Source organism: Niallia yueguangensis (assembly GCF_052663115.1).
Genome location: NZ_JBQTCX010000009.1, coordinates 115,344 through 173,014 on the forward strand (window position 1 = coordinate 115,344; position 57,671 = coordinate 173,014).

Below are 57,671 nucleotides of genomic sequence, written 5' to 3' on the forward strand. Positions count from 1 at the left end.
ACTTCGTTCGCACGATCTACACTTCCAGCAAAGTTTACGGCAATGTTTGCTCCTTGTTTTGCAAGCTCTAGTGCAATGGACTTTCCTATGCCTCTTGAAGCACCTGTTACTAAAGCTGTTTTCCCTGCTAATTTCATGGTTAATTCTCCCCCTTTAATGCATCTGCAACTGATTTACTCGTTTCTTCATCATAAATTGAGAAAATTTGTGCTTTCCGATTTATTTTTTTCACTAATCCTGCCAATACTTTACCTGGGCCGATTTCAATAAAGGTATCTACCCCTAATTCCATCATCTTGTTAACAGAATCTTCCCATAAGACCGAGGAATATAATTGTTCGATTAAAAGCTGCTGAATCGTTTCCTTGTTTTCAACCGGAGCAGCCGTTACATTTGCAAAAACCGGCACTTTTGCATCGTTCATATTAACATCATCTAAAATCTTAGAAAATTTAACTGCTGCAGGCTTCATTAATTCCGAATGAAACGGTCCGCTCACTTCTAAAGGAATTGCTCGTTTAGCACCAGCTTCTTTTGCCTTTTCACATGCAAGTTCGATTCCTTTTGCTGTACCAGAAATAACAATTTGTCCTGGGCAATTTAAATTTGCCAGCTGCACTGCATTTCCTTCATTTGTAACAGCTTCCGTTACTTCTGTAAGAATGTTTCTGTCTAAACCTAATATAGCAGCCATTGCACCTTGACCTGAAGGTACCGCTTCTTGCATATATTCACCGCGTTTGCGAACTGCATAAACAGCATCTTCAAATGCTAATACACCACTTGCTACAAGCGCAGAGTACTCTCCTAAACTATGTCCAGCAACATAGTCTGCTTCTATGCCAAATTGTTTAAAATGTTCTAATAAAGCAATACTTGTTGTTAATAGTGCTGGCTGTGTATTATATGTTAATGTTAATTCTTCTTTAGGCCCTTCAAAAATCAGCTTGCTTAATGGAAAACCAAGCTTTTCATCTGCTGTTTTATAAAGGGATGCAGCTTTAGCAAAATTCTCTGCTAATTCTTTTCCCATCCCTACTGTTTGGGAACCTTGACCTGGAAAAACAAACGCAATTTTACCCATAAAAAAAATCATCCTTTCATAAATATGCAAACTATAGACAATTTACCACCTTTTTTGTTGCTCACGGTCAAAAGAAAACTCTTTCGATTAGTCATGAAAACTTAAAAATGGAACTTTCTCTAAATTCTGCCACTAGTCCGTGTTCAAAAAGGTAACAAATTAGAAGCAAGCCAACGAAGAGATTAGAAGCTTTAGTTTAGTGCCTTTTTGAACAACCTCTACTATACTTTTGTTGTTTCAATCGTTGCTTTAATCGTATCAATTACTTCAGATTGCACGACTTCTCTCGCCTGCCTAATCGCATTATATATCGCATTGCTATCAGAAGAGCCATGAGCTTTAATAACAGGCGCATTCAAACCAAATAGTGCAGCGCCTCCATATTCCGAGTAATCGAGTTTATTGCGGAGCTCTTTTAAATTTGGCTTTAAAATGCCTGCAGCAAGTTTAGTTTTTAAATTGCTTGTAAGGGCAGCTTTCAACATTTTAAATATCGATAATGCTGTTCCTTCAATTGTTTTTAATACCATATTTCCGGTAAATCCGTCTGTAACCACGACGTCACAAACCCCGTCTAATAAATCTCTTGCTTCCACGTTTCCGATAAAATGAATATTGTTGTTTTGCTGTAAAAGTTCAAACGTTTTTTTTGTTAGTTCATTTCCCTTTGTGTCTTCCGAGCCAATATTCAACAACCCTACTCTTGGATTTTTTATGCCAAGAACCTTTTCTGTATAAATGCTGCCCATCATCGCGTATTGTTCTAAATGAATCGGTTTTGCATCCACATTTGCTCCAACATCTAATAAAAGAAAACCATCACCAGCAATAGTCGGCAAAGTAGGGGAAAGGGCGGGCCGCTCAATGCCGTCAATTCTTCCAACAATAAATAATCCTGCCGCCATTAAGGCGCCTGTGTTTCCGGCAGAAATAAACGCATCTGCTTTTCCTTCTTTTACTTGGTTGGCACCAAGTACCATACTGGCATTCTTTTTTTTGCGTACAGCACGTACCGGTTCGTCTGTTGCAAGAATTTTTTCCTCTGTATGGATAATTTTAATTCTTTCGTTCGTTGTTAAGTAGGATTGGATCTGCTTTTCGTCCCCAATAAGGATAAGCTCCACATCACTAAAAGCTTGAATCGCTTTTTCTGCGCCTAAAACTATTTCCTTTGGTGCGTGATCCCCACCCATTGCATCAATTGCAATTTTCATATTTGTATCTCCTGTTTACCGTTATTTTTTGCCCGATACATTTCAAACTCGCCTTTAAAAACTAGTTCTGAATTAACAAAGCTATTTACTTCCACAAAGGTTCTGCCATGCTCTGTATCTATATGAACCACTTTCGCTTTTGCTATAATTCTTTCTCCTATTTTAACAGATCGTGTAAATTGAATATTTGCTTTAGCTGTAAGCGCAACATCCACATTAATTAATGCAACTGCCAATGAGTTGGCTTGTGCAAATAAATAGTGTCCTCTCGCTATGCCGTTACGTTTAAAAACATGTTCTTCATTTACTTCAAATATGGAAATTGCAGATTTATCCAGTTCCATATCAATGATTTCGCCAATTACTTCTTCTAGTGGCAACGACTTTACTTCGTCATCAAATGTTTTTTCTGCAACATTTTTTATCCGTTCTCTTAATTCAGGAATCGATAATTCCAAACGATCAAGACGAATGGTTTGCACACTAACAGAGAATTTTTCTGCTAAATCTTCATCTGTAATAAAAGGAGTGTCTTTAATTGTCTTCACCAACAACAGTTGGCGTTCCTTTTTATTTCTTCTCATTTGCAACACCGTCCATGATATTAAGACTAGGTACTAATAGTAGTATATAATTAAAAAAGGTAGATTGCAAGTTAGCATCTACCTTTTTTTATTTAATCTAATTTCTCACCAGAAAACACGCCTGTTTCGGTTAACAAATCTCGCAAATGCTTATATTCTGTCCCTTCCCAAAAAGCGGTTGACTGAATGAGCATCGCTGCATCATTTCTGGCAGTTTCTAATGTTCGATAATCGTGAACCATATCTGCCATCTTAAATTCTGGCAGCCCACTTTGCTTTTTGCCGAAAAAATCACCTGGTCCTCGTAGTTCTAAATCTTTTTCACTAAGGACAAAACCATCATTTGTTTCGGTCATTATTTTCATTCTTTCTTTGCCGACATCTGTTTTCGGATCTGCCATTAATACACAGTATGACTGTGCGTCTCCACGGCCTACACGTCCCCGAAGCTGATGAAGCTGAGATAAGCCAAATCTTTCTGCATCATAAATTAACATAAACGTTGCATTTGGCACATTTACCCCCACTTCTACTACGGTTGTACTGACAAGAATTTGAATCGTATTGCTGCTGAACTTTTTCATGATGTCATCCTTTTCATCAGGGGGAAGTTTTCCATGCATTAATCCAACTTTGTAGCGATTTTGAAAGAAGGTAGAAAGGGTGCTATGTACATCCAACGCATTTTGAACATCTAATTTTTCTGACTCTTCAATAAGAGGACAAATAACATAACTTTGTCGACCTTGAGAAAGTTCTTTTTCCATAAATTGCAGAATTCGTGTTAACATATCGTGTTTAGCCCAATACGTTTCAATACTTTTTCTTCCTGCAGGCATTTCATCAATGATGCTGACATCCATCTCGCCAAACACTGTGATTGCAAGCGTTCTTGGAATAGGAGTTGCTGTCATAAACAGCACATCCGGGTTTTCCCCTTTTTCCCGCAACACCCTTCTTTGATTCACCCCAAAACGATGCTGCTCATCTGTGATAACTAACCCTAATGATTGAAATTCCACATCCTCTTGAATAAGAGCATGTGTACCAATTAATACATGAATCGTTCCTTCTTTTAATTCCTGCAATAATGCTTTTCTTTTTTTCCCTTTCACTGAGCTTGTAAGCAATGCACATGAAACGCCAAAAGGCTCAAACATTTTTTGCAGCGAATCTGCATGCTGTTCCGCTAAAATTTCTGTTGGCACCATCAATGCCCCTTGATAGCCTGAAAGAATAGTCGCATAGAGAACAATTGCTGCAACTACCGTTTTCCCTGAACCAACATCTCCTTGTAAAAGGCGATTCATTCGAAAAGGACTTTTCATATCTTTTAAGATTTCATTTACTACTCTTTTTTGCGCATTCGTTAACGGAAATGGCAATTGATGAATAAATTCTTTTAATGAATCCAATTGATAATGCTGCTCGATCCCTTGTGAGTGTTCCCGCTCATATTTTCTCAGCGCCTGCATTTTTAACTGAAACAGTAAAAATTCTTCATAAACAAAGCGTCGCCTCGCCTGTTTTAACTCTTCTCTGCTAGCGGGAAAATGAATCGTGCGAAGAGCTTCTTTTCTAGGAAGAAGTCGGTATTTTGTTAATATGGAGCTTGGAAATATTTCTTCTATTTTGTTATCATATTGGTCTAGAGCTATCGAAATAAACTTTCTCAACCCTTTAACCTTAACATTTCCTTTTACTGCATATACTGGTTCAAAATCTTGTGCTTTTTGGTTGCTGCCAATTTGCATCTCGTTTGCTGTTATAGTCTGACGATGCTGATCCCATTTCCCTGTAACTGTAACAAGTTGATTTGCTGCTAATTTGCTTTTTAAATAAGGCTGGTTAAAAAATACAACGCTGATTAAATAATTCTCTACTAATAATTTAATCGTTAATCTTGATCTTTTTTTTCCGTAATAAACAAGGGACGGTTCACTATGAACCTTCCCTTCTACCGTCACTTTCTCTTCATGTTTGATTTCCTCTAAGTTGCGGAGCCGATAGTCTTCATAACGATAGGGGAAGTATTCCAGCAAATCATAAATAGTACGAATATTCATCTCTTCCAGTTGTTTTTTTGTTTCGGAGCCAATTCCTTTAATATGATCTAGTGATTGATGCAATACTTCGTTCACTTTATAACGCAGCTTTCCCAAAGATTTCTGCTTTTAATTTCCTTGCAGTTGGTGTTGCTGCCAACCCTCCTTGTGCAGTCTCTTTTAATATATTCGGCATCGACAAACCCATGCGATACATGCTGTCATTTCTCTTAATCATACCATATGATTCTATCTTTACGCTCATTTCTTATTTAAAAGGCTTTATTGATTTTAAAAGAAGGTCCGCAGCAGGAATACACTTCGCTTTCCACGGGCGAATGCCAAGCCTCCTCGTCGCTGCGCTCCTGCGGGGTCTCGCCTATTTCGCTTTTCCCGTAGGAGTCTTCGTGTATTCCTGCTGCTCGGTGCTTCAAATATAGACAAAAACAACAATATCGTTTTACAGAGCCATTAAAAAAACTGTATGCCGACTTTAAAAAGGGCATACAGTTTCTATGTCACTATTTTATTCTATTGAAAAAATAAACGCATATAATGGTTGGTTCCCGTCGTGTATTTCTACTTCCACATAATCAAATTCTTCTTCGATTAATGCAGCAAGTGATTCTACTTCTTTATTAGAAGCATCTTCTCCCTTAATAATCGTCAAAATTTCTGCCTCTTCATCGAGCATCTCTGTTAATAATTTTTTAGCAGATTCCAGTTTTTCTTTGCTTTTTACGACAATTTTACCGTCTGCTATGCCCATAAAATCACCGGTTTCAATGTGAAGCCCATCAATATTTGTATCTCTTACCGCATAGGTTATTTGACCCGTTTTCACATGCTCCATCGCAGCAGTCATGCTTTTTGCATTTGCCTCCATCTCGTTAGATGGATTAAAAGCAAGCAGCGCAGCTATACCTTGTGGCACGGTTTTACAAGGAATAACTGCAACATGATTCCCTAATACATCTACAGCTTGTTCAGCCGCCATAATAATATTTTTATTATTTGGTAATATAAATATTTTTTTGGCATTAACCTGTTGAATCGCTTTTACGATATCCTCTGTACTCGGATTCATCGTTTGTCCGCCTTCAATAACACTGTGTGCACCAATACTGCGGAAAAGCTCGGCAATTCCGCTCCCCATAGTAACCGTAACAATTCCGTATTCTTTTTGCACTTCTTCTTGTTGAACTGGTGTAGCATCAAATAATTCTTTTGCTCCACCGTCAACTAAATTACTATGCTGTTCCCGCATATTTTCGATTTTCATTTTAACTAAGCTGCCGTAGTTTTGACCAAATGTTAATACTTCGCCAGGCTGGTTAGAGTGAATATGTATTTTCACAATCTCATCATCTGCAATCACCAATAAAGAATCGCCATATTGACTTAATTGTTGTCTAAAGTCTTCTTCTGAAAAAGGTTTATTACCTAATTTGTCTTTTTCGAGACGAACCATAAACTCTGTACAATAACCAAATTCAATATCTTCCGTACGCATATAACTGTGAACATTTTTATGATGTTCTGCATTAACAAGTTCATTCATGGATACAACCGCTTTCACTCCATCAGGGAGTACTTCCCCTTTTAGCTCGGCAAGGAAACCTTCATATACAAAGACAAGACCTTGTCCGCCGCTGTCTACTACCCCAACTTCTTTTAAGACTGGCAATAAATCAGGCGTTCTGTTTAAGGAAGCTTTAGCTTCTTTCACGACATCTTCCATAATAGCAATAATATCGTCATTCGTTTCTGCTGATTGGACACCTTTTTTCGCAGCATCCTTCGCTACTGTTAAAATCGTTCCTTCCACTGGCTTCATTACTGCTTTATATGCCGTTTCAACCCCAAATTGCAAAGCATTTGCAAAGTCTTTTCCTGTAATGCTCTCCTTCTGCTCTATCGATTTTGAAAATCCACGAAACAATTGGGAAAGGATAACACCAGAATTTCCTCTCGCTCCCATAAGCAATCCTTTCGAAAGGGATTGGCCTACTTTACCGATATGTGATTGAATATTATTTTGAACTTCCTTGGCACCCGATGTCATCGACAAATTCATATTTGTCCCTGTATCGCCATCCGGTACTGGAAAAACATTTAACGCATCTACATATTTAGCATTAGAGGATAATAGGTTTGCTCCTTTGATCACCATTTCAGCAAAACGCTTTCCTTCTAAAACTGTAATTGGCACTATGTTTCCTCCTCACATACTACAGGTTCGTCACACGAACTCCTTGAACGTAAATATTAACCGAGTCTACATCAAGTCCAACTGTCTTATTGAGTGTATATTTCACTTTTGATTGAACATTATGGGCAACCTCGGAGATTTTCGTTCCATAACTAACAATGATGTACATGTCAATTTGCACTTCTTCATTTACATTTCGAACAATTACTCCACGAGTAAAATTTTCTTTACGCAAAATATCAGTAAGGCCGTCTTTAATTTGATTTTTAGACGCCATTCCAACAATGCCGTAACAGTCTACAGCAGCTCCACCTGCAATTGTTGCTATTACATCTGTTGAAATATCTATTTGTCCGTAATTCGTTTTCAGTTCAATGGACATGCGTTTTCCTCCTTTGGAATTGCTCTTAACTACTGACATTTTACTATAACATAATAATTTTTGAAAGCAACAAAAGCGGAAGCGCCATAGTCAGCACTGAAGCTAGACACCTAACTAGCTTCAAATCCTATACTTTTTTTATGGCTTTGTTAAACTTGCCTGTTGATTTCCGCTTCAGGAGTTCGCGGTCCGGGAGCCTCCTCGGCGCATAGCGCCTGTAGGGTCTCCCTCTGACTCGCTTTTCCCGCAGGAGTCTCACGCCTGGAACGAAAATCAACATAGTGCCAAAATCAACAATGAGCTTTAACATAGCTTTTTTTATAAAAAATAAAGTGAAATCTGCATGTCAAGGAAATTTTCTTGAAAGCTTATCATACAACTATTGCAATCAAAGTAGTTGTATGATAAATTATTAAAGTATCTTTAATGAGGATTATTTCGGATATTTCTCAAAAGTAATTGCTAACTATGAATTTAAAAACTCTTATCTTAGAGTTTTGGTTATAAGGAGGGAAATATACATGCCACGTAAATGTGTTGTAACTGGTAAAAAAACAACTACAGGTAATGCTCGTTCCCATGCGATGAATGCTAACAAGCGTACTTGGGGAGCAAACCTTCAAAAGGTTCGTATTTTAGTAGACGGTAAACCTAAACGTGTTTGGGTTTCTGCAAGAGCTCTTAAATCTGGTAAAGTTGAACGCGTATAATTAGAAAAGCGCAGGCGCCTTGCTCAGCCCCGAAGAAAAATGTTTACATGACTCAAAAAGTGCTTTTTACTTTTAGAGGCATGGGGTTATTTTTCACAGGGGTTAGGCGCCAGAGCTAGACAGTTATCTAACTTCAGATTTAATTTCTAATTAGAAAAGCGCAAGGCTAAATATTCGGCGACATGCTGATACTAATTGGCAAATAAAAAAGGACATTTTCATGTCCTTTTTTATTTGTACATTTTGTGAAACGGTTCAAAATAAAGATTGTCTGTACAAAAAGACATCCTTCTTATGCCTTTATTCTTTTTTAAACGTTCCCAACATCGCGCGGACAAGTCCTCCTAAAAATTTAGGCAACTTAATGGTATAAAATCTCATGCATACCGCCCCTCCTTCATGGCCCAATATTAAAACCAGCAACACCACTAATATCCTATTCAAAAAAAACAAATAAGTACTTTTTATTGGATGATTTAATCATGACTTCTTATTACCATTAATATGCCTTTAGTAAAAGAAAAAGTACCATAATCACTAATAAGTTCATTACTAATACATAATGTACTGCTGATAGGAATATGCCTGTCATTTAAAGGATATTTAAAACCTTCTAATGTTAGACCTATAATATTTGTACTGTACGGAAAGAAGGAAACGTAAGGATAGTTTTCTTTTCCTTTTATTGAATATGTACCTTCTTTCACTAAATATACGATATTTTGATGATCAATTATTTCTATATGTATTTGTTCATTCTCTACTATTTCTTTTAATAATAACTGAAGATTTGCAATCGTATGATCGAGGCGTCCTCCTGTTGCTCCAAACAGACGAATAGTATTCGGCTGTTTTTGTGTGGCCCAATTAAGGGCAAGCTCCATATCTGTTTCATCTTTTTCAGGTTTGAATTTTTTTATAGTGGCAGCCTGTTGTTTTATTTCTAGCCATTCTTGTTCATTTACTGAATCAAAATCACCAAATGCTGTATCCACTGGAATTCCCCTTTGCAATAAATACAAAACGCCCCTGTCTACTCCAATCCAAATAGCATCCTCATATAAATATTCTGCAAGCATTGGAATATTATTTTCAGGACCTCCTGCCATAATATGAATATCCATACTTCTCCCCTCCGTTTTAAGTAAGCCACATTTTATCTTAAGGCTCTTTTCGTATAGTTTGTTGTTATTTAACCCGCAGCCTGAATACACTTCGCTTTCCGCGGACGAGTGCCGAGCCTCCTCGTCGCTATGCTCCTGTGGGGTCTCGTCTTTCTCGCTTTTCCCGCAGGAGTCTACGTGTATTCAGGCTGCTCCGTGCTTCAGCCATGTTTATTATTTTATGCAAAAACATCAAACTTTTAGAAAATGGCCTATCTTAAATAGTAAAAAAGAGCATTATATGAATGCTCATTGATTTGTTCTATTAGTATTTTGGTTTTCGATCTTTTATTTCCTGCAAAAAATCTTTATAATGCTCGTAGCGATATTCCGCGATTAATCCAGCGTCCACTTCTGCTTTTACCGCACATTTTGGTTCAGAAAGATGTAGACATCCTCTAAATTTACAGTTGTCACTTGTTTTCTCTATTTCAGGAAAACAGTAATTTACATCCTCTACTTGCAAATCGGTAAATTCTAATGAACTAAAACCTGGTGTATCGGCAACTAAACCATCTCCAATAGATATTAGTTCAACATGACGTGTTGTATGCTTTCCTCTGCCGAGATGGGAAGATATTTCATCCGTTTTTAATTCTAAATCTGGACGAATAGCATTAAGCAAAGAAGATTTGCCAACGCCTGATTGACCAGCAAATACGGAAATCTTTCCTTTTAAATAAGGTGTAAACAAGTGAATTCCTTCATCTGTTTCCGATGAGGTCAAAATGACTGGATAGCCGATTCTTTCGTAATACTCCGCATATTTTTTCATTTTTTCTGCTTGTTCAGCAGAAGTTAAATCCATTTTTGTAATACAAATAATTGGATCAATTTGATTATATTCGACTAATACGAGAAACCTGTCCAATAATGCCGTGCTAAAGTCTGGTTCAACACTAGAAAAAGCAAGAATGGCTTGATCAACATTAGCAATCGGAGGTCTCACCAATTCATTTTTTCTTTCTTTCACTTCCAAAATATAGCCATCTGTTTCGTTTTCTGCTTGAAAAACAACTTCATCGCCTACTAAAGGTGTCACTTTGTTTTTACGAAACACTCCGCGACCTCGACATTGTGTAACAGCTCCATCGCTTAACACATAATAAAATCCACTTAACGCTTTAATAATTTTGCCTTCTGGCATAAATAGCTACGCTCCTTAATCTGGATATGGGACAACTTGATCAAGAATAACACTTGTATCTCTCAACACTTTGTACCCTGCTTTATCATCCTTCGAAATCCGTAAATGTATTGTTTTTTTCGTTGTTTCCTGAATCGTAAAGGTATCATACGGTTCCGTCATATTATGATCAAGATCTTGTACGTATATGATTACTTCTTGTGGCTGTCCTTCTTCTGCTGGTTCATAGGGAATCGTAATTTCTTCCGTTATTTCTTTTGTACGGATGGTTTTTACACCTTTTGAAATCACAATCGAAATATTAGATCCTACCTCAACATTTGTACCTGCTTCAGGAGATTGAGAAATAACAAGCCCTTCATCCACCGTATCGCTATATTCCTTAGTGAAATCTACTGTGATGCCAACAGAACTTGCATATTCGTTCACATCTTTTTTAGTTAAATCGGTTAAATCCCTTAAACGGACAAGCTCAGCACCTTTACTGATCGTAAACTCAATATCGGTTTCTTCCGGCACTACTTCATCCCCTTCCAAAAAATCTTGGGAGAGAATCGTTCCAGACGGTTCATTTTCATCAAACTTCTCTATCTTTTTTATACGTTTAAACCCTTCTTTTTCAAGCAGTTTGGCAACATCTTCATACTGTCGTCCAACATAATCATCCAGCTCATATTGCTCTTTTCCTTTACTTTCATAAATATCAATTTCCGTTCCCTTTTTTACATTTCTCCCAGCCTTCGGACTAGTGCGAATAACGGCGCCTTCTTTTATTTCTTCATCATTTAATGAAATCGTTTCTCCAATGACAAATCCAGATGACTTCAGTTCCGAAATAGCTTCTTCTAATTCAACACCAGTAACATCGGGTATTGCAACATCTTCAGGAATAAGCATATTTGGAAGAACGGTAATAATAAATATAACTCCTAATAACAACAGTAAAAAAACAGAAACTAATAATACCGTGACTTTTTTGCTTTTCTTTTTTGGTTTTTGGCTGCTAGTATTTTGGTTTATTGCTACTGGTTTTGTTGCTTGTTTTATTTTTTCTTCTTTGCCATGAATAATCGTTTCATCAAAATCTTGGTTTGATCGGTCGTTTGTGATAATAGGGATTGCTTTTGTTGCTTCCTCATCAATTGGTGCAACAAATTTTGGTTCATTGCTTCTTTCTGGATCAAGAGCTGTCCTTAAGTCATCTTCCATTTCTTCTACACTTGCATAGCGGTGAAAGGGATCTTTGGCTGTTGCTTTTAATACGATATTTTCTACACTTTGTGGAATGTCTTCATTCCATCTTCTTACACTAGGAGTTTCTGACTGTAAATGCTTTAATGCGATCGACACGGCAGATTCTCCAGAAAAAGGAAGTCTTCCTGTTAATAATTCAAACATAACAATCCCAAGTGAATATATATCTGATTTTTTATTCGCCATTCCTCCACGAGCCTGCTCTGGTGATAAATAATGAACAGAGCCAAGCACAGCATTTGTTTGCGTAATACTCGTAGCACTTAATGCCATCGCAATGCCAAAGTCGGTTATTTTCACATTACCAAACTTATCAACTAAAATATTATGTGGTTTAATGTCTCGATGGACAATATTATTTTGATGGGCATGGGAAATAGCTGACGTTAACTGTTTCATTATTTCAATTGACGTTTCCACCGGAACAGGAGAATGTTTTTGTATGTATTGTTTTAATGTATATCCATCTACATATTCCATCACGATATAATAAATAGAGTCTTCTTCTCCAACATCATATATGCTGACAATGTTAGGATGCGTTAAGCTTGTTGCAGACTGTGCTTCCCGATGAAATCGTCGAACAAATTCATCATCATTGACATAATCAAGGCGTAGCATTTTTACGGCAACGTCCCGATCAAGGATCATATCATGAGCCAGATAGACGTTCGCCATTCCACCGCCGCCGACCATATCTAATATTTTATAACGACCATTTATCCTTTTGCCGATCATCATGTAGCTTCACCTGCTCGATTACTATAAAAATATTCTAAAATAACAACGGTTATATTATCTTCTCCGCCATTTTCATTTGCAGTATTGATTAATGCCGCTGCCTTCGATTCGAGAGAAGCTTCTTGTTTAAGAACCTCTATCAGTTGATCATCGGTCACTTTGTTTGTTAATCCGTCTGAACAAATTAACATCATGTCACCTTGCTCAAACATAATGGTCATAATATCAATGCTTAAGTTTTCATCTGTTCCTAAAGCTCTTAATACAACATTTTTTCGCGGATGATTTTCAGCATCTTCTTTTGTAATTTGGCCCATTCTTACTAATTCATTTACTAATGAATGATCTTCCGTTAATTGTTTAAAACCGTCTTCATTATATAAATAACAACGACTGTCTCCAACATGTGCAATGCTTGAGAAATTTTCAGTACTAATAACAGCAATAATGGTCGTTCCCATTCCATCACATTCAGGATGTGCTAAAGCGTGTTGTAAAACATAATGGTTCACTTGAAGAATATTCGTTCGCAACCATTTTTCTGCTTCATCTGCAGTAGAAATATGGTCATTTACATTCCATAATTCTGTTAGTTTTTCCACCGTTAATCTGCTCGCTACATCACCAGCACGATGTCCGCCCATGCCATCTGCTACGATGGCAAGGCGTTGACCACTTTTATTAAAGACAATGGCTCCATTGTCTTCATTATGATGACGTACTTTTCCTTTGTCTGTCATAAAAATTTCTTTCAACATTGTCACCTCGTCTCTTCTTGTCGCTCCTTTGCACGCAGCTGTCCACAAGCAGCATCAATATCGGAGCCTTGTTCTCTGCGTATTGTTACATTTACTCCATGATTTTTTAATGTTTTTTCGAATAAGAAAATTTGATCTCTTGGTGTACGAACATAGTCTCTTTCCGGAACATAGTTAACTGGAATTAAGTTAACATGACATTTGATTCCTTTTACAAGTTTAGCCAATTCTTCTGCATGTTCTACTTGATCGTTTACATTTCCAAATAATCCATACTCAAAACTTACTCTTCGTCCGGTTTTCTCTACATAATATCGAATAGATTCCATCAACTGCGGGAGTTTATACGCTCTGTTGATTGGCATTAAACGGCTTCTCAGCTCCGTATTAGGGGCATGCAAGGAAACGGCAAAATTAATTTGCATATTCTGATCGGCAAATTCATAAATTTTTGGAACGATCCCACTAGTAGAAACGGTAATATGTCTAGCACCAATATTTAATGCTTGATCATGATTAATAATTTTTAAGAAGCTTAACATATTCGCAAAATTATCAAAAGGTTCCCCAATTCCCATAATAACAACAGAACTTACACGCTCATCTAGTTTATCCAGTGCCTGTTGTACTTTAACAACTTGGGCAACAATTTCGCCTGCCTCTAGATTTCTTTTTAGCCCACCAAGAGTAGACGCACAGAATGTACAGCCGATTCGGCAGCCGACTTGTGTTGTTACACATACAGAATTGCCATATTCATGTCTCATTAAAACCGTTTCAATCGAATATCCGTCATGCAGTTCAAATAAAAATTTAATCGTACCGTCACTGGATGTTTGTTCAATAATCGTTTTAAGCGTCGTAATCGTAAAATGGTCTGTTAATAATTGACGTAAACTTTTCGACAGGTTCGACATTTCTTCAAAACTTGTAATACGTTTTTTATATAGCCATTCAAAAATTTGGTCTGCTCTGAATGGTTTTTCACCGTTCTCTTTTAACCAGTCTTTTAACTCCTGTAATTGTAACGAGTAGATAGATGGCAACGTTTCTGTAGTAACTTGTTTCTTTTCTGTTTTTATTTGTTCCATTCTTACACCTGCTTTCTTAATGCGGCTATATAAAAGCCGTCTGATCCAAAATATTGTGGCAATATTTGCAGCTCATGTTCCTTAACGTAGGAACGAACTGGTTCTGGCATACGTTCTACTAATGTTGTATCTTTATAAAAGTTTGCATGCTGTTCTAAAAAACGTTCCACTACTTCTTCGTTTTCTTTTGCATCAATTGTACATGTACTATAAATCAATAATCCACCTTTTTTTAATAAAGACGACATCGTTTCTAATAGCTGTAGTTGAATAGTGTGCAGCCTATCCATATCTTGTTCTTCTTTTGTGTATTTAATATCTGGTTTTCTTCTCATTACACCTAATCCAGAACAAGGCGCGTCCAGCAAAATTCGGTCAAATGACTCGTGTTCAAGTACTTCATTCAGCTTTCTTGAGTCCATTGCTTTTGTTTCTATATTATGAAGATTTAATCTGTCTGCATTTTGGCGAATTAGCTTTACTTTATGGCTATGGAGATCGACGGATAACACTTGTCCTTCATTATTCATTTTCTCTGCAATATGAGTTGATTTTCCACCTGGTGCTGCACAGGCATCCAATACCGCTAACGGTTTTTCTACATCCAATGCATAGGCAACTAACATGGAGCTTTCATCTTGGATCGTTAAAAACCCTTTTTGAAAACAAACCGAATGAGCAATATTTCCTTTTAAACATTGAACTCCTTCTGGTACAACATCACTTGCTGCGACTTGATATCCTTCTTCTTCTAACAAAGATATACATTCTTCTTTTGATATTCTTGTGGTATTTACACGTGCTGTTTGAACAGGAGCTGTTAAATTTAATGCACACATTTTTTTCGTTTCTTCTAGTCCGAATTGATTTACCCATCTTGTTACTAGCCAAAGCGGATGACTTGTTTCCGTTGCCAGCCTTTCAATCGGATCCACAATCTTATCTAATGATGGTACACCTTGTCTTTGGATATTTCTTAATACAGCATTGACTAAACCGGAAATTCCTTTATGACCGCGTTTTTTTGCAATCTCCACCGCTTCATGAATAGCAGCATGATCTGGAATGCGATCTAAATAAAGAATTTGATAAAGCGTTAATTGCAGCAAAGATACTACCCAACTTTGCATTTTATGGCTATTTTTTAAAAAAGGCTGTAAATAATAAGATAAGGTTATTTTTCTTTGCAACGTGCCATAAACGATTTCTGTTAAAAGTCCGATGTCTTTTGCAGGAAGTTCATTTTTTTTAATGCTCGTATTTAATAACAGATTGCTGTATGCTTGATTATTATTGATTGTTTCTAATATATCTAACGCTGTTTCTCGAACGTTTTTTTTACTTGTCATTTTCTGCTCCTACTACTTCTAATACAGCTATTTTTGCACCTGCGCCTCTTAAAAATACTTCTGCTGCCATTTTCTTTTTGCCTGCAGGCTGAAGCTCCGTTATTTTGATCGATGTTTTATTGCCAGTCGCAACGACAATGCCATCTTTTTGAACCTCAACAATCGTTCCAGGTGCAGCATTATTAGAGGTTGTCACCTTTTTTGCATTCCATACTTTCATCACTTCGTTTTGATACGTGGTGAATGCAACGGGCCAAGGATTCAAGCCGCGGATTTTATTGTAGATTTCTTCTCCAGAAAGAGACCAATCGATTTTTTCATCTGAACGTTTTATATTAGAGGCAAAAGTTGCTTCCTCATCTTTTTGAGCAATTGGGGTAATCTCGCCTGCCAACAGCTTTGGCAATGTTTCAGAAAGAAGCGAGCTTCCGGCTGCACTTAATTTGTCATGCAGCGTACCAACTGTATCTTCTTCTGCAATCGGTACTTCCACTTGTGTTAAAATATCTCCAGCATCCAGCTTTTCTGCCATATACATAATGGTAATCCCTGTTTTTTCTTTTCCTTGGATAATACTGTAATGAATCGGCGCACCACCTCTAAGTTCAGGCAATAGGGACGCATGCACATTAATGCATCCATGCTTCGGCGCTTCTAATAATTCATTCGGCAAAATTTGGCCAAATGCAGCTGTTACAATTAAATCCGGCTGCAACTCTATAATTTTTGCTAATTCTTCTGACTGGCGGATTTTTTCCGGCTGGTAAACAGGAATCCCATGTTTTAATGCTTCTACTTTTACAGGCGGCGGTGTTAATGTTCTTTTCCTGCCAACTGGACGATCTGGCTGTGTTACCGCTGCAATTACATGATAGCCATCCTTCAATAGCTGCTGCAGTACTGGTACAGAAAAATCTGGCGTACCCATAAATACAATGTTTGTCATTCAGATTCCACTCCTTCTAACTCTTCTTCCTCTAAATAGCGGGTAATTTTTGTCGTAAAAAGAACGCCGTCTAAATGATCCATTTCATGAAGAATAGCTCTTGCTAAAAAATCCTCTGCTTCGATAATAAAAGGTTTTCCTTTTTTGTTTTGAGCTTTTACTTTAATGGAAAACGGACGGCTCACTTCTCCGTACACTCCTGGAAAACTTAAACAGCCTTCTGGTCCATTTTGTTCTCCATTCGCAGATAGTAATTGTGGATTGATTAATTCAATCGTTCCCATCTCATCATCTATATCAACAATGGCAATTTTTTTACCAATTCCTATTTGTGGTGCAGCAAGTCCTACTCCATCAAATTCAATCATCGTATCATACATATCATTTAATAGTTTTGCTAATTTTTTATCAAATACTGTAACTGTTTCACATGGACGTTCTAATATTTCTGCTGGAAACAGTACAATTTGTTTTACTGCCACTTCATTTCCTCCAAATCTTCTTCTCCATTATTTAATGCAACGTTCTATTTTAAACTGTTTATTTCAAGAACACAAGCATGTTGTATTCCTACATTAGAATATAAGGATTAACATCAATGGAAATTTGTAAACCGTTTGTAGTAATTTCACCTTGATAATGGTCCATTATTGTTTTTAATACTGACTTTAAGTTAGGTTCTTGCTTGTATTTTATCAGACACTGATACCGATATCTATTTTTTATTCTGGAAATAGGGGAAGCAACAGGTCCTAAGACGACCGTTTTAGGAGAGAGCTTTTGCCTTACAACATGAGAAATTTGTTCCGTTACAGCAACTGCTTTCATTAATTGTTCATGGCTTACTGTGATAAGTGTTATATAGTAATAAGGAGGATAGGAGTGGCTTCTTCTTATCATCATTTCACTTTCGTAAAAGATATCATAATTTTGCTGACTTGCAAGCTCAATGCTGTAATGCTCTGGAGTGTATGTTTGAAAAACAACTTCTCCTTCTAATTCATGCCTTCCTGCACGGCCGCTGACCTGTGTTAACAGCTGAAATGTTTTTTCTGATGAGCGGAAATCAGGTAAATGTAGCATCGTATCAGCTGATAATACACCTACAAGAGTAATTTTTGGAAAATCCAGTCCCTTAGCAATCATCTGTGTACCTAGAAGAATATCTGCTTTGCCGTCTTGAAATTGTTTTAATAATTTTTCATGGGCTCCTTTTCTACTTGTCGTATCCACATCCATACGAATTACACGAGCTTCCGGCATGATTTTAGCAAGCTCTTCTTCTACCTTTTGCGTTCCCGTTCCAAAATAGCGAATATGTTCACTGCTGCATTCCGGACAATTGTTCGGTGTCCTATCTTCATATCCGCAATAATGGCATTTCATCTGATTATTGTATTGATGATAAGTTAAGCTAATATCGCAATGAGGACATTTCACTACATAACCGCAGTCACGGCACATTACAAAAGATGAATGACCTCGTTTATTTAAAAATAAAACCGTTTGCTGTTTTTTTTCAATTCGATCTTTTAACTTTTCCAATAACACGCTTGAAAACATGGAACGATTTCCGGCGCGCAGTTCTTCTCGCATATCAACAATTTGAACAGCTGGCAACGGATTATTGTTCATTCTCTTTTTTAATGTCAACAAAGAAAAAACACCTTTTTGCGCACGAGCAAAGCTTTCCAAAGAAGGAGTGGCACTGCCAAGAATGACTGGGCAATGATACGTTTCTCCTCGCTTTATGGCTACATCCTTTGCATGATAGCGCGGGTTTTCTTCTTGTTTATACGTCATTTCATGTTCTTCATCTATAATAATAATGCCTAAATTTTCAAATGGAGCGAAAATGGCTGACCGCGCCCCTACTACTACGTTCACTTCTTTTCGCTGTATTTTCCGCCATTCATCATATTTCTCGCCAACCGAAAGGCCACTGTGAAGAACGGCTACTTGATCGCCGAATCGGCCTTTAAAGCGATGGACCATCTGTGGTGTCAACGCAATTTCAGGCACTAAACAAATCGCTTCCATGCCTTTTTTTAAGACTTTATCAATGGATTGAAGATATACTTCCGTTTTTCCGCTTCCTGTTACTCCATATAATAAAAATACTTTGTGAAATGAATCATCAATGCTATGATGGATTGGCTCGATTGCCTGCTGTTGTTCTTCTGTCAACTGCAAAGGGGATGTTCTCTCAAATTCTCTTTCTTTATACGGATCACGGTACATTTCAACTTCTTTTTCCGCTAAGATGCCTTTTTCGATTAATCCTTTTATAACGCTACTTGATGTTTTCAGCTCTCCTAATAATACTTTCTGTTCAACAGACTCGTTTTTTTGCATAAAATATTCGATTATTTGTTGCTGCTTTTTTGCCTGCTTATTTAAGTTTTTAGCGACTTCTTGTAATTGTGTCCTATTTAGAAGAGAATAAATATGCTTTACCTTTTTTTTGTTGGCTCGGGACTGTACTTCATATACCACTTCGAGCTTTCCCTTTTTGACCTCTTTTTGAATAGCAGAAAGGGAGGTGGTTTTTATTGCTTCCTCCCATAACACTTCTTCTTTCCCATTAAATAGTGGATAGAAACTTTCTGGCAATTCTTGTTGATCGCCATTTGCAAGCAGCCTTATTTTCCGCTCATATTTAGCCTTCAAAGCAGGAGGCAGCATTGCTTGAAAAGCGGATATTTTATAACAAAGTGTTTGTACAGATAACCAATCTGCTAAATGCAGCAGTTCCTTATTTAATACAGGAACAAGGTCCATCGGTTCCGTGATTTTTTTTAACGAATGATAAGAGGACTCCTGCTCAATTGATTCAACAAACCCTTGTACTTTTCTCGGACCAAACGGCACAATAACACGCATTCCTGGCTGAATGATGTTTTCTAAATGTTCTGGTATAAGATAATCAAATGGTTTATCTGTTTGTTTAGCCGGTACATCTACCACCACTTTTGCAACGGTCATCCATTATCATCTTCTTTCAATAAAAAAGCTTGTTCTAACAACTCCAAGGCTACTTCATCTTTTGTTAATAATGGCAGCTCTTTTTTCTCGCCATTTTTCATATAAAAAGTGACTAGATTAGTATCTGTTCCGAAACCAGAATCTTTCCTGTTTACATTATTCGCTACAATCATATCAGCGTTTTTTCTTTCTAGCTTCTCTTTTGCATATTCTTCCATATTTTGCGTTTCTGCTGCAAATCCAATCAGCACTTGTTTGTGTTTTCTTGCTCCTAATTCTGCAAGAATATCTTTTGTTCTAGTAAACTCTATTATTTCCGATCCCGGCTGTTTTTTTACTTTATGATCATACGTTTTAACCGGCTTATAATCACTAACTGCCGCAGTTTTAATAATAATATCAGCAGAACTGCTATACTCCATTACGGCATCGTACATTTCGTCTGCGCTTTCAACAGCAATCACCTTTACTCCTTTTGGCGGAGATATTGCAGTTGGACCTGTTATAAGGATAACGTCTGCACCTAGATTCATCGCTTGTTTTGCAATACTATACCCCATTTTTCCTGTTGAACTATTGGAGATAAAACGCACGGGATCGATTTTTTCTCTTGTAGGTCCAGCCGTAACTAGGACGGTTTTATTGTGTAAAAATTGTTTTTTGCTAGAAAAATGTTCTTCCATATGTTCAATGATAATTTCCGGCTCTTCTAATCTACCTTTACCAACATAGCCACATGCTAAATAGCCTTCACTAGGGTTGATAAAACGATAGCCATAATCATATAATGTCTGAATATTTTTTTGCACTGCAGGATGGTCATACATATGAACATTCATGGCTGGCGCAATCCAGACATCACTTGTTGCCGCCAGTAAAGTAGTTGTCACCATATTATCAGCAATGCCATTCGCAAGCTTTCCAATCGTATTAGCTGTTGCCGGACCTAAAAGAATTAAATCTGCCCAATCTGCTAAATCGATATGAGCAATTACTTTTGCATCCTTTTCATCAAATGTATCTGTATATACTTCATTTTTTGAAAGTGCTTTAAATGTCAATGGAGCCACAAACTCTGTTGCTGCTTCAGACATGATGACTTTTACAATTGCACCCTTTTGCGTTAATTTACTTGTTAATGCACACATTTTGTACACAGCAATTCCACCGGTAATACATAACAATATCTTTTTTCCCTGTAACATGATGTTCCTCCATTCCAAATCCTTCGCTTCTTTTATTATGCAAAAAAAATAGAGATATTTCATCTAAATCAAACAAAAACATATGTCAGAGTGTAGAAATAGTATTTCATGCATCAATCTGCCCTCATGAAAAAAGACTGATCAGGAAGGAGAAATTTCTCTTCCGATCAAGTCTTTCTTTTGATGTTTATGATGGTGTATTATTCGCCTTTTTCCGCTTCCTCTAGATTCACACGGTATGTTAATTGATCTGCATGAATTTCTTCTAATGCTTTTCCGACATTTTTATGAGATACATATTTATTTAATTGTGGTTTTGCATTCAATTGCATTTTTCTCGCTCTTTTCGCTGCCACAGATACTAAAGAATATTTAGAATCAATTTTTGTCATTAATGAATCAATAGATGGGTATAACATAGTTAATTAGCCTCCAGCATTTTTTTGTATTTTGGTTCTACTCTTTCTCTTCTGCAATGTTCAGCAATAATAATTGCCTTTATTTTTTCACATGCATTCTCTACTGTATCATTTTCTACCACATAATCATACAGATGCATCATTTCTATTTCTTCTTTTGCCGCATTCATTCTGTTGTTAATAATTTCTTCCGTTTCTGTCCCTCTTGTGACAATACGTTTTTTCAACTCCGATAAACTAGGCGGACTTAAAAAAATAAATAAGCCGTCAGGAAATTTTTCTCTTACCTGCTTTGCACCTTCTACTTCTATTTCTAAAAAAACATCTTTTCCTTTTTCCGTTGTTTCTTTTACATAATCAACAGGTGTTCCATAATAGTTGCCGACAAACTCTGCATATTCCAGTAGTTTGCCTTCTTTAATCAACGCTTCAAACTCTTCTCTTTTTTTGAAAAAATAATCGACACCATCAACTTCTCCATCACGAGGAAGTCTTGTTGTCATTGAAATCGAATATTCAAATGCGTTATTTTTTTGTGAAAAAATTTGTTTGCGCACCGTACCTTTCCCAACACCAGAAGGTCCTGATAACACAATTAACAGCCCTTTATCTACCACTTTACTTTCCTACCCTTCATCCATTATTTCATCGCGATCATTTAGTCGATGAGCAACCGTTTCTGGCTGTACAGCCGAAAGAATCACATGGTCGCTGTCCATCACGATAACAGCCCTTGTTCTTCTTCCATACGTTGCATCAATTAGTGAACCTCGATCCCGCGCATCTTGGATAATACGTTTAATTGGAGCAGATTCAGGACTTACTATCGATATAATTCGGTTTGCAGATACAATATTTCCGAAACCAATATTTATTAACTTGATGCTCATGTTTATCTCCAATCTTACAGCGGATGTTCAAAAAGTCACCAAATGATAAGCGGCGAATCTCTTCGTTGGTTTCCTTTTCCGCTACTCACGTATCCAACAGAGGATCTTCAACTAAAAACACTCACGTCCTGTGAGCAACGTTGAAGTCACCACATCCTGTGGAAGTCAGTTGCCGGGAGCTAAACCGCCTCGACCTTCTTGCTTCTAATTTGTTCCCTTTTTGAACACACACTTTTATTTATTTTTGACGAGGCAGCATTAATCTAAACTTGTTTTATTCTATGTTTTGGATTTGCTCTTTTATTTTTTCTAAAAAGCTTTTCATTTCGACTACTTCTTTACTGATATCTGCTGAGTTTGCTTTCGAACCAATCGTATTTACTTCTCTATTCATTTCCTGAAGAAGAAAATCTAGTTTTCTACCGATTGCTTCGTTTGCTTGAAGAATATGGTGAAACTGCTGAATATGACTTTTTAACCGAATCAATTCCTCATTTATATCCGCTTTATCCGCAAATATTGCTACTTCCGTTAATAGTCTCGTCTCTTCCACCTTATCTTGTAAATAGTCTTCTATTCTTGCTTTTATTTTTTCCCGATATGCCGTGATAACTTGTGGAGCCAGCTGATGGAGACGGGTAATTGTCTGCTCTGCCTTTCCTAACAAGTGAAGAATATCATGTTGTAATGCAATACCTTCTGCCGTTCGCATCTTCGTTAATTCGATTATAGCTTCTTCGACAACGTCTAAAATAATTTGCTCCACTTCATTTTCGTTTACTTCTTCATCAACTAACTGAAAGCAATCTTCTTTCTTTAACAAGTCATCAATAGAAATTGGTTCTTGTATAGAGTATCTATTTTTTATTTCCGTTAATAGCTGATGATAATGGTCGAGCGATTTATAATCAACGATAACTTTTTGATTTTTAAATCGATCTCCCTCTACCATTATAAAAACTTCTACCCTGCCCCTATGTATATCGTTTGAAATGGTTTTTTTTATTTTTTCCTCTATGTTTAAAAACTGTTTAGGCATTCGAATTGTTTGCTCACGAAAGCGATGATTGACCGCTTTTATTTCAACGGATACGTTAAAATCTTCTAATTGCTTATTGCTCCTGCCAAAACCAGTCATACTTTTAACCATTTTTCACACATCCATTTTTTATAAAACTAAAGCAATACGTATCCATCTCCTGGATACAAAGCTTCTAAGGTTGAAAAACATATATAAATATTTATTCAAAAACAAAAGGTATAGAGTTGTCTCTGATACCCAGGCTATCGACAAACGCTTGCTTTCTTCGTTACTCGCTTTGCTCGGATGCTCATTACCAGGTAAATGAGGATGAACGACTAAATACGTCACGTCCTGTGACAACGTCGTTCTGACCAACATCCTGTTACCCGCCGCTCCTCACAAATCTTCGTGCCTCGAAAGACAAACGCTTTCGATTAGCCTGAAGTTTGCAAATTCAACTTTGTCAATTATCTGAAGTATAGAGTTGTCTCTGATACCTTTTGGATTATAACATATTTTATTTTGATTTACTTAATAAAAATGATCCTGCCAGTAAAAAAGTTGGAACTGATGCTAAACCGATGATCATTGGCCAATCTTTTGAGTGAATTGGCAGTGTATGAAAAATATTTTGTAAGATAGGTACATAAATAACAACAAGTACTAACAATAAGGAAGAAATAACAGCCCATACTAAATACATATTACCAAATGGATTTCGAGATAGAATCGATTTTTCACTGCGGCAATCAAATACATGGATCAGTTGCGCTAACACTAACGTAACAAAAGCAACCGTTTGGGCATATGCCAAGTTGTCCGGATTATTATTATAGGCAAAAATAAACGCTAAAATGGTAGATATGCCAATCAAAAAACCACGTGAGACAACTTTCCAGCCTAAACCTCTTGCAAAGACGCCTTCACTCGGATTTCTCGGATCCCTTTTCATTACATTATCTTCTGGTCTATCGAGTCCTAATGCCATGGCAGGCAAACCATCTGTTACTAAATTGACCCATAATATTTGTATTGGCACAAGCGGCAGTGGCAGGTCAAGCACCATTGCAAATAACATCACTAGTATTTCCCCTACATTGGAAGCTAATAAATAGCGAATAAATTTACGAATATTTTCATAAATATTTCTGCCTTCAATAATGGCCGCTTTAATAGATGCAAAATTATCATCCATTAACACTAAAGAAGAGGCTTCTTTTGCGACATCAGTACCAGTGACCCCCATCGCAATGCCGATATCTGCTGTTTTAATGGCAGGAGCATCATTTACACCGTCACCTGTCATCGCCACTACATGTCCTCTATTTTGAAACGCTTGTACGATCTTTAATTTATGTTCTGGCGATACTCTTGCAAAAACAGAAACTTCATCTACGACATCTTCTAATTGAGATAAGTTCATATTTGATAAATCTTTACCTTCTAACACTTTAGAGCGTTTATTCGCTATCCCCAGCTGCATGGCAATGGCTTTTGCCGTTATCACATGATCTCCTGTAATCATTACTGTTTTTATTCCAGCATCTTTACATTCTTTTACCGCTGTTTTCACTTCTGGTCTCGGCGGATCAATAATCCCTTGTAAACCGATAAAAGTTAAATCTTTTTCGGCTTCATTTTCATGTAAAATAATTGTATTGGGAGATATTTCTTTAAAACCAATCGCAATCGTGCGAAGTGCTTGTGATGCTAAACCGTTAATAGCATCCTGGACCATTTTTTTCGATCCACTTGCAAATACTTGTGTTTTATTTCCCAGCAAAATAGATATGCTTTTTCCCGTTAATACATCTGGTGCACCTTTTGTCACTACAAATTGTCTGCCAGACGGGTCTTTTACGATAACACTCATCATTTTACGAGTTGAATCAAAAGGAAATTCCTTCGTTATTGTAAAATGATTTAATAGTTGACTTCGTGAGTAGCCTGCTTTCATCCCGGCAACAAGCAAAGCACCTTCCGTAGGGTCTCCATTTAATACATACTCACCGTCTTTTTGCAATATTTCCGCATGATTACAAAGGATGCCAAATGTTAATAACTGCTGAAGAACTTTATCTTTTCGGGGATCTATTACCTTATTATCTTCATAATAATGTCCTTGTGGTTCATATCCAATGCCATCAACTGTCCATGTTTTCCCGCCGCTCCAAACCTTTGTCACGGTCATTTTATTTTGAGTAAGTGTACCCGTTTTGTCTGAGCAAATGACACTGGCACAACCTAATGTTTCAACTGCTGGCAGCTTTCGTACAATCGCATTTTTGCGAATCATTTTTTGAACACCGAGTGACAAAGCAATGGTAACAATGGCTGGCAGCCCTTCTGGAATGGCTGCTACTGCTAATGATACACCGGCAAGCACCATTTCATACAAATCATTTCCTTGTAAAACACCAATTGCTACGACGAGAACGGTTAAACATAATGCAGTAACAATCAAAATTTTTCCAAGTTGTTCTAATCTTCGCTGTAATGGTGTTGTTTGTGATTCAGCATTTTGCAATAGATCCGCAATTTGTCCCATTGCCGTTTTCATTCCTGTTGCAATAACAACACCGACGCCGCTTCCCCTTGATACCATTGTACCCATAAATCCCATATTTTCCATATCACCGAGAGTCAAATTCGCTGATTTAATTGGAGGTACTGTTTTTGGTACAGGGACAGACTCTCCTGTTAAAGCAGATTCTTCCACTTCCAGGCTTCTTGATTCAATGATGCGTACATCTGCACCAATCCGATCTCCGCTTGAAAATTTAAGTACATCACCAGGAACTAATTCTTTCGAAAGAATTTTTATCCATTCCCCGTCTCTTAAAACTTGAACTTGTGGCTGCGAAAGCTCTTTTAATGCCGATAAGGATTTTTCTGCTCTTCTTTCCTGGAAAAAACCAAGAAAGCTATTTAGGATGATAATCGCAATAATCGCAATCGCATCAATATATTCACCTAAAAGCCCTGATATTAACGTTGCTGCTAGTAGGACAAGCACCATAAAATCTTTGAATTGACTAAAAAATAAAAGTAGAGCAGATTGCTTTTCTCCTTCTTCAAGCTCATTTTTCCCAAACTGCTTGCTTCGCTTACTAGCATCATCATTTGTCAGCCCAGCCGAAAAATCAGTATTTAATGTTCGTTCCACTTCTTTTTCATTCATTTCATGATAGTTCATCCGGCCATCTCACTTCCCCCTTTTTCAAATCCACTCGCCAATTAAGAAAAGCGTAAGCGCCTTGGTCAGTTTTGAAGCTAGACACTTGTTTACCTTCGATAATTTCTTTACTTTTATTAAAAGGCGAAGAAAAAACGTAGTTATTCTGAATAAAAGTCAAACATTAACTAACCTGCAGAGTTGTCCCAACACCACTCTAAAGAAATCATATTCAACCAAAGATAAAAAAATGCTATTATTATTAGAAAAGCGGAAAAGCCTTGTTCAGGTCCGAAAAACATAAGACGAGCGGCTAAAGGAGGTTGCTCTTTACCTCCACAGACGATTGGCTTATGTCTCGAGGACCTAAGCTTTGGAGCTGGACAATTAGAAAAGCGGAATCGGCTTGAACAGCTCCGAAGAAAAATGTTCATTTGACTCGAAAAGTGCTTTTTACTTTTAGAGGCAAAGGGTTATTTTTCACAAGAGCTAGGCGCTGGAGCTAGACAATGAAAAGCGGAATCGGCTTGGTCAGAGGAAAGTCGGAACCGTACTTACCTGCAGATCCATTTATAAGCAATAATTTATAGATAATATAAAAGATGCATTATAATAAAAGAAACAAGTGTCTGTTTTATGGATACAAAAAGAAAAGGATGTTTATCATGTCATTTGATGGTTTATTTACAAAAGCAATGACTACTGAATTACTAGATAATTTAAAAGGTGGTCGAATAAACAAAGTACAGCAGCCATTCTCAAACGAAATAGTACTGGTTGTTCGGGCAAACGGAAAAAATCAAAAACTCCTGCTTTCTGTTCACCCTAGCTATGCTCGTATTCAATTAACAGAAGAAACATATGAGAATCCAAAAGAACCTCCAATGTTTTGTATGTTATTGCGAAAACATTTGGAAGGTTATTTTATTGAGAATATATACCAAATAGGAAATGATCGAATTATCGTATTAGAAATAAGAGGAAGAAATGAAATTGGCGATATTTCTTATAAAAAACTCATGATAGAAATCATGGGACGGCACAGCAATATCATCTTGGTTGATCAGGAAAAAAATACTATCCTTGATAGCATTAAACATGTTTCTTATGCAGTTAACAGCCACAGAGCTATTCTTCCTGGGTATGAATATAAAGCGCCTCCAGCTCAAGATAAACTCGATCCATTAACAGCAGTAGCGGAAGATGTAGTAAAAACAATTGATTTTAACAGCGGAAAATTAGACAAACAAATCGTGCAACAATTTTCCGGAATTTCGCCACTTCTTGCAAAAGAAATTTTATTTCGTGCAAAGATTGCCAACCGAATTACTTTACCAAAAGCATTTATCGAGCAAATGGAAGACATAAAAAAAGAAACATACGATCCAGCTATTATGTTTACATCAAATAAAGAATACTTTTATTTTCAACCATTACATCATGTTAATGGAGAAACAAGATCGTTTCCTTCCTTAAGCAAAATGCTCGACCGCTTTTATTTTGGAAAAGCAGAGCGAGATCGTGTTAAACAGCAAAGCAATGATTTAGAACGATTTATTGTCAATGAACGGGATAAAAATAAGAAAAAAATAACGAAACTGCAAAAATCACTTGCAGATGCCGAAAACGCTGAACAGTTTCAATTACTTGGGGAACTGTTAACAGCCAACTTATATGCTGTTCAAAAAGGTATGGATAAAGCGGAAGTAGTGAACTACTATCATCCTGAAGGAGAAGTCATGACGATTCCTCTTGATTCTCGGCTATCTCCATCTGAAAATGCCCAAAAGTACTTTACAAAATATCAAAAAGCAAAAAATTCAATTGATATTATTAAGGAACAAATTAGCCTTGCAGAAGAAGAATTAATGTATTTCGAAACATTGATGCAGCAAATCATCTCCGCTTCTCCTAAAGATATTCAGGAAATTCGCGAGGAATTGGTTGAAGAAGGATACTTAAGGGAAAGACAGAAAAAGCAAACGAAAAAGCAGCAAAATAATAAACCTATTTTAGATCAATATTATGCAAATGATCAGACGGAAATATTAGTTGGCAAAAACAATAAACAAAATGATTATTTAACAAATAAACTCGCTGCACGCGATGAAATTTGGCTGCATACAAAGGACATTCCTGGCTCTCATGTTGTCATCCGCAGCAAAGAGCCTTCGGAGGAAACGATTTTGCAAGCAGCCAACTTAGCAGCCTATTTTAGTAAAGCAAAACATTCCAGCGCTGTACCAGTTGACTATACATTAGTCCGGCATGTAAAAAAGCCTAGCGGCGCTAAACCTGGATTTGTCATTTACGATAACCAGCAAACGGTTTATGTAACTCCAGATGAAGAAACGGTTATTTCTTTAAAAAAAGACAAATAGCCTAGATTTTGCAGGCCTCGTGGGAATTGGTAATCTACTCCTTTCCCACGATTTTATTTTTAGATAGAAGGAGCTACATATGAAAATAAAAGGAAAAGTTTTTATACTCCTAATCTTAACTAACTTATTTTGGGCAGGTAACTTTGTATTTGGAAAAATGGTAGGTTCTGAACTTTCCCCTTTATGGATTACTTTTTCAAGATGGGTTTTGGCATTAATTATTCTCTTTCCGCTTGCTTTTTTTCTTGAAAAAAAACCAGATTGGAAATTAGTACGTAAAAATTGGCACTTGCTAGTTATTCAAGGAATACTTGGCGTCATCGCTTATAATCTATTTCTCTATCAAGCATTACGTTACACTTCAGCGACAAATGCTGCGCTCGTGAATACCATTAACCCAGGAGTTATTGTCTTCTTTTCTTTTCTTCTTTTAAAAGAAAAAATGACGACAACACAGATTTTAGGATTATTGCTTTCTTTATTTGGAGCGATTGTGGTTTTAACAAAGGGAAATATTATCCAAATCCTCCATGATAATTATAATGCTGGTGACATCTTGATGATCGGTGCTGTTATCGTTTGGACATTTTATTCGCTACTAGGAAGAAGAATACCACTTCCGCCCATTACAACTACTGCATTTTCTACTCTTTTTGCGATGATGATTCTTGCTCCATTTGCTTTTTATCAAGGAATAGATTTCAGTAAAATCACAACGATAGGAATAATAGGCATTATCTATATGGTATTATTTCCTTCCGCATGTTCTTTTGTATTTTGGAATATGGCATTAAAACAAGTTAGCCCTAACCAGGCAGGAATATTTCTTAACTTAATTCCTGTTTTCACTGCCATCATTGGACTATTTTTAGGGGAAAGCATCTCTAGTCAGCAAATTGTAGGGGGAGCTTTTGTTTTTCTTGGTGTTATTTTAACGTCTGGATTGAAAATAAAGCACAAGCATCTTGAACATCGCCGTACTTTCTGAAAAAGGCTACTGCAAATAATATCAAGGAGCCGACTTTATATAAGTGCTGAAGGAGATTTTTGAGTTTGTGCTTGGTATTATCTTTGTTAGCTTTCTATTAGACAAAAACTCTTGCTTTTTACTTTGTTTTGTCTTTGAGAAGCCTTCTATTAGACTAAATTCTTGCTTTTCTCTTTGTTTTGTCTTTGAGAGGTCTTCTATTAGACTAAATTCTTACTTTTTCCTTTGTTTTGTCTTTGAGAGGTCTTCTATTAGACTAAATTCTTGCTTTTCTCTTTGTATTATCTTTGAGAAGTCTTCTATTAGACTAAATTCTTACTTTTTACTTTGTTTTGTCTTTGAGAGGTCTTCTATTAGACAAAATTCTTGCTTTTTACTTTGTTTTGTCTTTGAGAAGCCTTCTATTAGACAAAAACTCTTGCTTTTTACTTTGTTTTGTCTTTGAGAAGCCTTCTATTAGACTAAATTCTTGCTTTTCTCTTTGTTTTGTCTTTGAGAGGTCTTCTATTAGACAAAATTCTTGCTTTTTACTTTGTTTTGTCTTTGAGAGGTCTTCTATTAGACTAAATTCTTGCTTTTTACTTTGTTTTGTCTTTGAGAAGCCTTCTATTGGAAAAACTTTGTATAGTAGCTAGTGGTTACGTCCTTTAAGGACATGCTCAATGAGTACTGGGTAAACACTCTCCATCAAGGTTTTCTATTCATAGAAGGACCATCGCCTGGTCCCTGCAATTTTAAAGTTTTTTTCTAAAATTCTACTGATCCTCTTCTTAGACTTTACCACTTTACACCACTCATAAATAATATTAGTAGTTATTTTTCGATCAGGAAAAAGGAGCTTAAATTCGTTTACACTTCGAAGTACCGCAGCTTCAATCTCTTCTTCGTGTCCACACTCTTCACAGATACATTTCTTTCCTTCAACCAATATGGAAAATGAGCTGCACCCTGCACAAGTGATTCCCTTTTGCAGCTGATTATATTCAAAGAATGGCAGTTGTTTATAAGGAGATTCTTTTATATGCAGAGAAATTAATTTATCAGCAATCATCTTATGTTTTCCATTTAACTGTGAAAATGTTTTCTGAAGTTTTTGCAAATAGCGGTTGACCTGAGTAGGGAAAATAAATGGCTTGCCTTGAGGTGCTTGGTAGAGGGTGAATTCGGGGTTAATAAAAACGACCGATGCATTAATAGGAGAATTACAGCCAAGATTGTCTAACAACTGGCGCAACAAAGATTCGCTTCTCCTTAATTGATGTAGTGGATTAATAATTTCAGATTTTGGTATTTTGTATAATCGATCTGATTCGTAATAATAATCCCCTTCATAATTTTTCACTTCGAAAAAATAAATGGCTTCAGACATAATAATCAGGGAGTCAATTTGGAATAAAGTGTTATTTATTTTAAACAATAAATCATTTAAAATATAGCATTCACACTCAAGCTTTTCTGTTAAAATATCAAACATTTTCTCCCCTTCATAGCCCTTTTTGAGATTGAAAAAATATTGCTTGTCTTTCGCAAACAAATCCATTCGAGTGTTTAAAAATTGCAAAATTAGTTGTTCACTAGATTCAGCACGAGATTTATAGAGCATCGTACACATCCTTTCTTCTAAATCTATTTTATTAAAATCTACTGGTATATCCAATGAATATTTTGTTAAAAAAAGGTGCATCCACGCAAGAGATGCACCCATTATTTATTACTTCCCTGCCCATTCAGCAGGGTTTTCTTTCCAAGCTTGCAAGCTTGCTAAATCTTCCTCTTTAATATAACCGCTTTTTTGTGCTACTTCTAACAAACTAGAATAATCGGTCAAAGAGTATGCCTCAATATTTGCATCTTCTAATAATTCTTTTCCTTTTGGAAGCTCGTATGTAAAAATAGATACAACACCTAACACTTCGCATCCTGCTTCACGAAGGCCGTTCACTGCTGTAATGACGCTTCCACCTGTTGAAATAAGGTCTTCTACTACAACTACTTTTTGCCCTTTTTCAATTTTTCCTTCAATTTGATTTCCTTTGCCGTGTTCTTTTGCTTTGGAACGAACATAACACATTGGAAGATCAAGTACATCACTTACCCAAGCTGCATGAGGTATTCCTGCGGTTGCAGTTCCAGCAACGACGTCTGTTTCCGGAAATTTTTCTTTAATTAAGTTTGCAAGTCCATTTGCAATTTCTTTACGAACTTCTGGATAAGATAGTGTTAATCGATTGTCACAATATATTGGTGACTTTATGCCTGAAGCCCATGTAAATGGATTATTTGGCTGTAAAAATACAGCTTTGATTTTTAACAATTGCTCTGCGATGTTGTGTTTCATTGTGTAACACCCTCCCACTCATTTTTAAAACGTACATAACTTTCATATGGATTATCACTTCTTGTAATAGATCTTCCGACAACAATCGCGGATACACCATTATTTCTAGCCGTTTTCGGTGTTGCTACACGCACTTGATCTTGGACGTTGTCTGAGTCTAAGCGAATTCCAGGTGTCACTGTTAAGAAAGAATGTCCTAATTGCTCTCGAATACTTGCAGCTTCCAATGTGGAGCATACTACTCCATCAAGTCCTGCCTGCTTTGTAATTGTTGCATAGTGTAATACCGATTGTAACAACGGCACTTTGATTAATTGCTCGTTTTGCATTTGTGCTTCAGAAGTGCTCGTTAATTGCGTTACTGCAATACAACGAGGACGAATTTTTCCAGCCGGTGTTCCTGCTTCTAATCCTTCTAATGCACCTTCCATCATCGGCACTCCCCCAGCGGCATGCACGTTGACAAGATCCACACCTAATCCTGCTAAATTTCTCATCGCACTTTTTACAGTATTCGGTATATCATGAAGCTTTAAATCTAGGAAAATTTGATGGTTCTGCTCTTTTAAGCGTTCGATGATGCCAGGCCCTTCTTTGTAAAATAACTCCATGCCTACTTTTACAAATAACGGCTCTCCATTAAATTTTTTTAAGAAGGAAAAAACCTCTTCCTTCTCTGCAAAATCAAGGGCGATGATAAGTGAGTTGTTCATTTTTTCCCCAGCTCCTTCCCGTACATTCAGATATATGTTCAAATCCATAACGATCTAATAATGCAGGCAATTCGTCAATGATTTTTGGACAAATAAAAGGATCGACAAAATTGGTAGTACCTACCGCAACTGCACTAGCACCAGCATAGAAAAATTCTAGAACATCTTCTGCTGTCGCAACGCCGCCCATGCCAATAATCGGCAAATCAACTGCTTGGCTCACTTCATAAATCATCCGAATGGCAACAGGTTTAATGGAAGGTCCAGATAAACCGCCCGTTTTATTTGCTAAAATCGGCTTGCCTGTTTTTAAATCCAAACGCATCCCAAGCAGCGTATTAATCATGGTGATACCGTCTGCACCACCTGCTTCTACTGCTTTCGCCATTTCTACAATATTTGTTACATTAGGAGACAGCTTAACGTAAACAGGTACTTGTGAAGCTTCTTTTACCTTTTTCGTCAAGTTTTTTGCCACTTCTGGTACCGTTCCAAACATAATTCCACCTGTTTTAACATTTGGACAAGAAATATTCAGTTCTAACGCATGTACATTTGGCGCTTTTGAAATTTCTTTTGCAACTTCTACATAATCCTCTTCTAAGGAACCAGCTACATTTGCAATGATAGGAACATCATAATTTGCAAGCCATGGCAGCTCTTCCCCAAGAACTTTTGTTAAACCAGGATTTTGCAGTCCAATCGCATTTAGCATGCCAGAGTTTGTTTCCGCAACACGTGGTGTCGGATTGCCAAATCTAGGTTCTGCTGTTGTTGCTTTAATCATGATGGCGCCAAGTTTGCTTAAATCATAAAGATTGCTGAATTCTCTTCCAAACCCAAAGCATCCGGATGCTGGCATAATTGGATTTTTTAAGTTTAAACCAGGAAGTTCTACTTGTAATCGATTCATATTACTACCTCCCCTGCCTTAAATACCGGTCCATCTGTACAAACTTTTTTATACGTGTATCCAGTTGGATCATCTGCTTTATGACACACACATGCAAAACATGCACCGATTCCGCAGCCCATTCGTTCTTCCAATGAAATAAATACTTTTTTATCAGGGAACGATTTTTCAAGGTTGCGAAGCATCGGTGTTGGTCCACAAGAATATAAAATATCAAAGTTTAATCCTTGCTGTGCAATTACATCCGTTACAAAACCTTTTGTTCCATGTGTTCCATCGACAGTAGCAACATATGTATTTCCCAATGCTTGAAATTCTTTTTCATAAAAAACAACAGACGAAGTTTGAAAACCAAGCACGGTGATTACATTTACGCCTTTTTCTACTAAGCGGTGTGCAAGTTCATACAAAGGTGGTACACCAATTCCACCGCCAACTAAAAGGGCTGTTTCACCAGCAGTTGCTTCCTCTACTGGAAATCCATTTCCAAGCGGTCCGAGTACATCCACTAACTCTCCAGCCTTTTTCTCACCTAAAAGCTGTGTCCCTCTTCCTTCTTTTCGGTAAATCATCGTAAAAGTAAGATTTTTGTCATCGATTCGCGAAATACTAATTGGTCTTCTTAACAACGGCTCCAATGTATCTCCTACTTTTAAATGCACAAATCTTCCCGGTTCTCCAATTTCATGAACAAGCTCACCTCTAAGGGTGAGCTCCATTATATTTTCGGCAATTTCCGTATGTTTTACGACCGTACATAGTTCGTTTTTTATCATGAGAACACTGCCTCCAAGCTTTTTTGGTCTGCGTTCATCGCTTCAGCAGAAAAAGTCATGCTTTCGACAACACGCAAAATCGCTTCTGCTGTATCCAATGAAGTTAAACAAGGTATACCATTTTCGACAGATTCTCTTCTAATTCTAAATCCATCACGTGCTGGCTGGCTGCCTTTTGAGAAAGTATTGATCACAAATTGTGTTTGTCCATTTCGAATAACATCAATTAACGTCGTACCTTCTCCACCGATTTTATCTACTACTCTCACTGGAATATTATTTTTCTCTAAAAATGCTGCCGTACCACTTGTTGCCATTAAGCTATAGCCGATGTTTGCAAACCTTTTTGCAAGCAGCAATGCTTCTTCCTTATCTTTATCCCCAATGGTCATTAAGACTGTTCCAAATGTTTGGATTTTCATTCCAGATGCTACTAAACCTTTATATAAAGCTTTTTCCAATGTATAATCTTTACCCATTACTTCACCAGTTGACTTCATTTCCGGTCCAAGCGTAATGTCAACTCTTCTTAATTTAGCAAAAGAGAATACCGGCACTTTTACATAAACTCCATCTTTTTCCGGTACTAACCCTGAAGAATATCCAAGACCTTCTAATGTTTCTCCTAAAATAACTTTTGTTGCGATTTTTGCCATCGGTACATTTGTTATTTTACTTAAGAAAGGCACTGTTCTACTTGAACGAGGATTTACTTCAAGTACAAACACATCTCCTTTTGACACAACATATTGAATATTTAGCAATCCAATAATGTTCAGCCCTTTAGCAAGCTTTGTTGTATAGTCGATTAATGTTTGTTTTAATTCATTCGATAAACTTTGTGGTGGATACACGGCAATGGAATCTCCTGAGTGAACACCTGCACGTTCAATATGCTCCATAATTCCTGGTATCACTACATCTTTGCCATCACAAATTGCATCAACTTCTATTTCTTTTCCTGTTAAATAACGGTCAATTAAGATTGGTTGGCCAGGGCTTGCTTTTACAGCATTCTCCATGTAAGGAATTAATTCTGCTTCTTTATAGACGATTTGCATTGCTCTTCCGCCTAATACATAAGATGGGCGAACAAGGACTGGGTAGCCAATGTTTTTTGCAACCTCTACTGCTTCTTCAACAGATAAAGCTGTTTTTCCTTCAGGCTGTGGAATTCCTAACTCACGAAGAGCCTGTTCAAACTTGTCACGATCTTCTGCACGATCTAGATCTTCAAGTGTTGTTCCTAAAATTTTCACACCGCGTTGAACTAATTGATCTGCTAAATTAATGGCAGTTTGTCCACCGAACTGCACGACAACACCTTCAGGTTTTTCTAAATCAATGATATGCATTACATCTTCAATCGTTAACGGTTCGAAGTATAATTTGTCCGAAATACTAAAATCTGTTGAAACAGTTTCCGGGTTATTGTTGATGATAATTGCCTCATATCCAGCTTCTTTAATTGCCCATACAGAATGAACCGTTGCATAATCGAACTCAATTCCTTGGCCAATTCGAATTGGACCCGAACCAAGAACTACGATGCTTTTGCGATCTGTCACAATCGATTCATTTTCTTCTTCATATGTTCCATAGAAATATGGTGTTTCCGATTCAAACTCTGCTGCACATGTATCAACCGTTTTATAAACCGGAACAAGCTTGTTTTCTGTTCTCCAGTTATACACTTCAAGCTCTGTTGTATTCCAAAGCTTCGCTAACTGAACATCTGCAAAACCTTTTTCCTTCGCCTTTTTAGCAAGTTCGAGATCAAATGGCTGTTTCACTAGCTCTTTTTCAAGTAAGATAATGCCTTCCATTTTCTTCAAGAAGAATAAATCAATTTTGCTCCATTCATGTATTGTTTCAATGGATACGCCTCTTGTTAACGCCTCTGCAATATAGAACAATCGTTCATCTCCAGCATTGCGGATTCTTTTTTCTAGTAAAGCATCGCTGATCTCTTCTCCTGATGTTAAAGCAAAATGATATACTTTTGCTTCCAGTGAACGAATCGCTTTTAACAAGGACTCTTCAAACGTACGTCCAATCGCCATTACTTCACCAGTTGCTTTCATTTGTGTACCTAAATTACGTTTAGCAGACTCAAATTTATCAAATGGGAAGCGTGGAATTTTACTTACAATATAATCAAGCGCTGGCTCAAAGCTCGCATACGTTTTTCCAGTAACTGGATTCATCATTTCATCCAATGTTAAACCAACGGCAATTTTTGCAGCAAGTTTTGCAATTGGATAGCCAGTTGCTTTACTTGCAAGTGCTGATGAACGGCTTACACGCGGGTTTACTTCGATAATATAATATTGATAGCTGTCAGGATCTAATGCTAACTGCACATTACATCCACCTTCAATTTTTAATGCACGGATAATTTTCAGTGATGTATTGCGCAATAATTGATATTCGCGGTCACTTAAAGTTTGGCTAGGTGCTACAACAATGCTGTCGCCTGTATGAATGCCGACAGGATCAATATTTTCCATGTTACATACAACGATGGCATTATCATTGCTGTCACGCATTACTTCGTATTCAATTTCTTTGAATCCTGCGATGCTTTTTTCTAATAAACATTGTGTTACCGGACTGTTTTTTAATCCACTTGCCACAATTTCATTTAAATCTTCGTCGTTATGGCATATTCCTCCGCCTGTTCCTCCTAATGTAAAGGCTGGGCGAACAATGATTGGGTAGCCGATTTGTTCCACAAATGCTTTTGCTTCTTCCATCGTATGAATAATTTCACTTTCAGGCACCGGCTCATTAAGTTCATTCATTAAATTACGGAAAAGGTCACGGTCTTCTGCTTGTTGAATAGCAGATAGCTTTGTTCCAAGCACTTCCACACCACATTCTTCCAACACGCCTGCTTCAGATAGCTCTACTGCCATATTTAATCCAGTTTGTCCTCCTAATGTTGGAAGGATAGCATCTGGTCTTTCTTTACGGATAATTCTGCTGACAAAATCTAATGTGATCGGTTCAATATATACAGCATCTGCAATCTCTGTATCTGTCATAATTGTTGCAGGATTTGAATTGACAAGGATTACTCGATAGCCTTCTTCTTTTAACGCCATACATGCTTGTGTTCCTGCATAGTCAAATTCTGCTGCTTGTCCAATGATGATTGGTCCTGACCCTATTACTAGTATACTTTTAATATCATTACGCTTTGACATATGCGGCACCTTCCTGTTTGTGTGATAAAATCATTGAAATAAATCGATCGAATAAATAATTTGCATCCTCTGGTCCTGGTGATGCTTCTGGGTGGTATTGAACAGTAAACGCTGGATACTCTTTATGCTTTAAGCCTTCTATCGTTCCATCATTTAAAGCAATATGTGTCACTTCTAAATTTGTTTGCTTAATTGATTCTTCTTGTACTGTATAGCCATGATTCTGTGCAGTTAAAGCAACCTTTCCTGTTAATAAGTCTTTGACAGGATGATTGGATCCTCTGTGGCCAAATTTCATTTTTTCTGTATTTGCACCACTTGCAAGTGCAAATAGTTGATGTCCTAAACAAATCCCAAATAGAGGAACCTTTCCAAGTACTCCTTGGATCATTTCAATAGCTTCTGGTACATCTTTTGGATCTCCAGGTCCGTTTGATAACATGATTCCATCTGGACTAAGAGCTAAAATTTCTGCTGCCGTTGTGTTGTATGGTACAACAATCACATCACAATCACGTTGATTAAGTTCTCTCAATATTCCATGCTTCATACCGAAATCTACTAATACGACACGATGTCCACGTCCTGGACTTGGATATGCTTGTTTCGTTGAAACTGATTTTACTTGATCATTTCTTAATGCTGTCGTTTTCAGTTGTTCCACTACACTATCTACATTTTCTTCGATGCTGCAAATTATACCTTTTAATGCACCGTGCTGGCGGATAATTCTTGTTAATTTTCTTGTATCAATGCCTGCTAGTCCAGCTATATTTTTTTGTTTAAAATATTCATCAAGGGAAAGTTCGTTTCTCCAATTCGATGGAAAATCGCAAACCTCTTTTACAATAAATCCTTGAATTGCAGGTGTTATCGACTCAAAATCATCACGATTGATCCCATAATTCCCAACAAGTGGATATGTTAATGTAACAATCTGTCCACAATAAGACGGATCAGATAATATTTCTTGATAGCCTGTCATTCCTGTATTGAATACTACTTCTCCAGTTGTGTTTTTATCTGCGCCAAAACCTTCGCCAATAAACACAGTTCCATCTTCAAGAATTAATTGTTTTTTCATGCGTTTACACTTTCCTTTCTCCAAGCAATCTTTCCATCTACTATAGTAGCAATCGGCCATCCTTGGCATTCCCATCCTGTAAATGGAGTATTTTTTCCTTTTGATAAAAAGGTTTCTGGATTGATTTTTTCTGTTTTCTCTAAATCTAAGATTACGATATCAGCTGCTTTTCCTTCTGCAATTTCACCAGATGCCAGTTGGAATGTATCTGCTGGTTTTTTTGCTAAAAAGTCGATTAACTGAGCAATCGTCATTTTCCCTGTTTTTACAAAATGTGTATACATTAATGGAAAAGCAGTTTCTAAGCCGACAATTCCAAATGGAGCACGCTCTATTCCTTGCGCTTTTTCTTCTGCTGTATGCGGTGCATGATCAGTTGCAATAAAATCGATTGTGCCATCAAGCAGTCCTTCGATTAAAGCATCACGATCGTCTTTCCCTCTTAATGGTGGATTCATTTTGAAATTAGGATCTTTTCCTTCAATATCATTTTCGCATAATAATAAATGATGCGGTGTAACTTCTGCTGTTACGCGGATGCCAGCTTTTTTCGCATCTCTAACAACACGGACAGATTCTTTTGTACTAATATGGCAAACATGATAATGACAGTCTGCTGCTTCTGCTAACAGAACATCTCTTGCTATATGCACCGACTCACAAACAGATGGAATTCCGTTTAATCCGTTTGCTTTTGAATATTCGCCTTCATGTACACAACCTTTATTTATAAGGCTATTATCTTCACAATGAGCAACAATGGCCATATTTAAGCTTGCCGCACGTTTCATTGCCTCTAGCATTTTCCCAGCTTCCTGAACGCCTACCCCATCATCTGTAAAAGCAAATGCCCCTAAATCTTTTAATGCAGCAAAATCTGTCAATTCCTCGCCAAGCTGTCTAGTTGTAATAGACGCATATGGGAGAACACGAACATTTGCTGTTTCTTTAATTCGTTCATTCAGACTATGTAAATGTTCAACTGAGTCTGGAACCGGTCTTGTATTTGGCATGTTTGCAATTGTCGTAAAACCACCTTTAGCAGCAGCCATCGTACCTGTTGCAATCGTTTCTTTCTTCTCGCCTCCAGGTTCTCTTAAATGTACATGCACATCGATAAAGCCTGGAGCAACCAATTTTCCATCTGCATCAATGATTTCTTCTGCTTCATTTGTAATAGAAGCAGCTATCTCTTTTATTACCCCATCTTGAATGTAAATATCTTTTGTTACAAGTTCCCCAGTATTAGTAAGTAATTGGCCATTTTTTATGATCATTGACATGTAATTTTCCTCCTTCAACTTTTTGTAGTGATCTTTTTAACACTGCCATGCGAATAAACACACCGTTTTGCATTTGTTTAAAAATTCTAGAACGGCTGCACTCCACTAGTTCATCTGCAATTTCAACATCGCGGTTTACAGGAGCAGGATGCATAATAATACTGCCTGCTTTCATGCGTTTTTCTCTTTCAACCGTCAGTCCATACTTCTGAAGATATTCCTTTTTATCTATGTCTAACGAATTTTCACTATGACGTTCATGCTGAATTCTTAACAGCATGACAACATCTGACGTTTCAATTGCTGTATCGATGTCCTCATAATTTGCATTTTGCAGTAGATTTTCATCAAACCATTCAGCTGGTCCAGAGAATACTACATTTGCTCCAAGCCTTGTTAATGCATCTGCGTTGGATCGAGCTACACGGCTATGTCTTATATCGCCAATTATGCTGACTTTTAAGCCTTCAAAACCGTTAAACTCCTGTTGAATCGTTAATAAATCTAATAATGATTGTGTCGGATGATTTTCACACCCATCTCCTGCATTAATCACAGGAATATTTACCTTGCCAACTAGCTCTTCGAAATAATTATCTTCCTCATGTCTTACAACTACTGCATTTACACCAATTGATTCCAAGGTGCGTACTGTATCATATAATGTTTCCCCTTTAACAACACTCGATGCATTCGTTTCAAATGGAATCACTTCAAGTCCTAGTTTTCTTTCTGCTACTTCAAAGCTGCATTTTGTCCTTGTGCTCGGCTCAAAGAAAAGATTTGCAACAAAACTTTGCTTAGTCGGTTTCCATTGAGCCCCATTCGCAAAATTTTGTGCGTCATTAAGGATAGCTTTAATAGCTGATATGGATAATTCTGCTGTTGTTAATAAGTTTTCCATTAATTTTGCCTCCTTGTTATAAGAAAAGCGGAAGCGCCTTGCTCAGCCCCGAAGAAAAAATGTTCACATGACTCAAAAAGTGCTTTTTACTTTTAGAGGCATGGGGTTATTTTTCACAGGGGCTGGCTGCTTGCGCTAGATACTCATCTAAATTCAAAAATTTTATGCTTTCTTATCTTTAAAAAAAGACACCCAATGAGGCTTATAAGGGTGTCTTAGAGTTGAAAAGTTTACACACCTACATAAGCCGTTTTCGTTTTACTTTAAAACAACACATAGACAAAATTGTGAAACCTTCAACACCCTTAAAAGTCTCTCTGTACTTTTTTAAAAGGTGTAACTTTATTTAGTTTGTTCTACTTTATTTGCTTCAAATAAATCTTCTTTTGCTTTTTCTCTGCCTGGAAGAAGGAGATTAAGCATAATTCCAATGATTGCTGCAAGCGCCATTCCTTCTACTTTAAATTGATCGCCTATATGAATGGATGCTCCACCAATGCCTGTTACTAGAATAACAGATGCAATCACTAAATTGCGATTTTTACTAAAGTCTGTTTTAGCTTCTACTAATATTCTAAGGCCTGATGATGCAATAATTCCAAATAACAAGATGGAAACCCCTCCCATTACTGGAACTGGGATCGAATGGATTAATGCTGTAATCTTACCGATAAATCCAAATATGATTGCGAGTATTGCTGCACCTGCCACTACATATACACTATATACTCTCGTAATTGCCAGTACGCCAATATTTTCTCCATAAGTTGTTTTTGGCGGACCGCCAATTAACGCAGAAATAAGTGTTGCTGTGCCATCTCCAAGGATGCTTCGGTGTAATCCTGGATCTTTTATATAATCTTTTCCTACTACTTTGCTTAAAACAAGCTGATGTCCGATATGTTCAGTTAGCGTTACAATTGCGACCGGTACAAACAATGCTAGTATAGCAGCATTTATATTTACTTGATAGTCAGCAAATGGGAAAATAAAATCTGGCATTTCAAATACGTCTGCTTCTATTACTTGTTGAAAATCCACCACACCAACTGCAAGGGCATATAAGTATCCTACAATAATTCCCGCAAGGATTGGGATAAAGCTGAATACCCCTTTTCCAAAGATCGTAAACAGTATCGTTGCCAGTAATGTCACTAACGCGACGGAAAAGTATAACAAGTTGTATGTTTGGGTGGCCGGGTCATTCATTGCCTGACTTACTGCAGTACTTGCCAATGCTAATCCGATTACCATGATGACTGGACCAACAACAATTGGCGGCAATATGTTCATAATCCAGCGATAACCCACTTTTTTAATAAGCAATGCTACAATGCCGTAAACGATGCCTGCAATAAATGTTCCGATCATTGCAGCACCTGGCCCACCTAATTGTTTAGCGGCTATCACAGGTGCAATAAAGGCAAAGGAGGAACCTAAGTAAGCAGGAACTTGCCATTTCGTAATAATCAAAAATGCAAGTGTTCCAAGTCCGCTTGAGATTAAGGCAACTGCTGGACTTAAACCTATGAGAAAAGGTACTAAAACAGTTGCTCCAAACATCGCAAATAAGTGCTGTAAACTTAGTGTAATCCATTGAGATGCGGAAGGTTTATCTTGTATATCCAATACTGGTTTATGTCTATTCATGCTGTCTCCTCTTGCACTACATTGATGTATTTAACCTTTATTATGTGCTTTCTTCTTTAAAAAAACCCCTTCAATGCAAGACATATCAGGGGTTTTAAGCAGAAGGAAATAAGACCTCATCTGTTATCACCCCTTATCAGTCTCGCTGTACTGCAATTAAAAGGGTTATTTATTATTTTTCAAATATATTTACTTCATCATGATCGTCCACTTCTGCTAAATCAACGACAATTTTTTCTGAACTGGATGTTGGAATATTTTTCCCAACATAATCGGCTCTAATCGGCAATTCTCTATGACCTCTATCTACCAGCACTGCAAGCTGTATAGAAGAAGGTCTTCCAATGTCCATCAACGCATCCATCGCTGCACGAACAGTTCTTCCCGTATACAGTACATCATCCACTAAAATGACTTTTAAATCCTGTATTTCTGTCGGAATATCAGAACCTTTTACAAGAGGTTCCTTATTATTAGTTTTTTTCGATAAGTCATCACGGTATAAGGTGATATCAAGCTCTCCAACTGCAATCTTTTTCCCTTCAATTTGCGAAATCCTTTCCGCCAATCGATTTGCAATAAAAATTCCTCTTGTCCGAATACCAACTAGAATACAATTTTCAATTCCTTTATTTTTCTCAATAATTTCGTGTGCAATTCTAGTTAAAGCTCTTCTAATTGCTTGATCATCTAATACAAGTGCTTTTTGTGACATGTATGAAATCACCTTTCTACAAAAAAATCCTCTCAACCGATTTGGATGAGAGGACAGACTTGTAGTGTACTTAGCCATATCATGGCATATCCGATTCCTTCTCAACCTCACGGGATTGATTTAAAGGACTTATTTAACTACTGTAATGATAGTACAAACAGGAGGTTATGTCAACGATTATTTCTTAAATTGTTTAACAGTTCCTCAAAATCTTTTGGCAAGGGTGCTTCGAATTCTTTATACTCGCCTGTTCTTGGATGATTAAATCCTAATACACCTGCATGAAGTGCTTGACCGCCTAAATCTAATGTTTTGCGTGGTCCATATTTTGGATCACCTGCTAATGGGAAGCCGATATATTTCATATGCACACGAATTTGATGCGTTCTGCCTGTTTCCAGTTGACATTCAACAAATGTAAATCCGTCTAATCTCTCTAATACATGAAAATGGGTAACAGCATGTTTGCCTTTATCCACTACCGTCATGCTTTGTCGATCTTTTGGATCACGTCCTAAAGGTGCATCTATTGTGCCATAATCATGTGGAATGCTGCCATGTACAAGTGCTTTATACTTTCTTGTCACTGTTTTTTCAACCAACTGATTGACTAAACTTTCATGAGCTGCATCATTTTTTGCCACCATTAATAATCCGGAAGTATCTTTATCAATACGATGAACAATACCTGGTCGCATTACCCCATTAATACCGGATAAATCTTTGCAATGAGCCATTAATCCATTTACGAGTGTGCCGGAAACATGTCCCGGAGCTGGATGAACAACCATTCCTTTTGGTTTATTTACGACAAGAACATCACTGTCTTCATAATAAATATCAAGATCCATTTCTTCTGCAGCTACGTCCAATTCAGTCGGATCTGGGATATCAATCATGATAATATCATTTAATACCCCTTTATATTTTGTTTTCACAATATTTCCATTTACGGTAACATGGCCATCTTTGATCCATGCTTGAACTTGTGTGCGTGACCAGTCTTTTTCTATCGTAGAGATAATTTTATCAATTCTTTCATTTACTTGATCATCTTGAATGATATGTTCCCTTTTTTCCATTTTCTTTCTCCTTCTTCGCTTCTCTTTCCTCCCTCAGCATGACAAATAACAATAAAATAACGCCGATTACTAAACTTGAATCTGCAATATTAAATATCGGAAAATCATAACGGAAGATATACGTATTAATAAAGTCAACTACATACTGATGTCTGATGCGGTCGATAAAATTGCCGACTGCACCGCCTAAAATCAATCCTAACGAAACGCCAAATAATCTTTTCCCCTTCGTTCCTGTTTGAATAAAATAACAAATCCCTGCGATGACTAATATGGTAACAATATAGAAAAAAGCCATTTTTCCTTCTAATATTCCCCAAGCAGCTCCAGAATTTCGATGAGAAGTAATATAAAAGAAATTTTTTATTACTTCTATGCTTTCTCCAAGGTCCATATTTTTAGCGACTAACCATTTTGTCCATTGATCGATTACGATAATAACAAGTGCAATTATGTAATAAAACACCAAAGTTTCCTCCAATTCTCGAGTCTACTTTAGCATTTTAGCATAATCTACATAAAAACGATAGTTATCGTTTCAGGCTGTCGACAATCGCTCGCTTTCTTCGTCACTCAACTTTTTCGGATGCTCATTACCCAAATTCGGTAACTCCGCTCCTCAAAAGTCTTCGTTCCTTGAAAGGCAAACGATTTCGATCAGCCTGAATGGTTTCGTCAGCTTTTCATTTTGCAAGCCCATAGTTTTACTTCTTTTAGTGCAGAGATTTTCGATAATATGATTGCATTTCTTGTACATCCTTTTTGGATTTAATTGTTGGAATAATGGCTAAAATATCTTCTGGAATAAGTTCACCAGAAATTTCACAAGTTCCAAAGTTTCCACTTTCTAATCTTTTCATTGATTCTTCTACATCATAAAGTTCCGCTTCAATGTAATGATTTATTTTCGATTCTCTTTTCACTCTTAATGTAGTTATTAACTCTATTTGTGTCATACGGAGTTCTGTATAAAGCTTTTCTAAATTCTTATTCATACGCCATCCTCCGTTCTAAGTTGTAATTAATGTGTGTTCAAAGCAAGCCAACGAAGATTCGCCGCTTATCATTTGATTTCTTTTTGAACTTCTTCTAAATATAGTTTTTCCAGATTGCGATTGAAAAACCAACTTAACTTTTTACAGTCATAACAACTATTAACGGAGGTGGAAGTATTTAATTGGAATAATAAAACGATATTTCTCTTAACAAAAGCCATGACCCTTACTAGGCCATGGCTTTAACTTAAAGAAAAAATATCTTATTAAGCTAAGTCGCTGTAATTTTCTTTTACTACGCTTGCACATCTAGCACATAGTGTTGCATGGTCTGCATCCGTGCCAATATCTGTTGTAACAGTCCAGCATCTTTCACAAGTTTCGCCATCTGCTTTTGAAACAATGATTGCAGCATGCTCCAATTTTAATGCATTTTCAGGTGCTAGTTCATAATCACCAGCTACTTCAAAACCAGAAACAATAAATAATTGTTTTAAATTCTCTTGAATAGAATTTAGCAGTTCATTTGTTTCTTCGTTAACATATAAAGTGATTTTTGCAGCAAGTGATTTCCCGATTACTTTTTGGTTGCGCGCTTCTTCTAATGCTTTTAATACATCATCACGCAGTTGCATAAATTTATTCCATTTTTCTAAAAGAGCTTCACTATTTTTATGTTCCACATATTCAGGGAAATCCGTTAACTGTACACTCTCTTCTACTGCAGATGTAATATGAGTCCATACCTCATCTGCTGTATGAGGAAGAATTGGTGCAACTAGTTTCGTTAAACTGATTAAGCTTTCATATAAAACTGTTTGAATTGCTCTTCTTTCATGATTATCATTTGCTTCAATATATAAAACATCTTTTGCAAAATCTAAATAGAATGCACTTAAATCAAGTGTGCAGAAATTATTAATATTATGATAAATAGTTGAAAACTCAAATTTATCATAAGCATCATTTACATTTCTAATTAAATTATTCAATTTAACCATCATAAATTGATCCACTTCACGAAGATCATTATATGATACAGTATTTTTTTGCGGATCAAAATCTGCTAAGTTGCCTAATAAGAAGCGGAACGTATTTCTGATTTTGCGATATACTTCTGTTACTTGTTTTAAAATAGCGTCTGAAACACGTACATCTGCTTGGAAATCAACAGAAGCAACCCATAAACGCAAAATGTCTGCACCTAGCTGGTTCATTACTTTTGCAGGCACGACTACATTTCCAAGGGATTTACTCATTTTTCTGCCTTCTCCATCAAGAGCAAAACCGTGGCTTAGCACACCTTTATACGGCGCTTTGCCAGTAACCGCTACAGCAGTTGATAGTGATGAGTTAAACCAGCCTCGATATTGGTCGGAACCTTCTAAATAAAGATCTGCCGGTCTTTGTAATTCTGGTCTTTCTTCCAAAACTGATTGATGTGATGAACCTGAATCAAACCAAACATCCATAATGTCTGTTTCTTTTGTAAATGTACCGTTAGGGCTTCCTGGATGTGTAAAGCCTTCTGGCAATAATTCTTTTGCTGATTTTTCAAACCAAATATTTGAACCATGCTCTCTAAACAGAGAAGAGATGTGATCGATTGTTTCATCAGTAATAATGCTCTCGCCATTTTCTGCATAAAATACCGGGATTGGCACTCCCCACGCACGCTGTCTTGAAATACACCAGTCGCCGCGATCGCGTACCATGTTGTACAGTCTTGTTTCTCCCCAAGAAGGTACCCATTTTGTTTCTTTAACTGCTTCTAATAACTCTTTTCTGAAGTCTTTTATAGAAGCAAACCATTGGGCAGTTGCACGGAAGATAACCGGTTTTTTAGTTCTCCAATCATGCGGATAAGAATGGGTAATAAATTCTAATTTTAAAAGAGCGCCGACTTCTTGTAATTTCTCGGTAATTGGTTTATTTGCTTTATCATAAAATAACCCTTCAAATCCAGGTGCATCTGATGTCATTAATCCTTTATCATCAACTACACTTAATACTTCCAAGCCATACTTCTGACAAACTAGGAAGTCATCTTCCCCATGGCCAGAAGCAGTATGAACGCAGCCTGTACCAGCGTCTGTTGTAACATGTTCGCCTAACATAACAAGGGATTCACGATCATAGAAAGGATGAACTGCTTTAATATTCTCAAGCTCCGATCCTTTAACTTCTTGAACCACTGTTGTATCAGTCCACTCTAATTCTGTTGTCACCGTCTCTAATAAGTCTTTTGCTACTAAATATTTATTTCCTTTTTCCTCTACAATGACATATGTTAGTTCTGGATGAACGGAAATTCCAAGGTTTGCTGGAAGCGTCCATGGAGTTGTTGTCCAAATAACGATTTGAACATCTTCTCCAATTACGCCATTTCCTTCTTTCACTTTGAAGCCAACATAAATGGATGGCGACTGCTTATCTTTGTATTCAATTTCAGCTTCTGCCAATGCAGATTCACTTGTTGGGGACCAATAAACTGGTTTTAATCCTTTGTAGATATAGCCTTTTTTCGCCATTTCTCCAAATACTTTAATTTGCTGCGCTTCATATGCCGGCTTTAACGTAATATATGGATTTTCCCAATCGCCGCGTACACCTAAACGTTTGAATTGTTCTCTTTGACTGTCAATTTGTTCAAGTGCATACTCTTCGCAAAGTTTGCGAAATTCAGCAACCGTCATTTCTTTTCGCTTTACCCCTTTATTTGTAAGGGCTTGTTCAATCGGCAGACCATGTGTATCCCAGCCCGGTACATAAGGTGCATTAAAACCAGTCATCGATTTATAGCGGATAATAAAATCTTTTAAAATTTTATTCAAGGCATGGCCAATATGAATATCACCGTTTGCATATGGCGGTCCATCATGCAAAATATATTTTGGACGATCTTTTGTACGTTCTTGTACTTTTTCATAAATATTCATATCATTCCATTGCGCCTGAATATCTGGCTCACGGTTAGGCAGATTACCTCTCATCGGAAATGCTGTTTTCGGCATAAGCAATGTGTCTTTGTATTCCATTTATTAATTCCTCCATTAATTATATTCTGTTTGTATTCATACAGGTTTTCCCTCAGGTTGGTATGCTTCTTTTCTATTATAGTCTTTGTAAGTTGTTAGTTAATCAGAACATAACAAAAAACCTCCTCATCCCATAAAAGGGACGAGAAGGTTTATATTTATCCCGCGGTACCACCCTTATAGACAGAAATAACTTCTATCCACTTTGAGCATTTTGTAACGGTGATGAACCGCCTTTTCCTACTTACACGTTCAAAAAAGGTACTCGAGGGTGATTTTCCAATTCCGACTTATACCAGGCTTCCACCATCCCTGATTCGCTTTTACATAAGTTTCCCGAAATTTGTACTGTCCCTGTCTACGCAAACATGAATATACTTTTGTTAAAAAATTATAGGCTAAAATAGCTCTGTTCGTCAAGATAAGATCGATTATTTCGCAGAATTTAACTCAGAAGCGTCCAATTCGTATTCTAACAAATGGTCCCAATCGTCATTATTTAACATATCCAATTGAGCTTCTATCAGCATTTTAAATCGAGTTCGAAACACTTTTGACTGCTTTTTCAGCTCTTCAATTTCCAATGCGATTTTTCTCGCTTTTGATAATGACTCATTAATTATTCGGTCCGCATTTTTTTCTGCTTCTTTAATGATTAATTTCGCTTCTTTTTGTGCGTTTCGTTTTACTTCTTCTGCTGCTTCTTGTGCAACAACTATCGATTTATTTAATGTTTCTTCTATATTATTATAGTGGCCAATTCGGTCAGTTAATTCGCTTAATCTCTCATCCAACGCTTTTTTTTCACGAATAATGTTTTCATAATCCTTTATCACTTGATCTAAAAATTCATTTACTTCGTCTTCATCATACCCACGAAAACCTTTACTAAATTCTTTATTATGAATATCTAACGGTGTTAATGGCATGCCGCCACCTCCCAAACTTCTATTTCATTTTCCTTTTCGTTATGTATCATTTTACAACAATTCGACAACATCAACGTAATTCCTTTATTTTTTTTGAAAATACGTCAAAAAAAGTGAGTTAGAGACAAAATAATTGCTATTGAAAATATTGTAACATAGTTAAGATAGAAAAAAACTATTCTTTTTGGAAAGAAAAGCAAAATGTTTGTCCTATAAATGCAAGAAGTACCGTATGGACTTATTTGATTCTACCTATAATGACTCTCCATTTATCTTTTTTTGTTCTTCCTTCAATTACTTTTATGATGGATCTTCCATGCCCTCTAACGGAAAGTACATCTCCTTCTTCACAAACGAAAGCCACTTGTTCCACTGTCGTGAAATTTACTTTTGTTAAACCATTTGTAATAAAATTTTGCGCTTTTTGTCTAGATATATTGTAAATTCCAGCAAGTACGGTATCCAACCTTAAAGATGAAAGAGTCGTACTACTTTCGGTCCAATTTTCTTCTGTATGTAATACGTTATCCCACTGTTCCTCTTTTAGCTGCACTTTCGCTTTCCCGATAGAATTTAATTGCAAACGAACATAATCTTTCATCTCTTCACATAAAATAAGCTGAATTCTGTCCTCTTTTATTAATATATCGCCAAATTTACTTCTGGTTAATCCTAATGACATAATACTACCTAGCACTTGAGGATGTTCAATGGTAATAAATTTCTTAGGATACTCTATTTCCATTAATGTCAGCTGAAAATCATCTTCCTCTTTTTGATAATAATCGGGAAATAATAACGCTCTTTTCCGTTCGGCTTCTTTTGTTCCCCCTGAAAAGGCAACTTTAATCGACTGATTTTGACCAATGATCATACTGACTATTTTTTGTTCTCGAGGATCTAAAAAATCGGTCAGCTTTGGTGCATAGGAATTTTCTACATCGTTTCGCCAAGCAAACACTTGATCAATAAAGTCTTTTTCTTCCGGTCGAAAATGCTGATAGATTGACATCAACTAATCCCCCTTCTAAAACGGTTTAAAACAAAGGCTGTTTTCGTATAGTTTGTTGCTTTTAAACTCGCAGCCTGAATACACTTCGTCCGTTTAGCGAGCGTCGAGCCTCCTCGTCGCATACGCTCTGCTTAAGTCTCGTCTTCCTCGCATTCCCACAGGAGTCTACGTGTATTCAGTCTGCTGAGTACTTCTTCTTCCATTTTTTACGTAAAAACAACAAACTTTGAGAAAACAGCCAAAACAAAAAGAAAAAAGGCCATCTTCCAGCCCTTTTTCCGTTGTTTCTATTAAACGAACCAGGTAAATAGTTGTCTTACGCCACCCATTGCTAATCGTAAAACAAAAATAGCTACAATTGGAGATATATCAATCATGCCAATCGGAGGAATAAATCTTCTGAATTGCTCTAAATACGGTTCACAAATACGTGCTAAAATTCTGCCAAATCCCGTTTCTTTTGCACTTGGAATCCATGACATTAATATATAAATAATTAAGGCATATGAATAGACTGTAATTAAGTTGATGATTATATTATATAACATGACCATAAAGGGCTACCACCTCGAATGTTCAAATTCAGTTTCTTGGAGAATTTGCGAAATATTTCCCGATACTTCGACATTATCAGGCGTACATAAAAAGATATCGGTTCCAATTTTTTGAATATCTCCACCTATAGCATATACAGTGCCGCTCAGAAAATCGACAATCCTTTTTCCTTGATCCTTTTCAATACGCTGCAGGTTGACAACAACAGCACGTCTGTTTTTTAATTGATCAGCAATATCTTGTGCCTCTGCATATACACGTGGCTCTACTAAAAATACTTTTGATGATTTTTGTACACTTTGCAAACTAACCACATTTTGTTTCTGCCCAGTTGATTGCGATTGATTCGATATATGATGTGGTTGTTGCTGCTGTTTATACTGTTTTACTGGTTCTACTTCTTCTTCGTATCTTTCTTGTTCCTCATCATAATCATCTTCTAAAAAGAAGAACGTTTTGATTTTCGATTTTATACTCATTTTAAGCCTCCTATCTGTCGTTTCCTACTAAAGCAGTGCCAATTCTTATCATGGTTGCTCCTTCTTCGATAGCAATCGAGTAATCATTTGACATTCCCATAGAAAGCTCTCTACATGGTGCATACGATAACTGCAGCTTTTGAATTTCTGTTTGCAGCTGCTTTAATGATCGGAAGCAATAACGAAGCTGTGCTTCATCATCTGTAAATGGCGCCATCGTCATTAATCCGACAATTTGAATATTCGTATACTCAGATAAATTTTTTATAAAGCTGATTGTTTCTTCAGATGCCAATCCATGTTTGGATTCTTCTTGTGAAGTATTCACTTGTACAAAACATTTTATTGTTCTATCAGCACGTTTATGTATCTCTTTTGCTAAACTCAAACGATCAAGTGAATGGATATAATCGACATAATCAATAATACTTTTTACTTTTCTCGTTTGCAAGGAGCCGATAAAATGCCATACAGGCTTGTCCTTTAATGTTTCATATTTAGATAGAAGTCCATCTTCCCGATTTTCTCCTAAATGACTCACACCTGTCTCAAGTGCTTCTTGGGCTCTTTCTATTGTAACATATTTTGTCACCGCAATTACGGTAATATCATCCTTTGAGCGATGTGCTTTTTGACAAGCTTCTTCAATATTCTTTTCTATTTCTAATAAATTATTTTTTACAAACATTTTAAACGGTAACATCCTCTCTCCAACCGATAAAACTCATCATTCTTCCTGTTTTCCCATTATCTCGGCGATGTGAAAAGAAGTAGTCCTCATGATGGCTGGTACAATAATTTGTAAGTTGTATATTTTTTTCGGAAACCCCTGCTTTTATTAGAATTTGCTTATTAAGCTGCTGTAAATTTAACGCATATTGATTGGGCGAAACTAAATAATATGGTTTTGCCTCATCTGCTGACAATATCTTTTCTACTTCGGCAATTACGCGATCATCGACAATATACCTCCGCTCGGAAATAGAAGGACCAATCACAGCCATTATTTCATTTGCTTTAATGTGATGTGAATTAAATACGGCAATCATTTCTTTAGCAATATTCTGTACGGTTCCTTTCCAGCCTGCATGAGCAATTCCAATTGCACCTGTTGCGGGATGGAAGAAGTATAACGGCACACAATCAGCATAGCATAATGTTAATAGCACTCCTTTTTCCATTGTAAAAAAACCGTCTGTATCTGTGCAGGCACTTTCATAATCAAAGGCTCCTTTGCCAGCATGCTCCTTTGTCACGATTTCAATATTCGTTTGATGCGTTTGTTCTGCTCCCACCCATTTTTCTAACGGAAAATCCAATTTGTCTGCAACAATTTTACGATTAGCACAAACCGTTTCTTTTAAATCATTCACGTGAAAAGCAAGATTTAAACTTTGTAATTCTTTTTCACTTTTGCCGCCATTTTTCGTGGAAAATCCAGCAAGCAAATTAGGATATGCTTTACACCAATCAGCGATCGTAAAAAACTCTTGTTCCTGTAAAATAAATGGCTCCATTTTTCTAACCTCATTGTTTTTTTATAGTGTACCATACTCATGATAATTTGGTCATAAAAAAATCATTATTTACCTGTTAGAGAAGCTGTTATTCTTCCTGATCTGCCAATGCGAGATGATTATTGTAGCGTACTAATATAACGTCTTCACCAATTTTTAATATATTGCTCCACGGAATGACAATATCTGCATCTCGTCCGAAAAAACCAAGCACTCTGCCAGGACCTCCTATTATGATCGATTCGATTTTTCCAGTTTGTAAATTTATATCAATATCCCCAATATTACCAAGTTTTTTCCCGTTGGCAACATTTACAACATCTTTTATTTGAAAGTCAGATATTTTCATCACTATTTTCACCCCTACCATCTGTTTACCCGATAAGTAAAAACCATCGTATAGTAAGTATATGATGCATAGCTGAAAAATTAGTACAACAAAAAAGACTACCTTGAAAGTAGTCTTTTTTGTTGATTCAGTAATCTTTGTCCAATTTATACAAATACCATTAACTTTGTATATTCTTATTCATTTGTTTAATAGCAGCTTTTTCTAATCGTGATACTTGCGCTTGTGAGATACCAATTTCATCAGCAACTTCCATCTGTGTTTTCCCTTGAAAAAACCGTTTTCGTAATATTAGCTTCTCTCGATCATTTAATCTTCTCATACCTTCTTTTAATGCAAGTTCTTCTACCCATTGAATATCCTTGTTTTTTTCATCACTTAACTGATCCATCACATAGATTGGATCTCCACCATCATTATAGATTGGTTCAAAAAGGGAAACTGGATCTTGGATTGCATCTAAAGCAAATACAATATCCTCATGAGGAATATCCAGCTCTTTTGCTATTTCCTCAGCTGTCGGTTCCTTTGATGTTTTACTCATCAAACGCTCTCTTACTTGCAATGCTTTATAAGCGATATCTCTTAGAGACCTTGATACCCGAATCGGATTATTATCCCGCAAGTAACGACGAATTTCTCCAATAATCATCGGGACAGCATAGGTGGAAAACTTTACGTTTTGACTTAAATCAAAATTATCAATAGATTTCATTAGACCAATACAACCAACTTGAAATAAGTCGTCCACGAATTCGCCTCTATTATTAAACCGCTGAATAACACTTAAAACGAGGCGAAGATTTCCATTTACTAGACTTTCTCTCGCGGTTATATCACCCAGATGCATTTGCTTGAAGAGCTGTCTCATTTCTTCGTTTTTTAATACTGGAAGCTTAGATGTATCCACACCGCAAATTTCTACTTTATTTCGAGTCAATCTATTTCCCTCCTTACAGGAGCTGCTGTTCAAAAAACAGTATCTCCTTGCGAAGGAAAAATATGCATGCACGAATTTTGCAATCTTTTTGCCCATCAAAAAAACCCTTGTAAACAAGGGTTTTTTTCTAAAAAATATTTTTTTACACCATTTTATTAAATTCTTTTTTTAGTCTTTTGATAATCCTTTTTTCTAAACGGGAAATATAGGATTGTGAAATTCCTAACATATCTGCGACATCTTTTTGCGTTTTTTCTTCACCAGTTCCTAACCCAAACCGCAGTTCCATAATTTGTTTTTCTCTTTTTGAAAGCTGATGCAACGCTTTAATTAATAACTTTTTATCCACACTTGCATCTAAATCTTTTGTAATTATATCATCTTCCGTTCCCATTACATCGGATAATAATAACTCATTTCCATCCCAATCAATATTTAACGGTTCATCAAAAGAAACCTCTGAACGAATTTTATTATTTCTTCTTAAATACATTAATATTTCATTTTCTATACATCTAGACGCATATGTAGCTAATTTAATTTTTTTTTCGGGATTAAATGTATTAACTGCTTTGATTAAGCCAATCGTCCCAATGCTAATAAGATCTTCAATATTTATACCTGTATTTTCAAATTTCCTTGCAATATAAACAACCAATCGCAAATTCCTTTCAATCAGCATCGATCGTGCTGCTTGATCGCCTTTTGGAAGCTTTTTTAATAGTTCTTCTTCTTCTTCTTTGCTTAACGGTGGTGGCAATGCTTCACTTCCGCCAATATAAAATACTTCATCTGATTTTATCCCTAATTTGATTAATAATTTATACCAGTAATAAGTGAGGCGAAGCTTTAATTTTTTCATAATTGTCCTCCTTCTAATTGATGAATGTTAAGAGTATAGTATATTAACTAACCTTTTCACTATTTACGATCTTTTTACCTGTTAACATTTTTGGATGCACAATACAATCAAATGAATCATCGGAAGACAGCTGCTGTTTCGTAAAAGAAATAAGACCTTTTTCTACTAATATTAATTCTTGATTTACCGTTATAAAAAGATTATCCGGTTTAATCGCTATAATTAATTGATGTTCCTTTCCCACCACTTTATATGGAATAATCCGCATTTTCGATTCCCACTCTTCCGCAACATTTTTTTCACCATAAATAATAGCGTCCGCATTCTCAGCAAAGGCAAATATATCTTCTGGAATCTCTCCATTTAAGCTATTTAAAGACACAAACATGACAGGTACTTTCGTAATGGGATCATATACTTGATTTCCACTATCCACTAACCCCCTTACATAAAAATGTTGATTCGCAAGCTGAAAGGTGACTTGCACCATTTGATCATACTTTATTTTTGTAATTTCAATACCGTCTACATTCTTTTTCGAAAAATGCCAAGCAAGCGGAAATCCAAGCAACACAAACAACCAGCTGATAGGATCTCCAAATCCTTTTACACTTTCTTGCAAAACGGAAGAAGATAATTGAAAATCAAATTGTATAAAATAATGAACACCGATTAAGGTGCCGCCAATTAAGAAAGTGGCAAAATAAAATGTCATCAGCCCACTAATAAAGTAACGAAATTTTTTATAGCCAAAAGCCGTTAAAATCATTACAACCGAAAATAATAATTTCGATATAGGATGACTTGTGTATTCGTGAAAAGGGCTAACAGCAAATAAAATAACAAGGCTTCCTATAAAACCACTTAAAATGATTCTCCAAAGACGAGCATTTCTTTTTAACACAATGGCGGTTAAGTAGAGTAGCAGACTGTCAAATAAAAAATTTAATAGCCATATTACATCTAAATAAATGGCCAACCATCATTGCCTCCTCTCTAAAAACTAGCATGAGTTTTTACTCTCAAAAAAAAGCGATGTGAGAGGGCCAACCCTTCCTCTATTAATCTGTTACGAAAAAGTATAACCTACAATGGATATGGAAGTGTGTCACTTTCTGTAATCAAAAAAACAGAAATTTTCTCTATTAGGAACAGATTTTGTCATTATTTATCGCATGCCACTATTTCTTATTCTAATCTTTAATTATCAGTTTTTTTCAAACAGATAAAGCGCTATTTTTTGTTAAAACAAAAAAGCCTAGGATTTCTCCTAGACTTTTTTGTTGCTTTTTTTAAGATAACAAAGTGTATTTTTTCTGAAAGTAGATGGTTATCTAGCTCCAACGCCTAGCCCCTGTGAAAAATAACCTCTTGTCTCTAAAAGTAAAAAACACTTTTTGAGACAAGAGAACATTTTTTCTTCGGGGCTGACCAAGGCGCTTCCGCTTTTCGTTTTATCTACGACGATTTCTGTTACGAAGAAAAGTTGGAATATCAAGGGTCTCTTCGCCTTGTGGAATAGAATCCCTTCTAGTTGTTTCTTTCGTATTCGTATGCTGCTGATGTTGCTGCTCTTCTCTATTTACTTCACGTGTATGAGTTGGCGCATTATTAGGTTTTACACCACCAAATGAAGATCTTGCTGTTGGTGGTGAGACTGCATCTGCATTAAATCCTGTTGCAATTACAGTTACGACAATTTCGTCTTTTAAATCTTCATTAATAACAGAACCGAAAATCATATTTACTTCTTGATCTGATGCAGATGCAACAATATCAGCCGCCTCTTGCACTTCATATAAACTTAAATTTGTACCGCCAGTAATATTCATTAATACACCTTGTGCTCCATCAATCGACTTTTCCAACAATGGCGACGAAATAGCTTTTTTCGCTGCTTCAGAAGCACGGTTTTCACCTGAGGCAACACCAATGCCCATTAATGCAGATCCTTTATTAGCCATAATTGTTTTCACATCAGCAAAGTCTAAGTTGATTAAACCAGGTGTTGCAATTAAATCAGAGATACCTTGTACACCTTGACGCAATACGTTATCTGCTTCTCTAAACGCCTCAAGCATCGGTGTGCTTTTATCTACTATTTCAAGCAAACGATCATTTGGAATAACGATTAACGTATCAACCGCTTCTTTCATTGCAGAAATTCCGCCTGATGCTTGATTAGAGCGTTTTCTTCCTTCAAATGTAAATGGCCTTGTCACAACACCAACTGTCAATGCTCCTAAGTCACGTGCTATTTGGGCAATAACAGGAGCAGCACCAGTTCCTGTTCCTCCACCCATTCCAGCAGTAACAAACACCATATCAGAGCCCTTTAGTGCTTCTTCAATTTGTTCTTTGCTTTCTTCAGCTGCTTTTTTTCCAACTTCCGGATTAGCACCAGCACCTAATCCTCTTGTTAATTTACCGCCAATTTGCATTCTAACATCTGCTTTAGATAAATTTAATGCTTGTGCATCTGTATTAACAGCAATAAATTCTACACCTTGAACACCGTGTTCAATCATTCTATTAACAGCATTGTTTCCGCCGCCGCCAACCCCAATGACTTTTATCGTTG

At 36.7% G+C, this 57,671-nt stretch carries 52 protein-coding genes, 1 pseudogene and 1 other annotated feature (2 of these 54 cut by a window edge); of the genes and pseudogenes, 3 read left to right on the forward strand and 50 right to left on the reverse strand.

Translation table 11 applies throughout. The annotated features are described in order from the left end of the window. The 8 genes and pseudogenes from fabG to ACTYA4_RS10515 all read right to left on the reverse strand — a co-directional run. A protein-coding gene (gene fabG / locus ACTYA4_RS10480) for a 3-oxoacyl-[acyl-carrier-protein] reductase (protein WP_443481446.1) crosses the window boundary here: on the reverse strand, nucleotides 1-137 show its 5' end (the start). 607 nt of this gene lie to the left of the window's left edge; 137 of the gene's 744 nt are visible here — the first part of the coding sequence; the start codon lies at nucleotides 135-137; the stop codon falls past the left edge of the window. A 2-nt stretch (nucleotides 138-139) separates the two neighbouring features. After that, nucleotides 140-1,084 (reverse strand): ACP S-malonyltransferase, encoded by a 945-nt coding sequence (gene fabD / locus ACTYA4_RS10485; RefSeq protein WP_443481447.1) that lies wholly within the window; start codon nucleotides 1,082-1,084, stop codon nucleotides 140-142. Nucleotides 1,085-1,305: 221 nt separating this feature from the next. Further along, nucleotides 1,306-2,298, reverse strand: coding sequence for a phosphate acyltransferase PlsX (gene plsX, locus ACTYA4_RS10490; RefSeq protein WP_443481448.1), 993 nt, complete (start codon nucleotides 2,296-2,298; stop codon nucleotides 1,306-1,308). Further along, nucleotides 2,295-2,882: a transcription factor FapR gene (gene fapR / locus ACTYA4_RS10495; protein WP_443481449.1), complete on the reverse strand. Its 588-nt coding sequence runs from the start codon at nucleotides 2,880-2,882 to the stop codon at nucleotides 2,295-2,297. Before fapR ends, plsX begins: the two co-directional genes overlap by 4 nt. A 92-nt stretch (nucleotides 2,883-2,974) precedes the next feature. Next, nucleotides 2,975-5,023, reverse strand: coding sequence for an ATP-dependent DNA helicase RecG (gene recG, locus ACTYA4_RS10500; RefSeq protein ID WP_443481509.1), 2,049 nt, complete (start codon nucleotides 5,021-5,023; stop codon nucleotides 2,975-2,977). Nucleotide 5,024: 1 nt separating this feature from the next. Beyond that, a pseudogene (locus ACTYA4_RS10505) lies at nucleotides 5,025-5,150 on the reverse strand (L-serine ammonia-lyase, iron-sulfur-dependent, subunit alpha); the annotation flags it as partial. 303 nt (nucleotides 5,151-5,453) lie between these two features. Then, on the reverse strand, nucleotides 5,454-7,139 hold the full coding sequence (gene fakA, locus ACTYA4_RS10510) for a fatty acid kinase ATP-binding subunit FakA (RefSeq protein WP_445505625.1): 1,686 nt from the start codon (nucleotides 7,137-7,139) through the stop codon (nucleotides 5,454-5,456). 19 nt (nucleotides 7,140-7,158) lie between these two features. Then, complete coding sequence (locus ACTYA4_RS10515; RefSeq protein ID WP_443481451.1) at nucleotides 7,159-7,521, reverse strand: Asp23/Gls24 family envelope stress response protein; 363 nt, start codon at nucleotides 7,519-7,521, stop codon at nucleotides 7,159-7,161. A 521-nt stretch (nucleotides 7,522-8,042) separates the two neighbouring features. Here ACTYA4_RS10515 and rpmB point away from each other — a divergent pair. After that, nucleotides 8,043-8,231: a 50S ribosomal protein L28 gene (rpmB, locus tag ACTYA4_RS10520; protein WP_066393509.1), complete on the forward strand. Its 189-nt coding sequence runs from the start codon at nucleotides 8,043-8,045 to the stop codon at nucleotides 8,229-8,231. Between the two features lie 300 nt (nucleotides 8,232-8,531). Here rpmB and spoVM read toward each other — a convergent pair whose 3' ends face one another. From spoVM to ACTYA4_RS10600, 16 genes are all read right to left on the reverse strand, one after another. Next, the gene (gene spoVM, locus ACTYA4_RS10525) at nucleotides 8,532-8,612 is read right to left on the reverse strand and encodes a stage V sporulation protein SpoVM (protein ID WP_032088878.1); all 81 of its coding nucleotides are present in this window, start codon (nucleotides 8,610-8,612) and stop codon (nucleotides 8,532-8,534) included. A gap of 95 nt (nucleotides 8,613-8,707) precedes the next feature. Continuing rightward, a complete protein-coding gene (locus ACTYA4_RS10530; protein ID WP_443481452.1) occupies nucleotides 8,708-9,355 on the reverse strand; it encodes a thiamine diphosphokinase in 648 nt (215 codons plus the stop codon). Nucleotides 9,356-9,659: 304 nt separating this feature from the next. After that, nucleotides 9,660-10,541 (reverse strand): ribosome small subunit-dependent GTPase A, encoded by an 882-nt coding sequence (gene rsgA / locus ACTYA4_RS10535; protein WP_443481453.1) that lies wholly within the window; start codon nucleotides 10,539-10,541, stop codon nucleotides 9,660-9,662. A gap of 15 nt (nucleotides 10,542-10,556) precedes the next feature. After that, the gene (pknB, locus tag ACTYA4_RS10540; protein ID WP_443481454.1) at nucleotides 10,557-12,536 is read right to left on the reverse strand and encodes a Stk1 family PASTA domain-containing Ser/Thr kinase; all 1,980 of its coding nucleotides are present in this window, start codon (nucleotides 12,534-12,536) and stop codon (nucleotides 10,557-10,559) included. Further along, the gene (locus ACTYA4_RS10545) at nucleotides 12,533-13,291 is read right to left on the reverse strand and encodes a Stp1/IreP family PP2C-type Ser/Thr phosphatase (protein ID WP_443481510.1); all 759 of its coding nucleotides are present in this window, start codon (nucleotides 13,289-13,291) and stop codon (nucleotides 12,533-12,535) included. The genes pknB and ACTYA4_RS10545 overlap by 4 nt, the downstream gene beginning before the upstream one ends. 5 nt (nucleotides 13,292-13,296) lie before the next feature. After that, the gene (gene rlmN / locus ACTYA4_RS10550; protein ID WP_443481455.1) at nucleotides 13,297-14,385 is read right to left on the reverse strand and encodes a dual-specificity RNA methyltransferase RlmN; all 1,089 of its coding nucleotides are present in this window, start codon (nucleotides 14,383-14,385) and stop codon (nucleotides 13,297-13,299) included. A gap of 2 nt (nucleotides 14,386-14,387) precedes the next feature. Beyond that, a complete protein-coding gene (gene rsmB / locus ACTYA4_RS10555; protein ID WP_443481456.1) occupies nucleotides 14,388-15,734 on the reverse strand; it encodes a 16S rRNA (cytosine(967)-C(5))-methyltransferase RsmB in 1,347 nt (448 codons plus the stop codon). Next, nucleotides 15,724-16,680 (reverse strand): methionyl-tRNA formyltransferase, encoded by a 957-nt coding sequence (gene fmt, locus ACTYA4_RS10560; RefSeq protein ID WP_443481457.1) that lies wholly within the window; start codon nucleotides 16,678-16,680, stop codon nucleotides 15,724-15,726. The genes rsmB and fmt overlap by 11 nt, the downstream gene beginning before the upstream one ends. Continuing rightward, nucleotides 16,677-17,162 carry a peptide deformylase gene (gene def, locus ACTYA4_RS10565; RefSeq protein WP_443481458.1) on the reverse strand — a complete coding sequence of 162 codons (486 nt, stop codon included), beginning with the start codon at nucleotides 17,160-17,162 and terminating at the stop codon, nucleotides 16,677-16,679. The genes fmt and def overlap by 4 nt, the downstream gene beginning before the upstream one ends. Nucleotides 17,163-17,250: 88 nt before the next feature. Then, nucleotides 17,251-19,665 (reverse strand): primosomal protein N', encoded by a 2,415-nt coding sequence (gene priA, locus ACTYA4_RS10570; RefSeq protein WP_443481459.1) that lies wholly within the window; start codon nucleotides 19,663-19,665, stop codon nucleotides 17,251-17,253. After that, nucleotides 19,662-20,870, reverse strand: coding sequence for a bifunctional phosphopantothenoylcysteine decarboxylase/phosphopantothenate--cysteine ligase CoaBC (gene coaBC / locus ACTYA4_RS10575; RefSeq protein ID WP_443481460.1), 1,209 nt, complete (start codon nucleotides 20,868-20,870; stop codon nucleotides 19,662-19,664). Before coaBC ends, priA begins: the two co-directional genes overlap by 4 nt. A 200-nt stretch (nucleotides 20,871-21,070) precedes the next feature. Further along, nucleotides 21,071-21,289 (reverse strand): DNA-directed RNA polymerase subunit omega, encoded by a 219-nt coding sequence (gene rpoZ, locus ACTYA4_RS10580; protein WP_443481461.1) that lies wholly within the window; start codon nucleotides 21,287-21,289, stop codon nucleotides 21,071-21,073. A gap of 2 nt (nucleotides 21,290-21,291) precedes the next feature. Beyond that, entirely contained in the window at nucleotides 21,292-21,906 is a 615-nt protein-coding gene (gene gmk, locus ACTYA4_RS10585) for a guanylate kinase (protein ID WP_443481462.1), read from the reverse strand. 9 nt (nucleotides 21,907-21,915) lie between these two features. Continuing rightward, nucleotides 21,916-22,179, reverse strand: coding sequence for an extracellular matrix/biofilm regulator RemA (gene remA, locus ACTYA4_RS10590; RefSeq protein ID WP_443481463.1), 264 nt, complete (start codon nucleotides 22,177-22,179; stop codon nucleotides 21,916-21,918). A gap of 274 nt (nucleotides 22,180-22,453) precedes the next feature. Then, entirely contained in the window at nucleotides 22,454-23,329 is an 876-nt protein-coding gene (locus ACTYA4_RS10595) for a YicC/YloC family endoribonuclease (protein WP_443481464.1), read from the reverse strand. Between the two features lie 391 nt (nucleotides 23,330-23,720). Further along, nucleotides 23,721-26,399, reverse strand: coding sequence for a calcium-translocating P-type ATPase, SERCA-type (locus ACTYA4_RS10600; protein WP_443481465.1), 2,679 nt, complete (start codon nucleotides 26,397-26,399; stop codon nucleotides 23,721-23,723). Nucleotides 26,400-27,043: 644 nt separating this feature from the next. Here ACTYA4_RS10600 and ACTYA4_RS10605 point away from each other — a divergent pair. Further along, nucleotides 27,044-28,759: an Rqc2 family fibronectin-binding protein gene (locus ACTYA4_RS10605; RefSeq protein WP_443481466.1), complete on the forward strand. Its 1,716-nt coding sequence runs from the start codon at nucleotides 27,044-27,046 to the stop codon at nucleotides 28,757-28,759. 79 nt (nucleotides 28,760-28,838) lie between these two features. Next, nucleotides 28,839-29,747 carry a DMT family transporter gene (locus ACTYA4_RS10610; protein ID WP_443481467.1) on the forward strand — a complete coding sequence of 303 codons (909 nt, stop codon included), beginning with the start codon at nucleotides 28,839-28,841 and terminating at the stop codon, nucleotides 29,745-29,747. A gap of 697 nt (nucleotides 29,748-30,444) precedes the next feature. Here ACTYA4_RS10610 and ACTYA4_RS10615 read toward each other — a convergent pair. From ACTYA4_RS10615 to ftsZ, 26 genes are all read right to left on the reverse strand, one after another. Then, entirely contained in the window at nucleotides 30,445-31,350 is a 906-nt protein-coding gene (locus ACTYA4_RS10615) for a nuclease-related domain-containing protein (RefSeq protein ID WP_443481511.1), read from the reverse strand. A gap of 108 nt (nucleotides 31,351-31,458) precedes the next feature. Beyond that, nucleotides 31,459-32,085: an orotate phosphoribosyltransferase gene (gene pyrE, locus ACTYA4_RS10620; RefSeq protein WP_443481468.1), complete on the reverse strand. Its 627-nt coding sequence runs from the start codon at nucleotides 32,083-32,085 to the stop codon at nucleotides 31,459-31,461. Further along, on the reverse strand, nucleotides 32,082-32,798 hold the full coding sequence (gene pyrF, locus ACTYA4_RS10625; RefSeq protein WP_443481469.1) for an orotidine-5'-phosphate decarboxylase: 717 nt from the start codon (nucleotides 32,796-32,798) through the stop codon (nucleotides 32,082-32,084). The genes pyrE and pyrF overlap by 4 nt, the downstream gene beginning before the upstream one ends. Beyond that, a complete protein-coding gene (locus ACTYA4_RS10630) occupies nucleotides 32,770-33,711 on the reverse strand; it encodes a dihydroorotate dehydrogenase (RefSeq protein WP_443481470.1) in 942 nt (313 codons plus the stop codon). Before ACTYA4_RS10630 ends, pyrF begins: the two co-directional genes overlap by 29 nt. Then, a complete protein-coding gene (locus ACTYA4_RS10635; RefSeq protein ID WP_443481512.1) occupies nucleotides 33,708-34,484 on the reverse strand; it encodes a dihydroorotate dehydrogenase electron transfer subunit in 777 nt (258 codons plus the stop codon). The genes ACTYA4_RS10630 and ACTYA4_RS10635 overlap by 4 nt, the downstream gene beginning before the upstream one ends. Then, a complete protein-coding gene (gene carB / locus ACTYA4_RS10640) occupies nucleotides 34,484-37,696 on the reverse strand; it encodes a carbamoyl-phosphate synthase large subunit (protein WP_443481471.1) in 3,213 nt (1,070 codons plus the stop codon). The genes ACTYA4_RS10635 and carB overlap by 1 nt, the downstream gene beginning before the upstream one ends. Further along, the gene (locus ACTYA4_RS10645) at nucleotides 37,683-38,780 is read right to left on the reverse strand and encodes a carbamoyl phosphate synthase small subunit (protein WP_443481472.1); all 1,098 of its coding nucleotides are present in this window, start codon (nucleotides 38,778-38,780) and stop codon (nucleotides 37,683-37,685) included. Before ACTYA4_RS10645 ends, carB begins: the two co-directional genes overlap by 14 nt. Beyond that, nucleotides 38,777-40,063 (reverse strand): dihydroorotase, encoded by a 1,287-nt coding sequence (gene pyrC, locus ACTYA4_RS10650; protein WP_443481473.1) that lies wholly within the window; start codon nucleotides 40,061-40,063, stop codon nucleotides 38,777-38,779. Before pyrC ends, ACTYA4_RS10645 begins: the two co-directional genes overlap by 4 nt. Then, nucleotides 40,026-40,967, reverse strand: coding sequence for an aspartate carbamoyltransferase catalytic subunit (locus ACTYA4_RS10655; protein ID WP_443481474.1), 942 nt, complete (start codon nucleotides 40,965-40,967; stop codon nucleotides 40,026-40,028). The genes pyrC and ACTYA4_RS10655 overlap by 38 nt, the downstream gene beginning before the upstream one ends. Before the next feature lie 342 nt (nucleotides 40,968-41,309). Further along, on the reverse strand, nucleotides 41,310-42,617 hold the full coding sequence (locus tag ACTYA4_RS10660; protein ID WP_443481475.1) for a solute carrier family 23 protein: 1,308 nt from the start codon (nucleotides 42,615-42,617) through the stop codon (nucleotides 41,310-41,312). A gap of 172 nt (nucleotides 42,618-42,789) precedes the next feature. Then, nucleotides 42,790-43,332, reverse strand: a complete 543-nt coding sequence (gene pyrR, locus ACTYA4_RS10665) for a bifunctional pyr operon transcriptional regulator/uracil phosphoribosyltransferase PyrR (RefSeq protein ID WP_443481476.1) — start codon at nucleotides 43,330-43,332, stop codon at nucleotides 42,790-42,792. 170 nt (nucleotides 43,333-43,502) lie between these two features. Beyond that, nucleotides 43,503-44,414 (reverse strand): RluA family pseudouridine synthase, encoded by a 912-nt coding sequence (locus ACTYA4_RS10670; RefSeq protein ID WP_443481477.1) that lies wholly within the window; start codon nucleotides 44,412-44,414, stop codon nucleotides 43,503-43,505. After that, the gene (gene lspA, locus ACTYA4_RS10675) at nucleotides 44,383-44,895 is read right to left on the reverse strand and encodes a signal peptidase II (RefSeq protein WP_443481478.1); all 513 of its coding nucleotides are present in this window, start codon (nucleotides 44,893-44,895) and stop codon (nucleotides 44,383-44,385) included. Before lspA ends, ACTYA4_RS10670 begins: the two co-directional genes overlap by 32 nt. 232 nt (nucleotides 44,896-45,127) lie before the next feature. Then, nucleotides 45,128-45,409 (reverse strand): hypothetical protein, encoded by a 282-nt coding sequence (locus ACTYA4_RS10680; protein WP_443481479.1) that lies wholly within the window; start codon nucleotides 45,407-45,409, stop codon nucleotides 45,128-45,130. A 266-nt stretch (nucleotides 45,410-45,675) separates the two neighbouring features. After that, nucleotides 45,676-48,447, reverse strand: a complete 2,772-nt coding sequence (ileS, locus tag ACTYA4_RS10685) for an isoleucine--tRNA ligase (RefSeq protein WP_443481480.1) — start codon at nucleotides 48,445-48,447, stop codon at nucleotides 45,676-45,678. A 135-nt stretch (nucleotides 48,448-48,582) separates the two neighbouring features. Then, nucleotides 48,583-48,817 (reverse strand) — a binding site (T-box leader). A gap of 61 nt (nucleotides 48,818-48,878) precedes the next feature. Continuing rightward, nucleotides 48,879-49,376, reverse strand: coding sequence for a DivIVA domain-containing protein (locus ACTYA4_RS10690; RefSeq protein WP_443481481.1), 498 nt, complete (start codon nucleotides 49,374-49,376; stop codon nucleotides 48,879-48,881). A gap of 238 nt (nucleotides 49,377-49,614) precedes the next feature. Next, nucleotides 49,615-50,388: a YlmH family RNA-binding protein gene (locus ACTYA4_RS10695; RefSeq protein ID WP_443481482.1), complete on the reverse strand. Its 774-nt coding sequence runs from the start codon at nucleotides 50,386-50,388 to the stop codon at nucleotides 49,615-49,617. A 290-nt stretch (nucleotides 50,389-50,678) separates the two neighbouring features. Beyond that, a complete protein-coding gene (locus tag ACTYA4_RS10700; RefSeq protein WP_443481483.1) occupies nucleotides 50,679-50,942 on the reverse strand; it encodes a YggT family protein in 264 nt (87 codons plus the stop codon). Nucleotides 50,943-50,948: 6 nt separating this feature from the next. Beyond that, complete coding sequence (locus ACTYA4_RS10705; protein WP_443481484.1) at nucleotides 50,949-51,422, reverse strand: cell division protein SepF; 474 nt, start codon at nucleotides 51,420-51,422, stop codon at nucleotides 50,949-50,951. A gap of 10 nt (nucleotides 51,423-51,432) precedes the next feature. Beyond that, nucleotides 51,433-52,110: a YggS family pyridoxal phosphate-dependent enzyme gene (locus tag ACTYA4_RS10710; protein ID WP_443481513.1), complete on the reverse strand. Its 678-nt coding sequence runs from the start codon at nucleotides 52,108-52,110 to the stop codon at nucleotides 51,433-51,435. 1 nt (nucleotide 52,111) lies between these two features. Continuing rightward, entirely contained in the window at nucleotides 52,112-52,939 is an 828-nt protein-coding gene (gene pgeF, locus ACTYA4_RS10715) for a peptidoglycan editing factor PgeF (RefSeq protein ID WP_443481485.1), read from the reverse strand. Between the two features lie 88 nt (nucleotides 52,940-53,027). Next, nucleotides 53,028-53,291, reverse strand: a complete 264-nt coding sequence (locus ACTYA4_RS10720; RefSeq protein WP_443481486.1) for a YlmC/YmxH family sporulation protein — start codon at nucleotides 53,289-53,291, stop codon at nucleotides 53,028-53,030. A gap of 157 nt (nucleotides 53,292-53,448) precedes the next feature. Beyond that, entirely contained in the window at nucleotides 53,449-54,228 is a 780-nt protein-coding gene (gene sigG, locus ACTYA4_RS10725; protein WP_443481487.1) for an RNA polymerase sporulation sigma factor SigG, read from the reverse strand. Nucleotides 54,229-54,370: 142 nt separating this feature from the next. Further along, nucleotides 54,371-55,090, reverse strand: coding sequence for an RNA polymerase sporulation sigma factor SigE (gene sigE, locus ACTYA4_RS10730; protein ID WP_443481488.1), 720 nt, complete (start codon nucleotides 55,088-55,090; stop codon nucleotides 54,371-54,373). Nucleotides 55,091-55,133: 43 nt separating this feature from the next. After that, nucleotides 55,134-56,069, reverse strand: a complete 936-nt coding sequence (gene spoIIGA / locus ACTYA4_RS10735) for a sigma-E processing peptidase SpoIIGA (RefSeq protein WP_443481489.1) — start codon at nucleotides 56,067-56,069, stop codon at nucleotides 55,134-55,136. Nucleotides 56,070-56,544: 475 nt separating this feature from the next. Beyond that, on the reverse strand, nucleotides 56,545-57,671 hold the 3' portion of the coding sequence (gene ftsZ, locus ACTYA4_RS10740) for a cell division protein FtsZ (protein ID WP_445505626.1). 34 nt of this gene lie beyond the right edge of the window; the window shows 1,127 of its 1,161 coding nt (coding positions 35-1,161); the start codon falls outside the window, past its right edge; the stop codon is at nucleotides 56,545-56,547.

Bases quoted from the DNA above. Each gene is read 5' to 3' on its own strand.
- ACTYA4_RS10670 (WP_443481477.1), bottom strand. From the start codon at position 44,414: ATGGAAAAAAGGGAACATATCATTCAAGATGATCAAGTAAATGAAAGA.
- ACTYA4_RS10695 (WP_443481482.1), bottom strand. From the start codon at position 50,388: ATGTCAATCTATCAGCATTTTCGACCGGAAGAAAAAGACTTTATTGAT.
- pyrE (WP_443481468.1), bottom strand. From the start codon at position 32,085: ATGAAACACAACATCGCAGAGCAATTGTTAAAAATCAAAGCTGTATTT.
- pknB (WP_443481454.1), bottom strand. From the start codon at position 12,536: ATGATGATCGGCAAAAGGATAAATGGTCGTTATAAAATATTAGATATG.
- ACTYA4_RS10630 (WP_443481470.1), bottom strand. From the start codon at position 33,711: ATGAATCGATTACAAGTAGAACTTCCTGGTTTAAACTTAAAAAATCCA.
- ACTYA4_RS10595 (WP_443481464.1), bottom strand. From the start codon at position 23,329: ATGGTTAAAAGTATGACTGGTTTTGGCAGGAGCAATAAGCAATTAGAA.
- fapR (WP_443481449.1), bottom strand. From the start codon at position 2,882: ATGAGAAGAAATAAAAAGGAACGCCAACTGTTGTTGGTGAAGACAATT.
- spoVM (WP_032088878.1), bottom strand. From the start codon at position 8,612: ATGAGATTTTATACCATTAAGTTGCCTAAATTTTTAGGAGGACTTGTC.
- sigE (WP_443481488.1), bottom strand. From the start codon at position 55,090: ATGAAAAAATTAAAGCTTCGCCTCACTTATTACTGGTATAAATTATTA.
- pgeF (WP_443481485.1), bottom strand. From the start codon at position 52,939: ATGGAGCCATTTATTTTACAGGAACAAGAGTTTTTTACGATCGCTGAT.
- rsmB (WP_443481456.1), bottom strand. From the start codon at position 15,734: ATGACAAGTAAAAAAAACGTTCGAGAAACAGCGTTAGATATATTAGAA.
- ACTYA4_RS10680 (WP_443481479.1), bottom strand. From the start codon at position 45,409: ATGAATAAGAATTTAGAAAAGCTTTATACAGAACTCCGTATGACACAA.
- fmt (WP_443481457.1), bottom strand. From the start codon at position 16,680: ATGACAAACATTGTATTTATGGGTACGCCAGATTTTTCTGTACCAGTA.
- pyrF (WP_443481469.1), bottom strand. From the start codon at position 32,798: ATGAACAACTCACTTATCATCGCCCTTGATTTTGCAGAGAAGGAAGAG.
- ACTYA4_RS10660 (WP_443481475.1), bottom strand. From the start codon at position 42,617: ATGAATAGACATAAACCAGTATTGGATATACAAGATAAACCTTCCGCA.
- rpoZ (WP_443481461.1), bottom strand. From the start codon at position 21,289: ATGTTATACCCATCTATTGATTCATTAATGACAAAAATTGATTCTAAA.
- rsgA (WP_443481453.1), bottom strand. From the start codon at position 10,541: ATGCCAGAAGGCAAAATTATTAAAGCGTTAAGTGGATTTTATTATGTG.
- ACTYA4_RS10600 (WP_443481465.1), bottom strand. From the start codon at position 26,399: ATGAACTATCATGAAATGAATGAAAAAGAAGTGGAACGAACATTAAAT.
- ACTYA4_RS10655 (WP_443481474.1), bottom strand. From the start codon at position 40,967: ATGGAAAACTTATTAACAACAGCAGAATTATCCATATCAGCTATTAAA.
- ACTYA4_RS10530 (WP_443481452.1), bottom strand. From the start codon at position 9,355: ATGGATATTCATATTATGGCAGGAGGTCCTGAAAATAATATTCCAATG.
- ACTYA4_RS10690 (WP_443481481.1), bottom strand. From the start codon at position 49,376: ATGCCATTAACACCGTTAGATATTCATAATAAAGAATTTAGTAAAGGT.
- remA (WP_443481463.1), bottom strand. From the start codon at position 22,179: ATGAGCATCAAGTTAATAAATATTGGTTTCGGAAATATTGTATCTGCA.
- ACTYA4_RS10710 (WP_443481513.1), bottom strand. From the start codon at position 52,110: ATGTTTGTAAAAAATAATTTATTAGAAATAGAAAAGAATATTGAAGAA.
- carB (WP_443481471.1), bottom strand. From the start codon at position 37,696: ATGTCAAAGCGTAATGATATTAAAAGTATACTAGTAATAGGGTCAGGA.
- priA (WP_443481459.1), bottom strand. From the start codon at position 19,665: ATGACCGTTGCAAAAGTGGTGGTAGATGTACCGGCTAAACAAACAGAT.
- ACTYA4_RS10605 (WP_443481466.1), top strand. From the start codon at position 27,044: ATGTCATTTGATGGTTTATTTACAAAAGCAATGACTACTGAATTACTA.
- fabD (WP_443481447.1), bottom strand. From the start codon at position 1,084: ATGGGTAAAATTGCGTTTGTTTTTCCAGGTCAAGGTTCCCAAACAGTA.
- ACTYA4_RS10615 (WP_443481511.1), bottom strand. From the start codon at position 31,350: ATGCTCTATAAATCTCGTGCTGAATCTAGTGAACAACTAATTTTGCAA.
- ACTYA4_RS10700 (WP_443481483.1), bottom strand. From the start codon at position 50,942: ATGGTCATGTTATATAATATAATCATCAACTTAATTACAGTCTATTCA.
- ileS (WP_443481480.1), bottom strand. From the start codon at position 48,447: ATGGAATACAAAGACACATTGCTTATGCCGAAAACAGCATTTCCGATG.
- pyrR (WP_443481476.1), bottom strand. From the start codon at position 43,332: ATGTCACAAAAAGCACTTGTATTAGATGATCAAGCAATTAGAAGAGCT.
- rpmB (WP_066393509.1), top strand. From the start codon at position 8,043: ATGCCACGTAAATGTGTTGTAACTGGTAAAAAAACAACTACAGGTAAT.
- coaBC (WP_443481460.1), bottom strand. From the start codon at position 20,870: ATGTTACAGGGAAAAAAGATATTGTTATGTATTACCGGTGGAATTGCT.
- plsX (WP_443481448.1), bottom strand. From the start codon at position 2,298: ATGAAAATTGCAATTGATGCAATGGGTGGGGATCACGCACCAAAGGAA.
- ACTYA4_RS10705 (WP_443481484.1), bottom strand. From the start codon at position 51,422: ATGAGTATAAAATCGAAAATCAAAACGTTCTTCTTTTTAGAAGATGAT.
- rlmN (WP_443481455.1), bottom strand. From the start codon at position 14,385: ATGGAACAAATAAAAACAGAAAAGAAACAAGTTACTACAGAAACGTTG.
- ACTYA4_RS10515 (WP_443481451.1), bottom strand. From the start codon at position 7,521: ATGTCCATTGAACTGAAAACGAATTACGGACAAATAGATATTTCAACA.
- ACTYA4_RS10645 (WP_443481472.1), bottom strand. From the start codon at position 38,780: ATGAAAAAACAATTAATTCTTGAAGATGGAACTGTGTTTATTGGCGAA.
- pyrC (WP_443481473.1), bottom strand. From the start codon at position 40,063: ATGTCAATGATCATAAAAAATGGCCAATTACTTACTAATACTGGGGAA.
- ACTYA4_RS10610 (WP_443481467.1), top strand. From the start codon at position 28,839: ATGAAAATAAAAGGAAAAGTTTTTATACTCCTAATCTTAACTAACTTA.